This window comes from Gilliamella sp. W8145, assembly GCF_016101145.1.
Lineage (GTDB): Bacteria > Pseudomonadota > Gammaproteobacteria > Enterobacterales > Orbaceae > Gilliamella > Gilliamella apis_A.
The window spans coordinates 634,388-692,058 of the sequence record NZ_JACFRC010000001.1 but is presented as its reverse complement, the minus strand read 5'-3'; the positions used below and the strand labels follow the sequence as shown (position 1 = coordinate 692,058).

Sequence of the window (57,671 nt, the reverse complement as noted above, 5' to 3'; positions counted from 1 at the left end):
TATTGCTTCAGGCGAGTTAATCACACCATTTCCAAATATGGCTTTAACATGTAAACAGCGTTACTATGTAGTATCTGCCACTAGACACCGCAATCCAAAAGTTAAGGCTTTTGTTAGATGGTTAAAAGAAAATCTGGCTGAGCAGCCGGTTGAAAATGTTATCTAAAAATTAGTGAAAAATAAAGAGTAATTGTATATATCTATTATGAATATAGATATAATTTTTTCGTATTATCCCAATAGTTAATCACTATCTATAATGTTATCTCTAAATAATAGAATTAGTTGTTCAATTAGATTAACTTACTGATTGAAATAGGGAGTGATAATGAAAAAATATATTTACTTAATTCTGCTGTTGGGTTTGACTCTGATTGGCTGTGACAATAAATCAGAATCAGCCAAAGAAAGTCAGCAAGACAAAAAAGAGATCATTGTTGGTTTACCGCCAAGTATGCATAACATCATGATGGAGAAAATCGTTAAGCCAGCTTTAGAACAAAAGGGTTATAAAGTTAAATTGGTAAATTTCAGCTCTCTTAGAGACTCAAATACCGCTTTAGTTGAAGGAAGTATTGATCTTAATGCAGCACAGCATCAAGCTTATCTTGATGTATATAATAAAGAAACTAAAAGTGATCTTGTTTCTTTAGTCCATATTCCTTCGATTTCTGCTGCGCTATTTTCTCAACTGCATCATTCGGTTGATGAAATAGCGAATGACCAAACAATTGTCATACCTAATGATCCTTCAAATAAAGCCAGATCACTATTATTTTTGCAAAGCTTAAATTGGATTACTTTAAAACCTGAAAGCAAATCAGGGACATTAGATTTAAATGACATTGCTGACAATAGATATAATTTGAAATTTAAATCGATATTATCGGAATTAATTCCTCGAACTCTTGGTGAAGTTGATTATGCGATAATGCCTGGCGGTGTCGCATGGTTAAGTAAAGTTCCAGCTGATAATGTTTTAGTACAAGAAAAGTTAACACCTAATCTAGAATTAATGGTGGTTGTAAAAAAAGAAAATTTGAACAGTAAATGGGCTCAAGAGATAAAACAACTTTACCAATCAGATGCACTTAAAAAATTCATTAGTGAAGATCCTGATGCGAAAGGTCGTTTTATCTGGCCACAACAATAAGCAAACAATTATCTATAAACTATTCTAGTAATAAATTAGGATAGTTTATGTTGTTGTACATAACATTGCATATTTATAAATAATTAAAATAAATTTATTGTGTAGGTTGTTATAGCATCAAAGGTTTGATTTGATTTTAGTATTTCTTAATAAAGAGTTTTAGATTTTGATGATTTACTCTAAAATTCGTTGTGTTAATATTTACGCACTTCGATGTGAAAATTATATGAAAAATAGTTAAATGTGATGAAAAAAATAAAATATTCTTTTATATTAGCTTGTAGCATAACGCTTTGTAGCTGCTTTAATGGTCCAACCTCACAAGTTCGTTTAATTGATAATCCTACTGCCAATGAAATTAAGTTAGTTATTGATGGTAAAGATGTTGTCATTCCAGCTAATTCAAATATCAAGTATACTTTTGAATATGGTAAACATAATCTAGCTTATAATAATGAGTCAATTGACTTTGTTGTAAAACCTGTAAAATTCAATGGTCGAGGCTTTATTAATCCAACCCAAAGCAACTATATGTTACACACTTTTATCTATGCAACTGACAACACCAGTGATGAAACGTATGACAAATTATTTGAGAAATCACTTAATAAAGTTGATGTTATCTTAGATGGTGAGCAAGTAGAGATTGATCTTCCTGTGAAAGTGGTTAACGATTTCTTTATTGAAGATCGAGATAATAGATGGGATTACTCTATTGATGAAAATATTCCTGACGAAATTACTGAAAATCTTAATAAAAATCAATCTTATCAATCTCGTAAAATTAAAATGTATCGTGAAAGCGAATATTTGAAGTTTTTACAAGAAGATTGGTTAGAAGAGGAAGATGAGGTTAGTTTTCCTAATAAACCTAAAAAATTGTCTGAAATTAATCAGTATGTATTTCCGAAACTTGATTTGGAAAGTATTAGATGTAATGAAGGTAAAAAATATTTACAAGACACATTAGATAAGTGGCAACAACTTTTTAATTTAACAGGAAGTGATTTTGCAAGTAAGTATGAAGGATTAGGGGGATATGATGGTATGCATGCCTTACTTGATTCTAAAAAACTTTGTCCTAACGAAAAAGATCCTGAACAAACTTATTCCAAAGCCATTAGGCCGTTAAACGACGCTTTAACTAAAGGTCGTGATATATACTTTTTTGTAATCAAATAAATATGAAAATCTTTTAAAGATCAAATTATAAAAAATAAAAGGCACTAAATCTTATAATTAGGTTTAGTGCCTTTTGATTTTTCTGTTAACAACATTATTTTTTTTATGTTAAAATTTGTACTCTTATAATATAAATAAAACAAATGGATGTTATGAAAAGTTTAAAGTATTCTTTTATATTAGCTTGCAGTATAACACTTTGTAGCTGCTTTAATGGTCCAACTTCACAAGTTCGTTTAATTGATAATCCTACTGCCAATGAAATTAAGTTAGTTATTGATGGTAAAGATGTTGTCATTCCCGCTAACTCAAACATTAAGTATACTTTTGAATATGGTAAACATAATTTAGCTTATAATAATGAGTCGATTGAGTTTTTTGTAAAACCTGTAAAATTCAATGGTCGAGGCTTTATTAATCCAACCCAAAGCAATTATATGTTACACACTTTTATCTATGCAACTGACAACACCAGTGATGAAACATACGACAAATTATATGAGAAATCGCTTAATAAAGTTGAAGTGATCTTAGATGGTGAGCAAGTAGAGGTTGAGCTTCCTGTAAAAGTGGTTAATAATTTCTTTATTGAAGATCGAGATAATAGATGGGATTACTCTATTGATGAAAATATTCCCGACGAAATTACTGAAAATATTAATAAAAATCAATCTTATCAATCTCGTAAAATTAAAATGTATCGTGAAAGTGAATATTTGAAGTTTTTAAAAGAAGATGGTATAGAAGATGAAATTAGTTTTCCTAATAAACCTAAAAAATTGTCTGAAATTAATCAGTATCTATTTCCGAAACTTGATTTAGAAAGCATAACATGTGATGAAGGTAAAAAATATTTACAAGACACATTAGATAAGTGGCAACAACTTTTCACTTTAACGGGTAGTGACGTTGCAAGTAAGTATGAAGGATTTGGGGGATATGATGGTATGCATGCCTTACTTGGTTCTAAAAAACTTTGTCCTAACGAAAAAGATCCTGAACAAACTTATTCCAAAGCTATTAGGCCGTTAGACGACGCTTTAACTAAAGGACGTGATATATACTTTTTTGTAATCAAATAAATCTGAAAATATTTTAAAGATCAAATTATAAAAAATAAAAGGCACTAAATCTTATAATTAGGTTTAGTGCCTTTTAATTTTTCTATTAACAACATCATTTTTTTTATGTTAAGATTTGTACTCTTGTAATATAAACTAAATAAATGGATGTTATGAAAAGATTTAAATATTCTTTGCTTTTGGTATGTAGCCTTTCTTTGGTTGGTTGCTTTGAATCAAGCACTACAGGAAAATCTGTAAAACGTTTGATTGATAACCCAACAGACAAGGAAATAAAAGTAGCAATTGATGGTAATGAGTTAGCTATTCCCGCTAAATCAAGCGTTAAATATGAATTTGAATATGGTAAACATCAGTTGACTTATAATGGCCAATCATTAAACTTTTTAGCTAAACCTTCAACATTTAATAACACTGGATTTATCAATCCAACTCAATCCAATTATTATATGTATCGAACATATTATACGAATAGTCAAGAAAATTACGAAAGTAGAATTAAAGATCATCTTAAAACGTTCGAAGTGACTATCAATGGTGAACCTCATGAGATAGAACTTCCTATTAAAATTATTAATGATGTATTTATTGAAAGAAATGACGATAGATATGAGAATGCATGGGATTATGGCATAAATGATAAGTTACCAGATGAAATAAGAAGTAAAGGTATTACTAAAAAGGATAAATTGTTTCGTGAAGCTGATTTTATTGATTATCTAGCTGAATCTGAGGAAGATCTTAAGACAATACAATTTCCAAACCAACCAAAGAAATATGCTGATTTAACTAAATATATTGTTCCCGATATTAATTTAGATAAAATTAAATGTGATGAGGGGCGAGAATTTGTAAAACAACATTTAGCTGATTGGAATAACCTTTTCACCTTAAAAGGAGATGATTTGACTAAATTATATAATCAAATAAAATCCGATGAAACTTTCAGAACAAAACACGATATCATGAGAAGATGTGTTGGAGATATAGATCCAGAACACACATATATGTATGCTACTAGAGAAATTGAATCGGCATTAGAGGATAGTGATGAATTAAATCTTATTATTATTGAATGATTACTTAATTATTGATTGATAATATATTATATGTGGCACCTAATTGTTCAATTAGGTGCTTTTTTCTTGGTAAGTAAAAAATATTATTTAGATAAATATTTTCAGGATTGACAGCAGTTAATTAGCACAATTTGTAAATAATTTTATTGATATAACTCACATAAATTATAAAAAAACTTTTGGTTAAAGTTAAATCGATATAGTATTAATGTGATATTAATAATAGAAAGGAATATCTTATGAATAAAACTAAGTTGAAAATTGTCGCATTGATTAGTGGAATTATTCTTAGTACCTCTAGCGCTTTTGCCTCACTTGATGATGCTAAACAACTAAAAATCATTAGTTATAACGTCTATAATGGTATGAAGTTAGATGAGAGTGAAGGGAAACAGAAATATATTGATTGGGCCAAAGCACAAGATGCCGATATTATTGCTTGGCAAGAAATGAATTTTTTTACTCGTGAAAAACTTGAAAAATTTGCAGCTAGTTATGGTCATAAATATGCGGTTCTTTTAAAAGAATCACCAGAAGATGCTGCTTTTTTCCCTGTAGCTATTACTTCAAAGTATCCAATAATTAATGTTAACAAAGTCGTTGATAATTTGTGGCATGGGGCACTCTATGCAGACATTGGAAATTATCATTTTGTAATTACGCATATGAATCCATTTTGGACGGCTAAACGAATTGATGAGATTAATTTAATTATCGATTCAATCAAATATAGTCGTGATCCTAAAGGGAAATGGATAATTGCCGGAGATTTGAACTCGTTTTCACCGGCAGATAAATCTGACTATGATAAAAGTACCCTTTTAGAGGATATTAAAGAAAAGCAAAAGAAAAGGCCAATTTTAGAAAATCTGGTTGATGGTAAACTAAGTTATACTGTACAACAAAATCTTCTTGATGCTGGTTTTATTGATGCATTAAAAATTAAGCATAAAGAATTTGTCGCAACTGCACCAACTAAAGTATTTTATGATCAAGCATCAGTTCCATTACGCTATGATTATATCTATGTTTCACCACCACTTAAAAATAATGTCATTGATGTTGAAGTAATAAAAGATGATTTTACGGACAAATATTCCGATCATTATCCTGTTCAAATGATCATAAAAAATAATTAATATTAATCGAACTTATTTATATAAAATATATTGATAGATTAAACGGGCAAAAGCCCGTTTTTTTATTGTGTTTATCTATTTTAAAAGACTAGAAAAATAATCGTTACTTTTAATCCCAATAAAATTAAAAAATCATTTTCTAGCAACAAATACTGCCCGCATTGGCGCAGGATAACCTTCTACTGTTTTGGATAAATCGTTCGGATCTAAAAATTCCGCTAATGAATCTGATTCCATCCATTCTGTTTTGCGTTGTTCATCCAAACTGGTTTTGGATATATCAACCATTTTTATATCTTTAAAACCACATTTATGTAACCAATTTATCATGGTTGGTACTGATGGAATAAAATAGACATTTCGCATTTGAGCATAACGTTCACCAGGCATTAATGCTTGATGTTCGGTTCCCTCAATAACCAATGTTTCGAGTACTAATTCGCCACCATCAGCTAATTGATCTTTCAATTGATAAAGATGATCAAGCGGTGAGCGACGATGATATAATACTCCCATTGAAAAAACCGTATCAAATGCGTTTAATTTTGGTAATTCCTCAATGCCTAATGGAAGTAAGTGAGCTCGCTGATCATTGCCTAATAGTTTTCTTATTGCTTCAAATTGGCAAAGGTAAAGAGCCATTGGGTCAATACCAACAGCAAGTTTGGCTCCTGCACCAATCATACGCCATAAATGATAACCACTATTACAACCAACATCGAGAACTGTTTTACCTTCTAAATTATCGATATGATTAATCAATCTTTGCCATTTCCAATCGGAACGCCATTCAGTATCAATATCAACGCCATAAATATGAAAAGGGCCTTTACGCCATGGCATCATGGTTTTTAATAATTGTGTGATACGTTGCTGTTCGCCAGAAGATAATGGTTGCGCTGTTTTTACAGTTACACTATGTAATAGATCAACTTGAAAAGGAGTAATTGCAGGCAAGTGCTTTATACTATTTATCCATTGACTAAAACGGTTATCTAAATTTTGTTTTTGCCAATTAGACAATTGCGCTGGTAAAACTTCAAGCCAATTTTTAAGCTTATTTTTTGCGATAATTTGGTAAAAATCACCAAAATCAATCATTCTTTTTTCCTTTATAATCAAATTAAATCTAGAGGTTATTTGATAGCAATAATCGAGCCAAAATTAAAACATTGAAACCAAGTATCAACATGCTCAAACCCTGCTGTTATCAGACGTTGTTTATGGGTCGCAACGGTGTCTGTAAGCATGACATTTTCTAGCATATTACGTTTTTGGCTTATTTCCAATTCACTATAACCATTGGCTCTTTTAAAATCATGATGCATATTAAATAATAATTCATCGACAGTTACATCACTAAAACTAAACTTTTCCGATAAGACTAATATGCCATTTGGTCGCAAAGCTTGATAAATATTATTTAAAACCCGTTGTCGATTTTCGGGAGTTAAAAATTGTAAGGTAAAATTAAGAACTACCATTGATGCATTTTGCATATTTACATTACAAATATCTTCACATATAACATCGACAGGCGTATTTGATTTATAAGCATCAATATGTTTTTTGCATCGTTCTACCATAGGTAATGAGTTATCAATAGCGATAATGTGACAATTTTCGTGTTTGATATTACGGCGAATGGCGAGAGTGGCAGCGCCTAACGAGCAGCCTAAATCATAAATCATGGAGTTAGGTTGTACAAATCGGTCAGCTAGCATACCAATCATTGATATTATATTCGAATAACCGGGTACCGATCGTTGCACCATATCAGGGAAAACTTCGGCAACTTTTTCGTCAAAAGTCCAATCACCTAATTTGTCGATCGGAGTTGAAAATAGCTGGTCTTTTTTGGTATCCATAAAAGTTATTGGTACTATAGAATCTAATTCTGTTATCATACCATTTTTTGCGTCCAATTGTTCGAGTAATTATGACTTTTGTTGATTTTATAGCCATTTTTGCAACGATTATTATCACTATTTCGGTCACATTTTTATTAGGAAAACGCTGGCAGTTTTGGTTTAACCTTCAGTTAAGCGGTTATGGTCGAATTATTTATTGGCTGACTATTGGTTTGGCCGGTGGATCGTTAATTCTTGCTAGAGTATTAAATGATATTTTAACCTCGGGATTACATCTGTTTCTGCTAACGATTTCTGGTTTGATGATCTGTAGTGTTTTTATAACACTCATTTTTGAAATTGTTTATCGGTTTTGTAAAAAGCAAATTAAGCCCAATCTTTGGCATAAAATCAGTTTTATTATTGCGGTTGTGGCTTTGTTTTGTTTTGGTCATGAAATGGCGATAAATCCCAAAATAGTTGATTACCAGGTTGTAATTAATAAATCAGCCAACGTTGATCATCTAAGAATTGTGCAACTTTCTGACATTCATATTAATGAGCATACCTCTGCAAGTATGATTCAAAACATGATTGACAAGGTAAATAGCTTAAAGCCTGATTTTATCGTGATAACTGGCGATACATTAGATAAACGATTAAAACCTTTCGTCGAAAATGGATTTATTGAACAGTTCCAACAATTAAAGTCGAAATACGGCAATTATATTATTTTTGGCAATCATGAATATTTAGGTACCCATGATAATAATAATCGTGAAGAAGATATCATTAATGCATTCAAACAGGCGCATTTAAAAGTTTTAAAAGATGATATTGTTTATCTTGATGAGGTTGGCATTACGTTGATAGGACGTGATGACTTTTCATCATATAAGTACGATGTTAAGCGTGCTTCACTATCAGATTTAATCATGTTTTCTGATACTGATAGACCAATAATTTTATTAGATCACCAACCACGAGATATTAAAGATGTTGCTGAACAACAAGTAGATTTAATGTTATCTGGACATACTCATGGTGGTCAAATTTTTCCTATCAATATATTGGTGGCGATGATGTACAAAAATGCCAATGGAATTTATCACGATACTGATCATCATTTCACCAGTATAGTCAATAGCGGTTACGGATTTGGAGGCCCACCAATTCGATTAATGACTCGCTCTGAAATCGTTGTAATCGATGTATCTTTTGTCAACAAAACTACCATTCAATAGATTATCTTAAATAGGAAGCGTATTTTGAATTATCAATTTATTATTAGTAATGATGAATTATCCAATTATTGTCAAAAGATCAAGAATAGTAGTGCTATAGCATTGGATACTGAATTTGTACGAACTAGGACTTTTTATCCTCATTTAGGGCTGTTACAGGTTTTTGATGGTAAACATGCCGCCTTAATTGATCCGCTTAATATTAACGATTGGCAGGAATTCTTAGTGATTTTAACCAATCCTAAAATTGAAAAATATTTCCATTCCTGCAGCGAAGATATTGAAGTGTTTCTACATACATTTAATTGTGTTCCTTCTCCAGTAATTGATAGCCAAATTTTAGCTTCTTTTTTGGATAATCCAATTAGTAGTGGTTATGCAAGTTTAGTTAATAAATATCTTGGCGTTGAGTTAGATAAAAGCGAAACACGAACTGATTGGTTAAAACGCCCTTTGACAGAAAAACAGTGTGATTATGCTATTAATGATGTTTTATATCTGTTTCCATTAATGAATAGTTTAAAATCTCAGCTTATATCGATTGATTATTTAGCGGCTGCTTATCAAGAGTGTCAAAATGCAATTGCACGTAAATGTGAAACATTTGATCCTCAAAAGGCTTACTTAAATATTAAAAATAGCTGGCAATTGAAAGGGGATAGTTTAGGGCAATTAGCTAAACTTGCTTGCTGGCGTTATCAATTTGCCAAAACTCACGATATAGCGTTGAATTTTGTGGTACATGAAGAGATTTTATGGAAAATAGCTCGTTATCAACCAACTTCTTTAGCTGAACTGGATAAATTGGGTATGAAAGGTAAAGATATCCGTTCATATGGCCAAACAATTTTGGATATATTGCTTCAACCTATACCTATTATTCCGGCAATTCAACGTATTAATAGTTATCCAAATTATAAAAATATTGCTGATTTATTGAAACAAATTGCTGAAAAAATAGCATCACAAACAGGACTTAATAGCGAATTAATACTTTCAAGACGATTAATCAATCAGTATGTAAAATGGCAAAATGATAGGAAAGGTGAAATTCCAGAAATTCTGTCAGGATGGCGAAAACCATTATTTGAACAATATGACCTGCCTAATTGATTAAATCATAATGGAAGAATGACAAAATTTTAGTTAAATGGTGTCAAATTACATTGACACCAATCTCTATATTAAGCTAGTTCACTTAGCATCGATTCAACAATTTTTGATGATTGGGCTGCAGCAAGTTTTAAAAATGATTGAAAATCAACTGCCGATTCATCATCTCCATTATCAGAAATTGCTCTCACCACCACAAAAGGTACTTTAAATAACCAACAAACATGGCCAATAGCGGCAGCTTCCATTTCAACGGCGATTGCATCAGGAAAAGTTTGCTTGATCCGTTCTAAATTGCTTTTACCATTGATAAAGGCATCACCACTGCCAATTGAGCCATCAACAGCATTGACCCCATGTTTCTTTATACATTGTTTAGCTAATGATTGATAATTAATATCAGCAGCAAATGAAACAGGGCAACCTGACATTTGACCAGGTTTATATCCAAAGGCGGTTAAATCAACATCATGATAAAATACATCTTTTGATACAATAATATCACCGATATTCAGTTCCGTTGACAGCCCACCCGCTGAACCGGTATTAATGACTGCATCAACTTGATAATTATTTAATAATAATGTTGTTCCTGAGGCTGCAGCAACTTTACCTATGCCTGATTGTAATAATACAATTTCACAATTGGCTATTTTACCAATATGAAAATCACATCCTAAATGACGCTCTAATTGATAATCGGTAATTTTACTCTTTAGTATGGCTACTTCTTCTTCCATAGCAGCGATAATAGCAATTTTCATATGGTCCTCTTGGCTTATTAACCGTATATTTATTTTAAATGTGCTATCATAATTGCTGTAAGTTAACTTGACAATAAATGAATATAACGGAGATAAAATTTGCGTACAATTTTTATAACGGGTTGTTCTAGCGGTATTGGATTGATTTCAGCTATCGCATTGAAAAAACGAGGTTATCGTGTCATTGCATCATGTCGAAAAATAGCAGACCAACAAAAATTAATTGAGCAAGGTTTTGAAACCGTTTTGTTAGACTTAGACGATGCCAATTCAATTAATCAAGCTGCACAACAAGTATTAACCTTGTGTGAGGGTAAATTATATGCATTATTTAACAATGCTGGATTTGGCGTTTACGGCCGTTTAAACACTATTAGTCGATCACAATTAGAATCACAGTTTTCTACTAACTTTTTTGGTGTTCATCAATTGACTCAATTACTATTACCGGCAATGATTGAACAAAATGAAGGTAGAATAATTCAAACTAGCTCGATTGTTGGAATAGTCGCAACACCAGGAAGAGGCGCATATTCTGCCAGCAAATATGCTTTAGAAGCATGGTCTGATGTACTGCGTTTAGAGTTAGCTCACACCAATATTAAAGTTTGTTTAATCGAACCTGGTCCATTGAAAACCTATTTTTCAAACAATGTAAATCAGACCGAAAAAGAAAAAATAGTAAAAAATCCACCTATTGCCAAACGCTTTACGTTAGCTCCTGAAGCGATATTACCATATTTGTATCACGCATTAGAGCATAACAAACCAAAAATACGTTACAGGGTAACAAAAGTAACTAAACTGGCGACAATAGCTAAACGTTTGCTTCCAGATAGATTAATGGATAAAATTTTACAAAATAAATAAACAGTTAAACATATTTATAGGATAGATTATGTCAAATCAATTTATTTTTGATGTTAATGAACAGAATATTCAAGAAATTATCGAAAAATCAACCAGTAATCCAGTGTTATTCTATTTTTGGTCACCAAGAAGTCCTAATTATCAAGAAATGACAGATACGTTAACCAAATTAGCAACACAACATCACGGACAATTCATTCTTGCTAGCGTAAATTGTGATGAACAACAAATGTTAGCAGCTCAATTTGGGCTTAGAGCAATTCCAACCGTTTATATGTTTCAAAATGGTCAACCTGTTGATGGTTTTCAGGGGCCACAAAATGAAGAAACTATTAAAACTTTTTTAGATAAAATTTTACCCAATGAAGATGAACTGAAGCTTATTGAAGCACAACAATTATTTAATGAAGGCCAATATGCGCAAGCATTACCTTTATTAAAACAAACTTGGACTGTACTTAAAGATCATTTAGGCAAACCAAGATCAGATATTGCGTTAATGTTAGCGAAAAGCCAAATAGAACAAAAACAACTAGCTGAAGCAAAGGAGGTTTTGACAACTATTCCATTGCAAGATCAGGATACAGCATACCACGGTTTACAAGCCGAAATTGAGTTACTCGAACAAGCAGCGAATTCACCTGAATTACAGCAATTACAAGCTGAATTAGCTAAACAGCCAGATAATGTTGAGTTAATGATTCAACTTTCATCGCAATTAATGCAGGTTGGCCGGCACGAAGAAGCCTTAGAACTGTTGTTCAAACCTTTAACAAAAGATCTGAATGCTGGCGAAGGGCAGGTGAAGAAAACTTTACTAGATCTATTAGCAGCTTTAGGAACGAATAACGCACTTGCTAGTAGCTATCGCCGTAAGCTTTATACGTTATTATATTAAAATTGCTAAAACCAAAGCTTGAAGGATTTTGGACGCTTTTTTATGAGCTACTGGATATTAGGGACGAATATCACAACCTAGAAATATATGTCGCAGTAAAGTTAATGAATTCAAAAATCGCGGGAAATTGAATTCTAGATAGTTAGGTTAAGCTATATAAAATGAAGAGATTCAACAATTGAGCATTGTTGAATCTTTTTTGTTTAGTGTTCGATAACGCGAGGAAAGTTTTCAATACTGCGAAGGGTTAGAACTTCAACACCATTATCTGTAACTAAAATCGTGTGTTCATATTGGGCTGACAATCCATGATCTTTGGTTTTAACTGTCCAACCATCTTTCATGGTACGAGTACGCCAATCCCCAGTATTTACCATCGGTTCAATAGTAAAGGTCATACCTGGTTTTAAAATCACACCACCATCGTCAGCATCATAATGTAAAACTTGTGGTTCATCATGATATACTTCACCTATACCATGACCACAATATTCACGAACAGAAGAAAATCCAAATTTATCAACATATTTTTGAATTGCTTTACCGATTTCTTTTAATCTGATCCCTGGTTTAATTATTTTAATGGCTTCGTATAAACTCTCTTGTGTGACTTGACATAGTTTTTCTCCGGCAACAGTTGGTTTTCCTGCAATGTACATTTTTGATGTATCCCCATGAAAACCATCTTTAATTACCGTCACATCAATATTAAGAATATCACCATCTTTTAACTTTTTATCAAAACTTGGAATACCATGACATACTACATCGTTAATTGAAATGCAGCTGGTATGCTGAAAACCATGATAACCAATGTTGGCAGGAATAGCCTTTTGCACATTAACAATGTGTTCATAACAGATCTTATCTAGCTCACCAGTGCTAATACCTGGTTTGACATAAGGTTCAATCATTTCTAAAACTTCTGCTGCTAATTTGCCAGCGATTCGCATTTTTTCGATTTCAGCGGGGGTTTTTAACTTAATAGACATTAATGAGTTCCTATAATTTGCATGGCAATATCCTATCATATACCGCTATTTCGTCAAATCATAGCTATTGATAAATCAAGTATAACGATTAAATTTAAGATTTTTGTTAAAAAATTTTGAGGAAAGGGGTTTTTGGACATAAAAAAAGAAAACTAATACAGCTTAAAACCATTTAATTATATAATAATGCATTATAAAAAAAGGTTTTCATAAAATGCAATGTAGCTATTATCAAGAAAATAAATGTTTGTCTTGTCATAAAATAAATCAACCATATAAGTCTCAACTAAATGAAAAGCAAAACCAATTAATTGAAACTTTAGCAAAGTTTAATCCTAAAGAAGTTAAAGATCCTTCTGCTAGCCCTGAATTAGGTTTTCGTAATAAAGCTAAAATGGCGGTGCTAGGCACGGTTGAAAAACCCATATTGGGTCTTCAAAATGATAACCAAATTATTGATCTGTGTGATTGCCCGCTTTATAGCGTAAATATGCAAAGTATCCTAAAAATGGTTCGCACCTATATCCGTAAACAAGGATTGGTCCCTTATAATATTAATAAGCGGAAAGGGGAGTTAAAATTTGTCATTATTACCGAAAGTGTTATCGATGATAAAAGCCACTTTATGCTGCGATTTGTGTTGAAATCACATGTATTTGTCGAGAAAATAAGAAATAGTTTGCAAAATTTACTCGATAAGATAAATAATCTACAAGTCGTATCGATTAATATTCAACCTAACCATGCCGCTATATTAGAAGGTAATGAAGAGTTAATTTTAACAGATAATCCTTTTCTAGAATTTAGGTTGAATAGCATACCACTTTATATAAAATCAAAAAGCTTCTTTCAAACAAATAGCTATATTGCTGAAAAACTATATAAAACGGCTAGTGATTGGCTGGCGAATTTAGATGTAAACTCTATATGGGATCTCTTTTGTGGTGTAGGTGGATTTGGTTTGCATTGTGTTCGTCATGCTAATAACGATAATATTCAATTAACAGGAATTGAAATTAGTTCTGATGCTATTGAATGTGCATCAAAATCTGCTAAACAGCTAGGTTATGACAAACTTAATTTTGAATCCTTAGATGCCACTAAATATGCAACCCATCAAAAGCAGACGCCTGATTTAGTTTTACTTAATCCACCAAGACGAGGGGCAGGTAGAGTACTGGTCGAATACTTGGAAAATATACAACCCAACTATATTTTGTATTCAAGTTGTAATTTGTCATCATTAGCACAAGATCTACAATTATTGACTAATTACCAAATGACCAAAGTGCAATTATTTGATATGTTCCCTCATACATCTCATATGGAAGTGCTAGTTTTGTTAGAAAAAATCAGATAAATCATTACTAATATAGGCTAGTTTTTATAATAAATATTAATAAATCTAGCCTAACCAATTTTGTGAATTCTTTTGTTCTTACCTTTTATTTTTATCATATAAAGATTTCTTATCCTGATTCTATTCAATTTTTATAATTACAGCAATAACATTAAATGATAATCATTAACAAATGTTAATAATTATTATTAACATTGATCATGTTTATAATTTTTGCTAGATTAATGGGCCAAAAATGATAATTATCAAATATTGGGGCATTGGTTAAAGCAGTTCATTAATCTAATTTTGTGGTGAAAAATGAAAATAAATAAGATATTTCTAATGATGTTGGCGGCTTCAATACCTTTCCCTGTATTTGCTGATAATGATGATATAGAAACAATTACGGTTACGGCGAGCAGACAAAAGAAAGCTAAATTGGCTATCCCTGAAACGGTTAATGTTGTGACTAAGAAAAATATAGATGATCATCAAATGTCAACGATGGAAGATTTAGTTAGATATATGCCAGGTATATCGGTAAATCGACAAACTTCTGGTACCGATCCTTTTGGGAATCTCGGTGGAATTAGAATACGTGGCATGTCGGGTAACCGTGTTCAGTTACAAGTAGATGGCTCAAGGGTTATTGAAAGTATACAAGACGGAAACAGAAATTTTATTGATTTATCAAATATCAAAACCGTGGAAGTTATTCGTGGACCAGGATCAGTTTTATGGGGAGCCGATGCAGTTGGTGGTGTTGTGGCATTTAAAACATTAGATCCTAGTGATTTACTTAAAGGCAGATCATATGCAGTTAGAGTTAATGGTGGTTATGATAGTTTGAATAAACAAAATACTAAAACCGGTATGTTAGCTGTTGAACTAATGTCTAATTTAGAAGGTTTATTAAGTTTTAGTCGTCGAGATTATCAAGAGGCGAGATTAAGCAAAGCTAAAGCGAATGGTGGTATTTGGGGATGTCCGCGTGGAGAAGATGCCATTCGATGTAATAAATTAAACCCTTTAGATGCGAAAGCAGAAAATATGCTCACTAAACTGGTTTATCATAATGATAATCGGGAAACAAAATTAACATATGAAAATTTTCGATCTAACTCGTTTGTAAAACAGCTATATGATTACGGTTTGCAATCTAATGGATCTTTCAATGGTGATTATCGAAGAACGCAAATACAAACTCGTAAAAGGTTTGCCATCGATGATAGTTGGATGCCATCATTAGGGTTTGTGGATCAAATTAAAACCATGCTCTCTTATTCTCCTCAAGAACGTTATTTAAAATCACATCGTCAGCAAAAAGATAAAAAACAAAATCCGATTTATACCTATACAACTAATGATTATAAAGAAAAATTCTGGCAATTGGATTTACAATTGAACTCAAACTTTGACTTTTTAAACAGTAATCATGATTTAGTTTATGGTTTTCAGGGCGATATTACCCGCAGTTACTATCGTAATGCAAGTACAAAAAATGGTATAAAAAGCATTGGTGGAGGGTTTAATTTTGCTAATTCTAAAACACAAAGAGCTGATATCTATTTTCAAGATGAATTTCATTTGATTAGTGAACGATTTAAAATTAAGCCAGGTGTCCGCTATGCAACTTACAAAATCAAACCCAATCCAGATAGCCATTATGCGGTAATCAAAGGAAAAGAACCTCGTGAGGTTACATCACATCGTTTTATTCCTCAATTAGGTGCTTTGTTTAACATTAACGATCAATACTCAGTTTATGCTCGTTATGCTGAAGGTTTTAAAATGCCAACAGCTCAACAGTTATATACTTCTTTGCCATCATTTAGCATGAATCTAATCCCTAATCCTAAATTGAAGCCAGAAAAAGTAAAATCATATGAAACAGGGTTAAGAGGCGATTTTTCTAAAGGCTGGTTTAGTGTAGGCTTTTTTAAAGCTGATTATAGTGATTATATAAAGAATTTTATTCGTGTTGGACCAAAAGATTATACCTATAAAAATTTATCCAAAGTTAATCTTTGGGGTATTGAATCATCGGCTGAATGGCAATTTTATCCAAATTGGACATTAAATGCGTCGACTTCGTATCAATATGGTAAAAAACAAGAATCACCTGGACAGAAAAAATCTTATTTTAATGATGCCATGCCATTACAAGGTAATCTAGGTCTAAAATGGCATCTTCCTGATTTCAATTTTGATACTGAAGTATTAGCTACATTTTCTAAAGCGGTTTCACATGTATCCAAAGATAGCTCGTCTTCAGATGAAGTATTTAAGCCAAGTGGTTATGCCATTTATAATGCTTATTTAAATTGGCATCCAAGCAAGAATATTACTATTAGGGGTTCAGTATTAAATATCTTCGATCGTCGTTATTTTAAATGGCCTATGTTTAGTAGTTATTATAAAAATCCGCAAACTAATGTAAAAGTGACGAATCCTATCGAGTTACAAACAGCGCCAGGAAGAACATTTGCCATAAGTGCGGTTATAAATTTCTAATAATTAAGGATGATTACTACTATCAAAATTTTAATAACGATATTGATGGTAGTAAATAGAAAAAATATTTAGTTTCGAGAATATAAGTTTTGCAAACATTAAAAAATATCATATTGCTTATGAAGCTCTGTTTCAAATCCAAGCAAGGAAAGTTAGGTTTTGGTTATGCTTTTATTATTATAAGTTTAAATATTATTCTAATCAGAATCAGTCTAGAAATGATTAATTGGAATAAAAACTTTTATAACGCATTAGAAAAGTACGATATGCAAGCGGTAATAACGCAATTATTAGTTTTTATCATGTTAACTTTTTTTGGTGCAATTACCTATTTGATCATCGAGTATTTAAGAAAAACATTGGTTATAACTTGGCGTAAAGTTTTAAATGACACGATAATAAATCATTGGCTCAATCATAAAGCCTATTGGTTTATAAATAATAATCAAGCAAACATAGACAATCCAGATCAGCGTATTTCTGAAGATTGCCTTTTATTTATCGAAAGATTAACTAACGAAGGATTTTCATTTATTACACAATTTATAGGTCTTTTTTCATATTTTATGCTTTTATGGCAAATAACCGATAATTTTGTTTTAGAATTTAGCCTATTCAATATTGATATAAGCATTTCACATTATCTAATTTGGTTAGCCCCTATTTATGTCATTTTAACTTCATATGTTGCCCACAAGTTGGGAAGCCCATTAAAAAATTTACTCATTCAGCAACAACATTTAGAAGCAAATTACCGTTTTGTTTTAACTCGATTTAGAGAAGCGAAAGAATCTATTGCATTATTAGAGGGAGAACAGGTTGAACAACAACAATTTGATCAACATTTTGATAGCATTGTAAAAAATTGGTATAAACTGATTAAACGACAATTTATTTTAGGTTGTTTTACACGTCCTTACTATTTAACAGTGTTAAGTATTCCGACCTTTTTTTCTCTACCAATCTATTTAATCGGTAAAGTTAGTTTGGGATCATTGATGCAAATTAGTAAATCATTTAGTAATGTAGTGACTAATTTATCTTGGTTTATTTTCAATTATAATAAACTGGCCGAACTGATTGCCTGTAGTTATCGTTTAAGCCAATTTATTCAACAGTCTGAAAAAGTCTCTTACCAGTTTAAACAACTTAATCAAGTTGAAAATGGAGATGAATGTTTATTATTGGAAAATTTAATCATAAACAAACCTGATGGAAAGATTTTACTAAAATTACCTGATCTCCATATTAACAAAGGGGAGTCAGTTGTTTTATCTGGTGCATCGGGTATAGGTAAATCAACACTTTTTAAAATAATATCTGGTCTTTATCCATATTATGATGGAGTGGTCAAGGTTCCTAAATTTAAGAAACTTTTTTTATCACAAAATGCTTACTTTCCTATGGGAGGATTGGCTCATGCAGTAAGTTATCCAGAACCATTGTTTGAGAAGGAGCTTACTGTTATTAAACAACTACTATTAGATGTGGGTTTTTCTTCTGAAAATATTGATAAAAATTTACTTAATGATAATTTAAATACACTTTCTGGTGGCGAAAAACAACGTTTAGTTATTGCGAGAATTTTAATGCATAAACCGGATTGGATTTTTATGGATGAAACCACCAATGCTTTAGATAAAGTAGCCGAAAAGCAATTGCTAAAATTGTTACAGACTAACTTACCAACAAGTAGTTTTATTATAATTTCTCATAGTGATATATCGAACTACTTTAATAAGTGTTATCAATTAAATTTATCGTGATTTTAAAAACAGATTATTTAACAAAATATTAAAACAAATCAAGGAGTAATTATGGCTGAGTCCAAAAATGATGTTGTGCAAAAAACAATAGATGATTTACATGTAACAATGCAAACTATCATACTTTCAACAATCACCGAAACAGGAGAGGTTGATACTAGCTATTCACCTTATTTCTTTGACGGTAATGACTATTACATCTTAATTTCAGACTTAGCACCACATAGTAAAAATATCAAAGCTAATTCAAACATATCTTTTTTAATTATTGATGATGAATCTAATACTAAGAATATTTATGCTCGTAGAAGATTGTCTTTCCATGCTTCGGCAACTATTGTTGAAAGAGGATCTGAACAATTTGATTCTGTTGTCGATCTGCTAGCTAAAAAAGTGAGCAAAATGGTTTATATGTTAGCTGAAATGAATGATTTTAATTTATTTAAATTAACCCCAAAAGAGGGTAGATTAGTAGTTGGTTTTGGTAAAACCTATATTATCGATCCACAAAATAAAACGGTAATACCAGTAGATGAAGATTATGTCGCTAAGCAAAAACAACAATCTACTAATTAATATCATTATCTAAGCATTATCTATATTATTGCCATTACTTATTAACTCATTAATGGCTTTTTTCATCACTCCACTTTTTGCTTAAATGTTTTAAATAATAGTTTTTTTATTTTCGATTGAGGATTCATATTCTTAAAATAGCTTCACTCAATCAAGAAAACTGCCTATCTAAAGCAGTAAACTATGTTAAAATTGAGCCAACATAAACTGAATTTAGGATAGTTAATATTATGGTTCCTGATGTTTCGAAAGCTCTCAGTTGGTTAGAAAAACATTATACTATTTTACAAGGCATTCAGAGAGGCCTTGAACGTGAGACATTACGGATTTTACCTGATGGTTCGCTGTCAAAAATGCCGTTTCCTGAAAAAATTGGTGCTGCATTAACTCATCCATGGATCACGACTGACTTTGCAGAATCTTTATTAGAGTTTATTACTCCAGTTAATACCAATATCGATTATATGTTAACTTTTTTACGAGATTTACACCGTTATGCCAGTGTAAATATTGGTGATGAGTTAATGTGGCCACTGAGCATGCCTTGTTTTGTTGCCAAAGAAGATGACATTATCTTAGCTCAATATGGAAAATCTAATGAAGGACGTTTTAAAACGGTTTATCGTGAAGGTTTAAAAAATCGTTATGGTGCCATGATGCAAACTATTTCAGGGGTTCATTATAACTTTTCATTACCCATGGCATTTTGGCAAGCAAGAGATGGTGTTAAAAACAGTGAAGAGGGTAAGGCTGTTATTTCGGAAGGTTATTTCACTCTAATTCGCAATTACTACCGTTTTGGTTGGGTTATCCCTTATCTATTTGGTGCATCGCCATCAATGTGCTCGTCATTTATTCAAGATCCAGAAAAAGCAAAAGCTTTCATCGAACAAACTAATGGTAACTGCTATTTACCTTATGCCACATCATTACGATTGAGTGATATTGGTTATACTAATAATGCCCAGAAACAATTAGGGATCACCTTTAATCATCTAGATACTTATGTTGAAGGTTTAAAGCGGGCTACCAAGACAAAATCAGCCGATTTTGGCAAATTAGGCATTAAGGTTGATGGCCATTATCGACAATTGAATGATAATGTATTACAAATTGAGAATGAATTTTATGCACCAATTCGACCGAAACGAGTTCCAAGATCTGGGGAATCACCATCTGATGCTTTACTACGTGGTGGCATAGAATATATAGAAGTTCGAGCACTTGATGTTAATCCATTTTCACCAATTGGTATTACCGAGGAACAAATTCGATTTATCGACCTATTTTTAATTTGGTGTGCTTTAGCGCCTGCTCCTGAAATGAGTAGTGCAGAGCTAGAATGTGCAAAATTAAATTGGAATAGAGTGATTATTGAAGGCCGTAAACCAGGATTAGAAATTGGATTAGGTTGTGATAGCTATCGACAACCGTTAGCTAAAGTAGGGCATGAACTTTTCAAAGATTTACTTCGAGTCGCTGATGTACTTGATCATCAAGACGACAAACAACAATATCGAAAAGTTTGTGAACGGCTTGATCTTATGTTTGATCAACCGGAATTGACATTATCGGCGAGAACTTTAGCCGCTATTAGTGATTTGGGAACAGCCAAATTTGGTTTAGCTTTAGCTACTCAATATAAAAAACAACTTAGCTCAGAACCTTTATCGGTTCTAACTGAAGATGATTTTAATCAACAACGAATGTTATCGATTGAAAAACAACAGAAAATAGAACAAAATGACACTATGTCCTTTGATGAATATTTAAAAGAAAAAATGAACAGCTAAAATGTTTAAACATCGCGATTATACATTACGATATCAAGGAAAAAGTGATGTTGAATTAATATTACCAAACCATAAAATTATGCATAATGAACCGTTAATTGGCCAACAACCTTTTTCGGTTTTGGTTTGGAATATTTTTAAACAGAAGAGGGCGGATTGTATTAATATCCTCGAGCAATATGCTCATCAAACCAAGTTGATATTATTACAGGAAGCTCAAACCACCTCACAATTATTAAATTTTATTGCTGAAAATAATAAAATTGCTGATCATGTACCAGCCTATAGTTTAAACGATATTTATGCTGGAGTTATGACAATAACTGACACAACACCAACACAAATTTTATCCTTTAGAGAAAGAGAACCATTCATTCGCGTACCAAAATCAGCATTAATTACTCTTTATCCAATAAAAAATTCAACGCAACAACTTTTAGTTGCTAATATTCATGCTATTAATTTTAGTCTAGGGGTGAAAGTTTACCGACAACAAATCTATATGTTATTGAATTATATCGAACAACATCAGGGGCCGGTAATTTTGGCGGGGGACTTTAATGCTTGGAGTCGGCAACGATTAAGCCTACTTTATCATTTAATTCGTTCAATAAATCTTAAACCAGTTAATTTCTCTAATGATATAAGAAAAACATTTTTAGGTAGGCCACTTGATTTTGTATTTTATCGAGGATTGAAGCTTAATGCGGCTAATATAGTCAATACAGCCGCATCAGATCATAATCCATTATTTGTGAAATTTAAATTGGATTAGAATTGACCAAATTGATCGTTAAGATGTCACCTTCTTTAACACGCATATTTTTTAATTTATTCCATTGCAAAAGATCGGTGATTTTAACTCGGTAATTTTGAGCGATAGTATAAAGGTTATCACCCGCTTTAACTTGATAAGTAATCTGTTTTTTGCCACCATTCAACATTGATTTGGTATCTTTCGTATTGGTACCTGTATATTGAATAGTAGTAGATTTTATTTCAAACGGCATATTGTTATGTGGAACATCTTCTAAAAGTTCAGTCACTTGATTAACAACTAAATTTTCAGATTTTAACTTTTTAAATAATTTATCTGCATGAGAATAAGGTACCAATAGATGGAAAGGGCCATTTACTGTTTGTTGTACATAACCTGCATTGTATGTCATTAAATCGTTAAGTGATAATTCTGAATATTGCGCTATTTTAGCTAGTGATACGTTTTTAGACATATCGATTCTAACTAATGAATTTTCATAATTACAATCAGGTAATTTAATACCATATCGTTTATTATTTTTAACAATATCAATGATAGCTAATATTTTCGGCACATAATGCATTGTTTCTGCCGGTAAATCTAACGACCAATAATCAGTTGATAAACCTTTAGCTTTATTTTTATCAATAGCTCTTTGAATTCTACCTTCACCAGCATTATATGCGGCTAATGTTAACAACCAATCGCCATTAAATCGATTATTAAGGTTTTGTAACAAAGAGATTGCAGAACTTGTTGATGCAATTAGATCTCGACGGCCATCAAAACTGCTACTACGTTTTAAACCATATTCTTTAGCAGTAATAGGTACAAATTGCCATAAACCAGCAGCTTGAGCAGGAGATGTGGCTAAGGGATCGTAAGCACTTTCTATTAATGGGATTAAAGCTAGTTCGACCGGTAATTTATTTTTTCGTAACTGATTAATGATGTAATATACATAAGGCTCAGATCGTAACGCAATATTTTCAAATCCTTTTGGATTACGTAATAAACGTTCGCGTTCGGCAACAACTCGGCTATTATTTGGTACATTAACGTTAATTTGCGTTAACATATAACGCCAAGGATTTTGCGTAACTGAAGCGTAATTAACACCACCACTTTTAACGCTAGAATTAACTATTGATTTAGTATTATATTTTTTTGAGCCAGCGTTGTATCGTGAACCATGATTCTGACACCCCACTAAAAAAGCACATAACACTGTAAATATTAATAATTTTTTCATTAGATTATAAGTTAGGACATTAATTTAAGCTGATTATTATACCTAAAAAATGTCCTTTTGGCTCCTAAAAAAAGTAAACAACTCTAACTCATTGTTACAATTAAATTTATTTTGTAAGTTTTTTTCCTCACAACGTAAAAATAAGTTGATCTGTTTTTCTTTGGTTAAAATAGAAGGCAAAGTAATTTTCTTTCTGCAGGTAAAATCATAATACTCACGGATAACTTGATCCCCAGGAACCAGCATTTGAGTAAAATCTAAATTAGTTAAGGTATATTCATGTCCTGCACAAATAAGGGTATCATCAGGTAACTGCTTTAATTTATTCAGTGAACTTAGCATTTGCTTATGATCACCTTCAAAAATTCTTCCACAACCAGCGGAAAACAATGTATCTCCACAAAATAAATAAGGCTGACAATAATAAGCTAAATGTCCTAATGTATGTCCCGATACTGAAATAACCTCATATCGAAAATCAGCAATCAATAATTCATTGATGTTTTCGAGATGGTTAATCTGCAAATTAATTTCACTTGGCCCAAAAGCTTCAATATCGGGATAAGCTGCTTTTAGCTCAGTTACCCCACCAGTGTGATCGATATGGTGATGAGTGAGTAAAATTGCAAGGGGTGCTAAGTGATATTTTTTTAGATAACTTAGCACTGGAGCTGATTCACCCGGATCCATTATAACCACCTGTTTATTAGCATTTTCAAGTAACCAAATATAATTATCTTTTAGAGCAGGGATAATATGTAGCTGATACATTGTTATTATACCTTTATTTTATCGGATTAATCAGTTAATGATGCTTCAAAAATAGTATCGTGTAAGGTAGGTGATTCAGCTTGCGTTTTGGCGATAACATCACAGCGTTCGTTCTCAATATGGCCTGCATGGCCTTTTACCCAAATCCATTCGATAGTATGTAGCTTAGCTAATTCATCTAAACGTTGCCATAAATCAACGTTTTTCACTGGTTGTTTTTTAGCGGTTCTCCAGCCGTTTTTTTTCCAACCATGAATCCAATTCGAAATACCATTGCGTAAATATTGGCTGTCAGAATAAAGCTTAATTTGACAGGGTTCTTTCAGTAATGCTAACGCAACAATGGCAGCAAGTAACTCCATACGATTATTAGTGGTGTTGAAATAACCTTGAGCTAGTACTTTTTCATTTTGTTTGTATTTTAAAATCGCTGCATATCCACCAGGTCCTGGATTACCCAAACAAGATCCATCAGTGAATATTTCAATACTTTTTTGCATATGTGGCCTAATTTATAAACTTTTATCGTGATTATTTTTCGAGAAATTTTGGCTTAATATAAATATTAATAAACCATTATTAATGTTGTATCAATCATTGACTAAAACAGTGTAGGTATCAACATCAGAGCGTTTTGGTGTTAGACTATACCACTAATTTGTTAAATTCCCAATTATAGATAAAGAAGAGTATATTGTGATAACACATTCAACCCGCCAAATTGTATTAGATACAGAAACTACAGGTATGAATCAAGATGGTAATAATCATTATGAAGGTCATAAGATTATTGAGATTGGTGCAGTTGAGGTATTAAATCGACGATTAACAGGAAATCATTTCCATGTTTACATCAATCCAGAACGCTTAATTGATGAAGAAGCCTTTAAAGTTCATGGTATCAGTGATGAATTTGTTAAAGACAAACCGATTTTTAAAAATATTGCGCATGATTTTATTAAATTTATAGATGGTGCTGAATTAGTTATTCATAACGCCTCGTTTGACGTTGGCTTTATGGACTATGAGTTTCGCCTTTGTGGGTTAGACTATAAAACAGCAGATCACTGTATTGTTACCGATACATTAGCTATGGCTCGCCGTCTTTTTCCAGGTAAACGTAATAATTTGGATGCATTGTGCGAGCGTTATCAAATTGATAATTCACATCGTACCTTACATGGAGCCTTACTGGATGCTGAAATACTTGCTGAAGTTTATTTAGCAATGACCGGAGGACAAACCACTTTGGCATTTAGTTCGGACGATAATTTATCTGCATCAATGACTAATAATGCCGTGAAAAAAATTGAACGTAGTGGGATACCGCTAACAGTAATTAAAGCTAATGAAGCAGAATTAGCTGCGCATGATTCAATTTTAGAAAAAATTGATAAAAAAAGTGGTGGAGCGCTTTGGAAAGTACATTAATGATTGTTTTCTATTCAATTGAACATAATTTTTAAAATTTATATTGACGAAAATAATAATAATCTTTAATATCACGCCTACTTTAATCTTCTGCATTAAAGAGTCTAAAAAGCGGAGCGGTAGTTCAGTTGGTTAGAATACCTGCCTGTCACGCAGGGGGTCGCGGGTTCGAGCCCCGTCCGTTCCGCCAATTCTTAAAAGTTTTACTCGCTTTGAGTATAATTCAAAAAACTTATATAAAACCATCTAATCTATATAAAACTTATAATGTTTCTGAATTAATTTTAACTATATTTCAATACTATTTTTGTATCTTTTTTTGTTCCAATTTTAAATATATGAGATATCACGTCAAGAAACTAGCTTAGCCGTAATCTTTTGATTTAAATTTTCTATAGCTACTTATATCTAGTCTTTCTCTAAAGAATATGGCTAGAGCTTAATAGTTCTGTCATTTGATATTTAGTGGTAACTTTCTCTATCTATTTATGTTATCTTCAACAATTATTTACGCAAATTAAAGTTATTCGAATTGATTTAAATATGTTAAAGAAATCGCTATTTATTTTTCTAGGAGGGCTTTCCTTTGTATTAGGAACAGTAGGCATTTTTGTTCCTATTTTACCTACTGTACCTTTTTATTTGCTTACTGCATATCTATGGTTAAACAGTTCTGATCGCCTGTACAACTATTTTACCCAAACTCATTATTATCAAACCTATGTGCAGAAAATGCTTATTGAGAAAAAAGTATCAAAGACAGGATTGATAAAAATGTTAACCATGGTTTTCATCATTTTATTAATTCCATTTATTTTATTTGATTCTTTGCATGTCAGAATTATTTTAGCAATAGTCTTCTTTGCACATGTTATTTTTGGTGGGTATTATTTCCTCAAGAAGAGATAATATAGTTGTTGGTAGGAATAAAATTACAGGGTAAATAAGTTACCCTGTAACAATTACTTAGTAATATAGTGAGATAACTGATAACTATTTAAGACTTTTTTTAATCTCAATAGCTAATAATGGATTCCACATTGCACCTGTAGCACTCATCACAGCATCAGCGCCATTTTGAATAAATTGATGATAATGTTCACTATTGCTGACACCACCAACGCCAATAATGGCAAAATTTAAATCCAGTTGTTGACGATATTTTGCCAAACGACTCACCATATCAAGTCCTGCCCAACGGATTGCATCACCACATATACCACCTTCTTTACGGTTTTCACCTAGTGCCGGATGTCCACTTGCATCTACCGGTTTTGCCGAAAGGGTATTAATAGTACTTAATCCGTCAATGATTTTTCCGACACGAGTTAATAGAGATATAATGCGTTCATCATCAGGAAAATAGGCTAATTTTAATATAAGAGGGCGATCTGGTACCGCATTCTTAATTTCATTCACAATTCGTTCTACTTTATCGACATCAAAACACAGTAGTTTACTTGCTCCTTCGTTTGGACAACTCAAATTAGCTTCTAATATAGGCGCATTAGTTTCTCTCACTAATTTAGCCGCTAAAGCATAATCTTTTTCTATCTCACCATTACCTTGGGTACCTTGGAAACTACCTATCACACATTGTCCAGCGCCAGCCGCATTTACCGCATCAGCCATATCAGGTTGCCAAATATCCGGTGCAAACGATGGCACACCAAAAGAATTAGTAATGGATAAAGGTTGATCGTAGTTTCTATCAGCCAACACAGTATCTAGGTTAGGTGATAACTTGCCGTTAGGATGAACAGACAAAACATTCGGTAATGGATGACATTTGTGAAACTTGGTTCTAACCGTTTTATAAACACATAAGTCAAATCCATAAGCAAAAGCAGCTTTGATATAATTAGCATTTAGTAACGGACCTGCAGGCTGACCAAATGGAAGATTAACATCGACATTTAAAAATTTTGTTGGTTTAGTTGCGACCTGTTCAGCCTTATCTAATTCAGCAAAAAGTCCAAAAGGGCCTTGAGCATAATTATCTTCGTAACTTATGCTTGGATTATAAAAAGGGATCAAAGGTTTCATGCTATCTCCTGTCTATGGCTATTTTTGATGTGATTTTGGTTTAAAATTTGATATAAATTCGAAAAGTTAAAGTTGCAGACATAAAAAATCCTCCATAAAGGAGGATCAATATTCAAAAGAAAAAGACAATTCAATTTTATTTTTGCTATTGGTCTGTGTGTTTGAACCACAATCATAATCAAATTCTCTTTTCTAAAATTGCTAAGCATTCTAGCCGAATATAAATAAAGTTCAAGTGCTATATTGATAAAAATATATAAGTAAATGAAATGGTTACAGTGTTTTTTTTTAGACTATCAGCTTTGAAGTTGTTGTATAAGTCAACAAATACCGCAAAAAATGAACAGTCATTTTTTGAGATTTGACAATTTTTGCCATTAAATCTCTAAAAATATTTGATATTTTTCTGTCGAAAAAATGATATTTTTTGACTAATGAAACTTATGTAAGTGGAGAAGAGTAATTTGAAATGGTATTATGCTCGCCAAAATTTTAATTTGAATATTAATGATTAGGTATTAAAAATGAAAAAAGATATTTTCAAGTCAGTAACTTTACCCAATGGAGTGGCATTAAAAAATCGCATTATGATGGCGCCTATGACCACTTGTTCAGGGTTTTATGAAGGATCAGTTACCAATGATTTAATCGAATATTATCGAGCAAGAGCCGGAGAAATAGGCACAATTATTGTTGAATGTGGCTTTGTTGACAATAAAGGATTAGCCTTTCCTGGTGCAATCGGTCTAGATAGCGATGATAAAATTGAAGGTCTTGCTAAAATAGCTCAAGCTATTAAAGAAAAAGGTTCAAAAGCAGTTATTCAAGTTTATCATGGCGGTAGAATGGTTGAACCAAAACTTATTGGTGGTCAAACGCCTGTTGGTCCAAGTGCTATTGCTGCCCCAAGACCGGGAGCTGCTACACCGATAGAATTAACTGCCGATGAAGTTGATCAAATGGTTGATAAGTTTGGTCAAGCAGTGCGTCGAGCTATTCAAGCTGGTTTTGATGGCGTGGAAATTCATGGTGCTAATACTTATTTGATTCAACAATTTTATTCACCAAATTCAAATCAACGAAATGATAAATGGGGTGGCAGTCGCGATAATCGAGCTCGATTTCCACTAGCGGTTTTAGATATCACCTATAATATGGTCAAACAATATGCAAATTCAGACTTTATTGTTGGTTACCGATTCTCTCCAGAAGAAATAGAAGAGCCAGGAATTCGTTTTGATGATTCAATGTATTTACTTGAAAAGCTTGCGGAGAAAGGCTTAGATTATATTCACTTTTCAATGGGGGCTATTTTAAGACCTTCGATAGTTGATACTCAAGATCCAACACCATTAATTAATAAATATATAGCAATGCGTTCAGAAACTTTAGCTAAAATTCCTGTTGTTGGGGTGGGTAACGTTGTTAATGAAAGCGATGTTAGAGCTGCATTAGATAATGGATTTGACTTTGTTGCTGTTGGCCGAGCGTGTATTGCTTATCCAGATTGGACTGATCGCATCATGAAAGGTGAAAAATTAGAACTATTCATCAATAGTGATAAACGAGAAGAACTTAATATTCCCGAACCTTTGTGGCATTTTTCACTTGTCGAAAGTTTAATTCGTGATGTGAATTTAAATGTTAAAAAGTTTAAACCTGGTAATTATCAAGAAAAAGTTAATGATGAGTCTTATGAATTTGTGATTAATGTTGAGCTTGGTAAAGATTTTATCAAAGATATGCAATTAGTTAATGCCAATAATTTTGATAATGAGATATTAAATAATTTTTCAGAAATTAAGCATCGCATTATTGAGTCAAATAGTCCTCATGTAGATGCGATTTCTGGTGCTACATCACAAAGTGAAGCCTTCAAAAAAGCAGTTACTAAGGCGATGGCTCAATCAAACAAAGAAGCGATTATTGCTGAAGGTGGTGATCCAAATGCCAAAGCCTATGATGTTGTTGTTGTCGGTAGTGGTGGTGCCGGTCTTGCTGCAGCGATTCAAGCCCATGACCTTGGTGCTAATGTTGTTGTGATTGAAAAAATGTCAGTTATTGGCGGTAATACCAATAAAGCTTCAGCAGGTATGAATGCTGCGGAAACCAAATTCCAAAAACTTAAAGGTATTGTCGATAGTAAAGATCTGTTTTATCAAGAAACCATGATTGGTGGTAAAAACAAAAATAATCCAGAACTATTACGCTATTTTGTTGAGAATGCGCCTGATGCTATTGATTGGTTAGATAATAATGGCATTGAACTCAGCGGTATTACAACTACTGGTGGTATGAGTATTGATCGTACTCATCGTCCTGCAAGTGGTGCTGCAGTCGGCGGTTTTTTAATTAGTGGTTTAGTTAAAAATATTAACCGACGTGGCATTGAAGTAATGCTTGATTGTAATGTTACTGAAATTATTACTGAAAATCATAAAGTTGTTGGTGTTAAAGTGACTGAAGAAGATGGTTCAATACAAACCATAAAAGCTAAAGCAGTTATAATTGCTACCGGTGGTTTTAGTGCCAATCATGAAATGGTTGAAAAATATCGTCCAGATCTTAAAGGATTTGTCACCACCAATCACAAAGGAGCAACTGGCTCTGGTATTATGATTTTAGAAAAATTAGGTGCCGGAACAGTGGATATGAAAGAAATTCAAATTCATCCGACTGTTGAGCAGACGACATCTTACTTAATTTCTGAATCAATTCGTGGTGGTGGTGCGATTTTAGTATCACAAAAAGGTGAACGTTTTGTTAATGAATTAAATACACGTGATAAAGTTTCTGCCGAAATCATTAAGTTGCCTGAACATTATTCGTATATTTTATTTGATCAACAAATTCGCGATGAAAATAAATCTGTTGAGGAATATGTATCGCAAGATCTAACTGTACAAGCTGATTCAATTAATGAGTTAGCACAAAAACTGTCAATTGATGCGAATACCTTACATAAAACCATTGAACGATATAATCATTTTGTTAATAACAAACAAGATGAAGATTTTGGCCGAACTACTGGTTTACGTCATCCAATTGATAAAGCACCTTTTTATGCGATCAAAATTGCTCCAGGTATTCATCATACTATGGGTGGGGTAACGATTAATACTGAAACCCAAGTTCTTGATACCGAGAAAAATGTTATCAGTGGGGTATTTGCGGCTGGTGAAGTTGTTGGTGGTGTACATGGCGCCAATCGTATCGGTGGTAACGCCGTAGCTGATATTATCATTTTTGGTATGCAAGCAGGTAAACAAGCTACAGATTATATTCATCAATAACTGAATAGCAATTTTTGAATGCATCATTCACGCTATGAATATACTCAAGCTATGATGGGAACAACGGTATCATTAATGCTTTTTGAGCCTAATGAAACCGTTGTGCAACATGTTTTTAATACCATTAATCAGCTTGAAAATAAATTAACGGTTAATAGACCCGTATCGGAAGTTATGTCAATCAACAATGCGGCAGGAAAGCATCCGATAAGAGTTAGTCATGCCGTTTATTCGCTTATTGAGCAAGCTTGGAAAGTCAGTTTAATGCCAGATAGTTGCTTTAATGTTGCTATTGGCCCCTTAGTTAAACTTTGGAAGATTGGTTTTTCTGGACATCAGGTCCCCGATCCCGAGCAAATTGTTGAAAAAAGATCTTTGATTGATCCTAATAATATTGAATTAGATCCTAATTCTTGTTCGGTATTTTTAAAAAAAGTAGGCATGGAGATTGATTTAGGCGCAATAGCCAAAGGTTATATTGCCGATGTGATTAAACTTGTTTTGCAACAGCACCAAGTTTATCAGGCAATAATAAACTTAGGAGGTAATGTGCTAACTATAGGCGACTCACCCATTGACGCTACAGGTTATTGGCACATTGGGTTAAAAAAACCCTTTTCCTCAATCGAAAATGAGTTAGTGGGTCTTATTAAAGTAAAAAATAAATCTGTTGTTACATCAGGAATTTACGAACGTTACTTTATTGAAAATCAAAATGTTTATCATCACATTCTGGATTCTAAAACGGGTTATCCCTTAGATAATGAGTTAGAAAGTATTACCGTTATTTCGGATACATCCCTTGAAGGTGATATTTATTCAACAATCTTATATGGATTTGGTATTGAAAAGACTAAACAATTATTGAAAAATCAGCAAAATTTATCTGCTATATTTTTATTGAAGGATAAAACAATAAAGATAGTCAATCCTGATAATTTTGCTTTTGAACTGCTCAATAGAGAATATGAAGTAATCTAAATATTGCGAATAAAATAAAGATTTTACAAATTATATCATTTCATTATCAATTTGATTAAATTGATATTTAATTTAAAAGGAAATATTATGAGTACAGTAAAAAAACCGCCAGTTAAATGGCTTCCTCTTATTATTATTGCAGGGATATCGGCAATATTGTGGCTTTTTATATCTCCACCAGAAGGTATTAGTTTAGAAGGTTGGCGAACAAGTATTATATTTGTGGCAACCATCGCTTGTATCGTGGCAGAAATCATGCCTATAGGTGCAATTGGATTATTAGCTATTACGGTATTTGCTGTTCTAAGACCATCAGGAGCGACAACCGCTGCCGAATCAGTCAAAATATCATTAAGTGAATTAAACAGTAGTTTAATTTGGTTGATTGTTATTGCGTTTATGATAGCTCGAGGGTTTATTAAAACTGGTTTAAGTAAACGTATGGCTTATTTTTTAGTTAAAATTTTAGGTAAAAATACCTTAGGTTTAGCCTATGGGTTATCAGTAACGGATGTTGCATTAGCACCAGCGATTCCAAGTACTACGGCTCGAGCTGGTGGTGTAATTTATCCAATTGCTGAAGCATTAGCAATCAACTTTAATTCAAATCCTAAAGATGAATCAAGAAATCGTATTGGTACTTTTTTAATGCTAACCATAAGCCACGTTAACGACATTACTTCGGCAATGTTTTTAACAGCTTTTACTGGTAATTTATTAGCGGCAAAATTAGTGACTTCATCACTTGGTATCACTTTGGGTTGGGGACAATGGTTTATTGCGGCAATTGTTCCTTGTTTAGTGTCATTTGTTGTTATTCCTTTAGTTATTTATTTCTTAACTAATCCAGAATTGAAAAAAACACCTGAAGCACCAAAATTAGCTGCTGAAGAACTTAAGAAAATGGGTTCAATTACCTTAAAAGAAATCATTATGGGTTCTACAGTCGTTTTATTATTAGCACTTTGGATTTTTGGTAAAAATATTGGTATCGATTCAACGACAACCGCATTTATTGGTTTAACTATTCTAATTTTAACTGGTGTTTTAAGTTGGGATGATATTAAAGGTGAAAAAGCTGCTTGGGATACATTAATCTGGTTTGCGGCTTTATTAATGATGGCAGGTCAAGTCAACAAACTTGGTGTCACTAAATGGTTAGGCGATACCATTGGCTCTGCAGTGAAAGGGCATTTAGGGGATAGTAGTTGGATTTTTGTTATCATTATTTTATGCGTTGCTTATGTTTATTTACACTATTTCTTTGCCAGTGGTAATGCACATATTGCAGCTCTGTTCCCAGTGTTCTTATCCGTTGCTATTGCCTTAGGGGTACCGCAATTAATTGCTATTTTTGCTTTAGTCATTTGTACCAATTACTTTGGTTCTCTAACCCAATTTGCTAATGCTCGAAATCCATTATTATTTGCTGAAGGCTTCGTACCTGTAAAAACTTGGTGGAAAGTAGGCTTTATTTGTAGTGTAGTTAATCTAATTATTGTATTCACCATCGGTATTTTATGGTGGAAAATTATTGGATTAGGTTAAAACCTCTATAATCTACTTTTATCGACAAATAAAAACCGCCATTTTTAGGCGGTTTTTTTATTGTAATCAATTGAAAAATCTCAAAAGGTTTCAATAGATAATTTCCAATTATTAACCGCTTTCCAATATTTTTGCTCTTGTTCCAAATCTAATAGAATCAGCCTATTATTTTCAACAAACAGCTTATCTATTGCTAGTGTCACTTTGGTGAACTTTTCTTGCGACAAAGTTAACTTGAAAGCATCAAGATCTAGATCGGTACTGCGTTGATTGTTTATGAGTATTGATAATCTGAGAATTTGCAACATGGCAATAATATGTTTAAATTCAAACAAACTAAAATAAGGAAACTCTTCTATATTAATCGATTTTCGATGGTAACGAACCAATGTTGATAACAATAATTGTTGTTCTTCATTAAATCCAGGTAAATCACTATTTTTTAGAATATAACTAGAATGTTTATGGATAGAAGAAAAGTTAATTTTTAAACCTACCTCATGCAATTGCGCAGCCCAATATAAAATGGATTCAACACTTTGAGGTATGATCATGGATGATTGTGCTTTCCATTGAGAAAAAAAGTATTTTGCCGTTTTTACAATTTGTTTAGCATGGCGCTCATCAATATTATAGTGTTGCGATAGCGATTCAGCTGTTGTTTGTCTGATATCTCGATAGTTCGGCCCATCAATAAGTTCGTAAAGAACACCTTCACGTAAAGCACTCGGACTAAATTGTAATTCTTTTAAACCTAATGCATTAAAGACGCCACTGAAGATGGCTAGCCCACTTACAAAAACATTTTTTCTTTCCTCGGATAGAGATGGGAAATCAATTTCATGAAAATCATTAAATTCTAATACGTAACTGATTAAATCATCCAAACGTTTAGGGGTGATAATTCCGTCACTAACTCCAATATCGAGTAAAATTTTATAAATGCTTTTAATGGTACCGGAGGTACCGAAAGCAGCACTAATATTCTGTTTTTTTATTAAGTTAATTAAATTTTCAATTTGTTGTTCTGCAGCTAGTTTTGCTTGTTGAAATGAATGGTAATCGATTTTCTTTTGCGGAAAGAATTGTTTAGTATAAGTGACACACCCCATTGGTCTGCTAGCTACTAGTATTGGTTTTAAATCATTACCTTTACCAATAGCAATTTCAGTAGAGCCACCACCAATATCAACCACGAATTTGCTATCATTTTCATTGGTTGACTCTGCAGTCATTGTACCTAGATAAATAAGTCTAGCTTCCTCTTGACCAGAAATGATTTCAATAGGGTAAGGTAATATTTTAGCTGCTTCGTTTAAAAATTTAAGTCTATTTTTCGCAATTCGTAAAGTATAAGTAGCGACAATTCTTACATTTTCGGCTGGAAATCCATTTAATCGTTCAGCAAATAAAGCTAAACATTCAATACCGCGATTAATACTTGATTCACTTAATTCGTTATATTCATTTAACCCAGTAGCAAGATGAATATTCTTTTTATGTTTATATATGATTTGTCTAGCCCCATCGATATTGCGAGCGATGATCATATGAAAACTATTAGAGCCTAAATCGACGACAGCATATTCATTAAATTTATTCACGTTAAAATCCTTATACCGATGATTCCATGTGTTTTAAATAGTCATAAATGGCATGTTGTGCTCTTATTTTTTTCTTATTGCCTCGTTGTACATAATTATTCATATTATCTTTATCGATGATTCTTGCTTTGACATTATCATTGCATTGCAAGTTAAAGATATCATGTATAGTAGATTTTAATACTGGATCAAAAATTTTAACGCCTACTTCAATTCGATTATCTAAGTTACGAGGCATCCAGTCTGCTGATGAAATATAAGTGTCTTTTTTACCATCGTTTTCAAAAATATATACGCGAGCGTGCTCTAAATATTGATCGACAATACTCGTTACATAGATGTTTTCACTTAAATTAGGAATTTGAGGAACTAACACACAAGTCCCCCTAACAATCATTCTAATATTTACACCTGCACATGAAGCTCGATAAAGTTGGTCAATCATCTCTTTATCGGTGATCGCATTCAATTTTAAATAAATACCAGAAGGTTTTCCTGCTTTGGCATTATTAATTTCACGTTCAATAAACTCATAAAAACGTTGGCGAGTATTTTGTGGAGATACCAGTAAGTGATTAAACGAAACAGGTTTAAATGGATTTTCAATGAAATTAAATACTTTAATAACTTCATCGGTAATGGCTGGATCAGACGTTAATAGAGAAAAATCAGTATAGACTCGTGCTGTTTTTTCATTAAAGTTACCTGAGCCAATATGTGCATAGCGAACAATTCTATCTTCTTCTCGTCGATCAATTAAAAATAATTTAGCATGGATCTTGAGTTTTGGTTGTGAATAGATAACTTTAATACCACTACGAATTAATCTTTTAGCCCATTTTATATTTGCTTCTTCATCAAAGCGAGCCTGAAGTTCAACCACTACTGTAACTTTTTTACCATTATTGGCGGCATTAATGGCTGCGTGTATAAATCGTGAATCTTTCGCAACCCGATAAATATTCATGCGAATATGGGTCACAGCTGGATCGAAAGAGGCTTGACGCATGATCTCAAGTACATGACCAAATGAATAATAAGGATAGTAGAGCAATACATCTCGATCCTTAATTGTCGCAAAAGCATTCCTAAATTTTTTAAATCGATTATAAGCAAGACTAGGTAAACGTTTATTAAGTAAATTTTTAACCCCTAAATCAGGAAAATTAGCTAAATCTTTAAAATTAGGATAACGTCCGCCCGGCATTGCATCTTGTTCTGTTAATCTTAATTTATTAATCAATAATTCAAATAATGCTTTAGGCATATCTTTTTGATAGGTAAAGCGCACTGGTTGTGCGGTTAAACGTTGTTTCAAACCTTGTGACATTAATTCTAGTAAACTATCGAGTTCACTATTTAATTCATATTCAGCATCACGATTAATGTTGATTGAATAAGCATTTAATTCAACAGCATCAAAAAAGACTTTGAAAATATCGTCTAAACAGTAACGTAAAATATTATCTAAAAATATGATTGATTTGTTTTTGGTTGAGAATTCCGATGGTAATAATACAAAACGAGGAGCATTGTCGGTAGGTAGCTCCAATAAGGCATAACTAATATTGTCTTTACAAATAATTTCCACCGCCAAATAAGCATGATCATCTTTGAGAAATTGGATCAATTCGGTATGACTATCAAGAAGAATAGGGGTGATATATTGTCTTAAATTTTGTTTATAGTAATTTTTTATCCAATTTTCTTGATAACTGGTAAGTTGCCTTTCATTTATTAGAAAAATCTGGTTTCTGGCCATTTCTAATAAGAGTTCGTTATAGAGCTGATCAAATTGTAACTCAAGTTGAATAACCTTTTGGTTAACTTGTCTTAATAAATGTTTCGCATTGGAGGTAGATTGAGATTGTTCTTGCTCAATAAGAACATATTTTTTTAAGTTTGCAAATTGAACTTTATAAAATTCATCTAGATTACTGGAGTAAATACCTAAAAAACGGATTCGTTCTATAAGAGGATTACTTTCGTCAGCTGCCTCTTGTAGTACACGTTGATTAAAGGATAACCAACTGAGTTCTTTGGGTAAATATACTTTTTCTATAATCATGTCTTATTTGGTCCATTCCACAAATTGAATATCTAACAGCATAACGGAAGTTAAAAAAAAAGCTAGCATATCGCTAGCTTTTTATCATTCATTTAAACAAATTTAAAATGATTAGATGCGGTGTACCGAAGTTGTATTAGTAGTACCACTTGGAACCAATGCACCTGATACCATAACAATAGTATCGCCTTGTTTTGCGTTACAAACTTTAACCGCCATTTCTTTACCTAAACGGTAGAAATCATCAGTTGAATTAATCGCATCAATTAAAATTGGTTCAACACCTTTAGATAATGCTAATTGATTAACTGTTTTTTGACTTGAAGATAGCGCTAAAATACGAGCTGTCGGGAAGTAATGACGAAGTTCACGAGCAGATTTACCACTACGAGTAGCAACAACAATTAATGGCACATTTAAACGTTCAGCAATTTCAACTGCACCACAACATACTGCAGCAGTAATACGTAATGTTTCTTCTTTGGTTGTTAATTCAAGTTTAGCTGGAATAGTACCATCAGTACGTTTACAGATAGTAGCCATCACATTTACTGCTTCAAATGGATATTTACCTTTAGCACTTTCACCTGATAACATAACTGCGTCAGTTCCATCAATGATTGCATTAGCAACGTCACCAGCTTCAGCACGAGTAGGACGAGGGTTTTTAATCATTGAGTCTAACATTTGTGTTGCAGTAATAACTGGTTTTGACGCTTTATTACATTTTTTGATCATCATTTTTTGAGCAAAAATAACTTCTTCAACAGCGATTTCCACACCTAAGTCACCACGAGCAACCATGATACCGTCAGAAGCTTCTAAAATTTCATCAAAATTATCTAAACCTTCTTGGTTTTCAATTTTAGAAATAATTTTGATTTCTTCACCACCGTGAGCTTTAAGATGAGCACGGATATCTTCAACGTCAGAACGTTTACGAATAAAAGATGCAGCAATAAAGTCAACGCCTTGCTCACAACCAAAAATTAAATCATTTTTATCTTTTTCAGCAAGTGCCGGTAATTTAATAGAAACACCCGGTAAGTTAATACCTTTATTTTCACCTAAATCACCATTATTTAATACTTTACAAACAACTTCATTACCGTTAATTTCGACAACGTCCATAGCGATTAAACCATCATCAACTAATACACGATTGCCTGGTTTAAGATCTTGAGCAAAACCTTTATAAGTAACCGCAACACGTTCTGAATTACCAACTACGGTTTCATCGGTAGTAAAAGTGAAAGTTTGACCAGCAACAAGTGATACATCATTACCGCCTTCTAACTTAATAGTACGGATTTCTGGACCTTTAGTATCCAACATAATCGCCGCTTTTAAGCCTGTTTCTTGCATTACTTCACGTAAATTTTTGATTCGATTACCGTGTTCTTCATAATCACCATGAGAGAAGTTTAAACGCATTACATTCATGCCTGCATTTAATAATTTGGTTAACATCTCTTTTGATTCTGATTTTGGTCCTATAGTACAAACAATTTTTGTCTTTTTCATAATATTATCACTACTTGTTAAGGTTAATGTTTAAATTTCATATAAACTGGGTATATGTCTAAATGCAAAATATTCTTATTGGATTGAAAGGGATATAAGAAGGATCGAGTAACTGAAAAATAGTTACTTAATTTTATTTCAGTATCTGAAAAATTGACTATTTTCATTAAAATATAGACCCTCAAAAAACTGGCTTCATTATAGACTTAACTCTATTTTAAATAAAGTTTTTTTATCATCAAATCTGTTTTAAGTTTATACAATTAGTAAAGATAACAGATTGGATAATAACAATAGATTTTATAAAAATTTTGAGGAAAGGGGTTTTTTAGTTACATATAATCTTTTAATTGAAAGATAAGTGTGTCTTGGTTATTTTTTAGCACTAATTTAGTGTCAATTAATTGAATATTTGCCCCATCAATAATCAGTTTTTTAATCACATTATCGAGTAAATCTAATTGTTTGTTCTGACATTTAATGTTGGTCATATTGATTATCTGGCCTTTGATCATATTATTTTCAAGTTTGATTTGAGCTGAAAATTCACTACACATTTTTCCAATCATAATCATATTTTCGCCAAATTCTAAATCAGCTTTTTTGAAAACAGGCAAGCTCAAACCATTATTTTGCATCAGGACATAATGATGATGCATAAGATCCTGTTCTGTGATGCTATTAGACGAAGTGCACCCACTTAAGTTAAATATTACCGAAACTGATAATAGTAATAGTGATTTCTTCATTTAATCTCCTATAAATAAAGAATATTTGCTATAATTTACAATAATTATAATTGTAAATAATATACTCAACGCCTTATGGTATCTCAACAACAATTAAACAAATTGTCGTCAATGACTTTCTTAGATCAACTAAAAATAAGAAAGCTTATTAATAAAAAACAAAATATTGCTGAAATCGAATCAGCAATAAATTTAGCTATTGAACATTATAATATTCGATTACAATCTTTACCTAATCATATTGATTTTCCTAGTAATTTACCTGTAGTTGAAAAAAAACAGGCTATTTATGAAGCAATTAAACATCATCAAGTAGTCATCATTGCTGGCGAAACAGGCTCAGGTAAGACCACACAAATTCCCAAAATATGTCTAGAATTAGGGCTAGGTGTTAAAGGCTATATTGGTCATACTCAACCTAGAAGATTAGCCGCTCGTTCGGTAGCTAACCGTATTGCTGAAGAATTAAAGACGGAAATAGGGCAATTAGTCGGCTACAAAGTTAGATTTTCAGACCATGTAAGTGATAGTACATTGGTTAAATTGATGACTGATGGAATTTTATTAGCAGAAATTCAACAAGATAAGCTCTTACTGCAATATGATACTATCATTATTGATGAGGCCCATGAACGTAGTTTAAATATAGATTTCATTTTAGGATATTTAAAACAACTATTACCTAAGCGTCCTGATTTAAAAGTTATTATTACTTCGGCAACAATAGATGTTGAACGTTTCTCTAATCATTTCAATCATGCTCCGATAATTGAAGTATCTGGCAGAACCTATCCGGTTGAAGTTAGGTATCGGCCAGTGATTTTTAGTGAGGATTCTGAAAGTGATAAAAACAGTGATTTTCAACCGATCATTAATGCTATTGATGAGCTTTCATTGGAAAGTGCTGGTGATATACTCATTTTTCTAACGGGAGAACGTGAAATACGAGATCTTGCCGATACATTAAGAAAATTAGAATTGAAACATACTGAAATTCTACCTTTATACGCAAGACTATCGGCATCAGAACAAAATCGCATTTTCCAACCGCATAATGGACGACGGATTGTATTAGCAACTAATGTTGCTGAAACGTCGTTAACTGTTCCAGGCATTAAATATGTTATTGACCCCGGTTTAGCCAGAATTAGTCGTTATAGCTATCGTACTAAAGTACAACGATTACCAATTGAACCAATTTCTCAAGCATCGGCAAATCAAAGAAAAGGGCGTTGTGGTAGAACATCGGACGGTATTTGTATTCGGCTTTATGATGAACAAGATTTTTTATCAAGACCTGAATTTACAGAACCAGAAATATTACGAACAAATTTAGCTTCAGTTATATTACAAATGACATCATTAGGATTAGGTGATATTGCTGCTTTTCCGTTTGTGGAATCACCTGATTCTAGGTATATTCGTGATGGTATACGACTATTAGAAGAACTTGGAGCTATTTATACTAAACATCATCATTATCACTTAACTGATATAGGTCGAATTTTATCTCAGTTGCCTATAGATCCTCGATTAGCGAGAATGTTAGTTGAAGCAAGGCAATTAGGTTGTATAAAAGAAGTGATGATTATTACAGCAGCATTATCAATACAAGATCCTAGGGAACGTCCATTTGATAAACAGCAAGCTTCTGATGAAAAACATCGACGATTTGCCGATAAAGAATCAGACTTTATCTCTTTTATTAATTTATGGAATTATATTGCCAGTCAACAAGCAGAATTATCGGGTAATCAATTTAGACGCTTATGTCAAAAAGAATACCTCAATTATCTGCGTATTCGTGAATGGCAAGATGTTTATACGCAAATTAGGCAAACAGTTAAACAACTAGCATTTCCGATCAATAGCCAATTACCGGATTATCGTTCATTACACATTGCACTATTAAGTGGTTTATTATCGCATGTTGGGATGAAAGAAATCGAAAAACATGAATATATTGGTGCCCGTAATATCAAATTTGCTATTTTCCCTAATTCAGCGATTTTTAAAAATCAACCAAAATGGTGTATAGCTAGTGAATTAGTTGAAACCAGCCGATTGTGGGGCAGAACTGCAGCCAAAATTGAAGCTGAATGGATCGAACCAATAGCTAAACATTTAGTTAAATACAGTTACAGTGAACCGAGATGGTCTAAAAAACAAGGCACAACCATTGCAAACGAAAAAGTCACTTTATACGGATTACCAATTGTTGCTAGTCGTACGGTTAATTACAGTAAAATTGATCCAATATTAAGTCGCTCTTTATTTATACGCCATGCGTTAGTGGAAGGTGATTGGCAAACTAACCACAGTTTTTATAAGCAAAATCAAAAATTAATCAATGAAGTTGAAGAGCTTGAGCATAAGTCTCGACGTCAAGATATTCTAATTGATAATGATGACCTATATAATTTTTATGATGAACGAATAGATAAATCAGTGATTTCTGCAAAGCATTTTGATACATGGTGGAAAACTAAACAAAAAATTGATCCAGAATTTCTCAATGTCGAAAAAAATATGTTGATCAAAAAGTCTGCACAACCGGTAAAAGTGAATGATTATCCAGATTTTTGGTATCAAGACAACTTAAAGCTACCTTTGAGTTATCAGTTTGATCTTGGTAATGCGCGTGACGGTGTCACAATTACTATTCCACTCAACATCCTTAATCAGATAAAAAATAGTGGTTTTGATTGGCAAGTTCCTGGTTTTCGCTATGATTTAATCATTTCATTAATCAAATCATTACCTAAATCATTACGTAAAAGTTTGGTACCTGCACCAAATTATGCTGAAGCTTTTTTGAATAGAGCCAATTCAACAGCATCGCCGTTACTTGAAACGTTACAAAATGAATTTAGAAAAATGACAGGTACTAGGATTGAGCCTTCAGATTGGCAACTTGATCAAGTACCTAGTTACTTAAAGATGAATTTCAGTATTGTTGATCATAATCGTGAAATAGCTTTCGGTAAAGATTTAGTTAAGATTCAAGAACAACTTAAAACAGAAGTTCAACAAGCGTTATCATCTTTAACCCAGAAAAAATCGGTTAAAATAGAAAAGAACAACATTATTGATTGGGATTTTGGTTCTTTACCAACAATCTATGAAGAAAAACAAAACAATTACATAATTAAAGCTTATCCAGCGATTATTGATAATCAACATTCAGTTAGTATCAAACTTGTTGATTCGTTGGAAGAACAAAAGCGATTAAGTAAATTAGGTATTCGTCGATTATTAATCCTCAATATTCCATCACCAATAAAATATTTACATGAAAAACTGCCAAACAAATCTAAGTTAGGCTTATATTTTAATTCATTTGGCACAGTACTTAATCTTATTGATGATTGTATTGCTTGTGGCGTTGATCATTTAATAGAAAAAAACAACCAACTTATTGATAATCAACAACAATATCAACTACTTCTAACTTATACGAAAAGCCATATCAATGAAACTGTTGTTGATATTGCTAAACAAGTAGAATCAATATTAACGTTACACTTTAATATTAATAAAAAATTAAAAGGTCGAGTAGATCTATCCCTTGCTTTTGCTTTATCTGATATAAAACAGCAAGTCAGCGAATTAGTCTATAAAGGGTTTGTTGCACAAACCGGTTATGACAAGCTTCCTGATATTTATCGCTATTTATCTGCGATTGAAAAACGTTTAGAAAAGCTTGGTTCGAATATGGCTAAAGATAGACAAGCAATGAATATAATAGAAGAAGTTAAGAATGAATATCAAACTTGGCTAAATAGTTTGCCAGAAAATCAAAAATCATTAAGTAAAGTGACTAACATTAAATGGATGATTGAAGAACTAAGAGTTAATCTTTTTGCCCAACAATTAGGAACGCCATACCCAATTTCTGCAAAACGCATAAGACAACAAATAGAGACTGTATCGACAGAGTTATAATTTTAGAATCTATAATCTGATAAGTTATGATAATAAAAAGAAGGGCGCTTAGGCGCCCATTTTTTATTATCGATAAAGATCAATAAATACCGTAATATTTGGACCTTTAGTATCATGTGCTACACGAGCAATATGGTAATATTTTGCGCCAGCCTCAATCGCACGTTTACCTGCTTGATAAGAAATTTCTTGATCAGTGACATAATAGCCTCTAAATTTCAATGTATCAAATGCAACCATTTTAGCTGCTGTAGCATCATTAAGTTCTTGAATTTTTCTTCCATCCGGTAATGTTACAGTGTAACGAGTTACTCTTTGAGGTTCTGTAGCAACAGAAGTCGTTGTTTCAGTACTTGATGATGTTGCAACTTTAGCTACAGTAGCAGTTGTTGTAGTGGTAGCCGTTTTATCGATAACTTTATTATTAAACTTATCGGCATAATATTTTTCATTGAACGCTGAAGGAGAATAATACCCTGGTTTTTCAACCTGCATTGCAGCATCACCACCTTTAGCTAAAGCTAATTGCCCCGCTTCAGAATCATAAGGAATAGCATCTTCTGGTTGTAATTTACGTTCTGGTGCATCTTTTTTGAATATATAAGCTGCAATTTGTAAATTACTACCTATTTCTGAACGTGAATCAATATAAAATCCATAAGCCCCTTGAGCTGATGCTTCTTTAGCAATTGCTTGATTAATATCATAATCGGTTGGAAAATAACCACGAATACGGACAATATTAAATGGTTCTAAACGAATTGCTTTTGATTTTGGATACTCATAAACACCTTCAAACTTACGTAAACTTTCCGTTTTTTCAACAGCTTTAGGAGCGTCTGATTTATACAATTTAGCATAAACAATTCGTAAAGTATCATTAGAAGGACTAATATTGGTAGTAGTAATATAGAAAGAAGCCGCACCTTCATTATCAGCAGCTTTTGACATAGCCATAACGTAATCGCTATCAGTATAAAAAGCACCTCGAATAGTAATGCTTTTGTAAGATTGCATGCTATTAGCTTGTTCTTCAGTTAATTGTTGTGCAGCAAATGAAGAACAGGGAATAAGAGCAATAGTCGCAGCGATAAATGTTTTCTTTAAACTTGTCATATAAAAAACCTTACAGTAAATTTTAATTAATTTAGCACAGATAAATTTAGTTACATATTTCTATTAAAGCTTCTAACTTATTAATATATATGAATTTTCCTTTGGCTGTTAAAATATTTTGTTCTTGTAATTTTGTTAAATTTCGGCTGACTGTTTCAATCGTTAATCCTAAGTAATTGGCTATATCAGCACGACTCATTGCTAGTTTAATATTTAAAGAGGTATGTCCTCTTTGCTGATATCTAAGATAAAGAGAATAGATAAAAGTAGCAAGACGTTCTTCAGATTTTTTTTGCGAATAACATAGAATTAATTTTTGATAATTATAAATATCTGTGCTTAATAACTTAAATATCAAATCACGAACATCTTTGTTACTATCAATTAATGACATTAATTCATCATAGTAAAGTTCACAAAGCAAGGTATTACCTAATGTTTGAATATTACTATTATAGACTTTAGTCGAAATAGAGTCTAAACCAACGATATCTCCAGGTAAATAAAATCCATTAATTTGTTCAGTATTTTCTGGAGTAGTGACAAACGTCTTTAATGCGCCAGAATGAACAATATAAAACTTCTTAAATGGAGTTTTTGATTTAACAACGATTTCATCTTTTAAATATGATTTTTTCCGTTCTAAAACATCACTTAGTGAATTATTAAGTAACATTGGGATACACAATCCACCAATGCTACATAATTCACAAGGAACGGAATAACTATTGCTGCGCAATGTTTTATAAATAGTATGCATATAAACCTAAATAGAACCGTTAAAGATTTTGATTGTTAAGATTACCATATTTTATGATAAAACAAAAACTAACTATATAGTTTATATTCTATTATTCAATAAATAGAAAGGGAATAGAAAATTATTATTAAATAATTAAATTACCATTTTTTGGTAAATTATTTTGATTTTTAATTTACTAAAAATCAAAATAAGTCGAGTAGGATAGAGTGATTATAGAAGATATATTTTCATTTTATATTATTTAACATAATATACATTATTCTAACTTTAACAAACTGATTTATAATGAAATTATCTCAAAAGAAAAGGGCGGTTATATTACTCCTTTAATAACTCCCAAAATAATAATTTATTTATTATTAATAACAAAAATCATTATAGTAGCACTCAACTAATGATCTTATATTAATAATTGTTTAGAAGCTTATATTTATTAAAGCATTATAAAATAAGCAATATTTGACTTGAATCAATTCTTATTGTGATAAATATTATGGATTTTATTCAATAGTTTTATGACAAAAATTATGATATAGACCCTTTTCATTAGCTAACAGTTTATATGACTAATATCGAATTGAAAGCGCTTAGGCGTTTATTTTTTCTTGATGTTGCTGATGCCGCAACATATATCGGTAAATGCTCAAAGCGAGCATGGCAATATTGGGAAAGTGGAAGCAGAAAAATTTCAGATGATGTTATAAACATCATGAATAAACTTAAAGAAGAAAGGACTGAATTACTTTTATTATTACAGACTGATAACTTATTCAGTAATTTGGTTTATTCAAGGTTAATTGATTCAGTAAAAGCTGAGCTTTATTCTAAAGGTTTTATTGATAAAATAATCTATTAAGTTTACATCATAAATAATGTATAACACTGTTTTTCTCTTTCAATTGAAATTTGAGGCTCGTTTAAAGCATACATATTTAGAAAAACATAATATACCCAGAAATTTATTTAAATTCATTAAATATCAGAAAGATAACGAAAAAAAGGAAAAAATGTTATTAGAGAGTTATGGCTAAGTTCATTTAATGACATTTTATTAGCAATTAGAGGTGCAGAAATGAATATTTATGATGATAACAAGATTAGACGATTATTGAATGATAGCTTTTTTACAATTACAAAGACGGGAAAAATGTCTTATTCACGAGCCAATAAAATTTATCAGTTTTATCGTTCATTATTAAATGATGGTTATCAATTTGTTCGTAGTTCGATGCCTCATAATACTTTCTGGCGTTATGAGCAAAATTTATTATCTATTGGTTTAAGTAAGTTGCAATTACAAAATCTGCAACAACAGAAAAATAATGTAATTCCGATGTTTAGAGTTATTGATATTGATTTTAATAAACAACGTCCAGCGTGGTATCAAGAACCGACATCATTTTATGATAACAATGAAAACCTTTTATTATTTAAATTTGCATCATGATTTAGTACCCCTCTTATAAAACTGTATTGGTGCGCATAATGTATATTATGTTAAATATAATACATTATTACGAACTCAATTCTTCTTTTAAAAAGAACTGAGTTATTCAGTAAATTTCGATTCTTTGACTATAATTATTTATTGGTCAATAAAATCAATTCACTTCCTGGTAATGGCATTTTTAAAATATGATTTTTGATTTTACCCCAAACTTGCATTTCACAGGCTTTACAATTAAATTTCAGTATTAATTCTTCATTATTATTTTGTACTAATTTCATTGGTGTTACTTTTGTTTTCACACCATGAATACCTTTAGCTTGTTTAGGACATAAATTAAACGCAAATCTCAAACAATGTTTTGTAATCATTAATGGCGCATCATCTTTAACTTCATGTGCTTCAAAAGCACTTTCAATTAGTTTAACGCCATGCTGTGCATAAAATTCTCTAGCCTTATGATTATAAATATTTGCTAAGAAGCTTAAATGCTCTTCTGGATAAATTGGCGCAGGTTCCGTTTGTGGTTTACGTAACTTTCTTTGGTAATGAGTTAGCCGTTCCAATGTTAACTTATCAATAATATCACGTCGTAATTGATTTAATTGGCTACTTGGAATAAAAAATATCTCGGTCAAATTAACCTCTAAATTAGTAAGGTAATATATCGTTTGACCAAGTTTTGATAAGCTATCTTTTATATTTTTGAGAGCTTTAACAGATTGTTCAGCTAATTCAAACTCACCTTTTAAAGCAATTTTTACACTACAGCCCTCTTCACTCGTTGCTATCAATTGAACAACATTTGATTGATTTGTCAATTCAAATGCTACACCAATTCGACGATTACTCGATTCTTTTAATAAAACTTGTTGCCAATTATGATCTAGGTTACGGTTAATTTGATAAGGTAATTTTAAGGAATGAAATACCTTAGGTAATTCATTAGGAAACACTCTATAATGATTATTAGCAATTTTTTCAACTTTATCAGCCCTGAATCCTACGATTTCACGCTTTACCAAAACGTTTAATCCATCACCATTAGTTAAAACTTTTTCAGATTTAATATCAATTGCTTGGTTAGTAACTTTCGTCATCTCACCGATAGGTAAGCCAATAAATTTAGGTGAATCAAAAGCGCCAATATTGGATTGTCTACCCCGAACAAAATAATCAGTAGCACCTCGATGAAATGTTTTATTTGGGTCTGGAGTGAATGAGTGCTGAGTTCTACCTCTTGATGCACTTACAAAATCATCCGATTTTTCTAAAATTTCATCTAGTTTTTTACGGTAAAAAGCAGTTATATTTTTTACATAACTTAAATCTTTATAACGCCCTTCTATTTTAAATGACCTAACTCCAGCTTGTATCAATTCGATTAAGTTTTCGGATTGATTATTATCTTTCATTGATAAAAGATGTTTTTCATAAGCAACAACACGACCTTGATCATCCTTTAATGTAAATGGTAAACGGCATGCTTGCGAACAATCACCTCGATTTGCACTTCTGCCCGTTTGAGCATGAGAAATATAACATTGACCTGAAAATGCAACACATAAAGCCCCATGAATAAAAAATTCTATATTGGCATCTATTTGTTGATGAATATTCGCTATTTCAGTTAAGTTTAATTCTCGAGCTAAAACTATTTGTGAAAAACCAACATCAGAAAGAAATTTAGCTTTTTCTGGGGTTCGAATATCCATTTGCGTGCTAGCATGTAAATCTATCGGCGGAATATCCATGGCTAATATGCCCATATCTTGAACAATTAAGGCATCAACTCCCGCATCATATAATTGCCAGATCAATTGCTGAGCCATCTCAAGTTCATTATCGTGCAAAATAGTATTTAATGTGACAAAAACTTTGGCATAAAAACGATGCGCAAACTCAACTAATTCGGCTATATCACTGACTGAATTACCGGCATTATGACGGGCACCGAAATGCGGGCCTCCAATATAAACTGCATCAGCCCCATGTAAGATTGCTTGTTTGGCAATGTCTATGTTTTTCGCAGGACTAAGTAATTCAAGTTTATTATTGTTGGTTTGCAGGTACATATTAAATCTCTGGGAATATTATCGATTGATAAAATAAATGGCAAATATTATTACTATTTGCCATTAAAATTTCATTTGTTTATTAAGCCAATATTTAAAGTTTAATTAACCAATAATTGATTGGTTTTTTAAAGCTTCAATTCGTTTTTCTAAAGGTGGATGTGATAAGAATAGTTGCGAAAGTCTGGCTTTCTTCTCACCATTAATGCAAAAAGCTAAAATTGACGCTTCTTCATTTGGTTCATGGCTTACTTTTAGTTTTTCTAATGCGGCAATCATTTTTGCAGAACCTACCAATTTTGCAGAACCTGCATCGGCATGAAATTCGCGGTAACGCGAGAACCACATCGCAACCATACTAGCTAAGATTCCAAAGATAGTTTCGAATATCATTGCTATTACATAATAGGCTATATCTGCTAATGCTTCACTACGATCTTCAATCACTTTAGCAAACATTGACGCTATAATCCGTGAAATAAAGATAACAAAGGTATTTAATACACCTTGTAGTAGTGCCATGGTTACCATATCACCATTTGCTACGTGACTCATTTCATGACCAATTACCGCTTCTGCTTCATCTTGAGTCATTGCTGATAATAATCCAGCACTTACCGCAACTAAAGAACGGTTTTTGGTCGCCCCTGTTGCAAAAGCATTAATATCATCTGCTTCATAAATAGCTACCGCCGGCATCTTTAATTTAAGTTGATCTGATTGGCGACGCACTACATCAAGTAACCACTGTTCTTGATCATTACGAGGCTCTTTGATCACTTCACCACCAACAGAACGTAATGCCGTTCGTTTAGATAAAAGAAGAGAAATAAATGAACCACCAAAACCAAAAATAGCGGCAAAAATAAGTAATCCTAAGGTACTATGGGCGTTAACCCCTAAAATACTCAGAATTATACCAAATACAAACATAACCGCTAAGTTAGTTAGAAGAAATAATCCAACTCGCATCATATACAAATTCCTTATTACTATACTTAATATAAATAATTTTATTTAAAAAACTAAATAAAATTTGATATATGATCGCAAATAAGCTGTTTTCCTACAACTTATTTACGTTCAAAATTAGAAAAAGAAAATTCAATTGATTAATAAATCAACAGAAATAGACTTAATGAGTTTATATATTGAAGGAAAATATTTTGGAGGAGACCCTATCAGCCACATCCCACACCCATATTTTTTACTTTGGCTGCTTCCTTCCGGACCTGACCTGATAAGCAAAAAAATGTTGCAAGAGGACCCATAGAGCCTCCATTGAGGAGGTGTATTATGCTTGATTCAGCAATTAATTACAATAATTTTTTACAAAAAAGTAAACAACCTTTTTGCGTTGTAATAACAACAAAAAGGCTATTACTTACAAAAGCAAATTCAAAAAATTTAATTATAAAGTTAAATTTTTCTCAATTCGTTCTCTAAATTTAATACCTGGTCTAAATGTGACAACTCGTCGAGCTGAGATATCAACACTCTCACCTGTTTTAGGATTACGACCTGGACGTGAATTTTTATCACGAACAGCAAAATTGCCAAATCCAGAAAGTTTAACTGGTTCACCTTTTTCTAAAGCAACGCGAATCTCTTCAAAAAAGAGTTCAACAAGGACTTTAGCTTCTTGACGATCAATATCAAATTTATCGGCAAGACGATCTGCAATATCAGCTTTAGTTAATGTCATAATTATCATTCTCTTAATAAGGCATTGAAACGATTCTGTAAAGCAATAACACAATTGCTTACAATGTTTGTTATATCTTCTTCTTCCAGTGTACGTGATTTGTCTTGTAAAATCAAACTGATAGCAAGGCTTTTTTGATTTTTGTCAATTTTATCACCTTGATAAACATCAAACAAGTTAACTTTTACTAGTTGCTCACCACCAGCACGCTTACACTCAGAGATAATATCCGCTGCTGGAATTGTATTTGATACGACGACAGCTATATCACGTTTATTTGATGGATATTTAGATAGCTCTTGAGCAACAGGCACTTTTTTATCATTAATTTTAGCTAAATTTATTTCAAAAACAAGCGTTTTACTGTTTAAAGATAATTTTTTTTCAATTTCAGGGTGTAAAACACCAAAATTGCCGATAACTTCGCCATTAAAAAGAATTGCTGCACTTTGTCCTGGATGTAATGCATCAAGTTCCGAACGTTGATATTCAATATCATCAGAACAACCTAAAAGAATAAATAACTGCTCTAAATCACCTTTTACATCATAAAAATCGACATTTTGTTTAGGTAATGTCCAATGCTCTTCATATAAATTTCCTGTAATAACGCCGGATAACATTAATTCTTGGCGAACACCAAATTCACAGCTTTCATCAGGTATAAATCGTAATCCAGTTTCGAATAATCGCATACGAGATTGTTGGCGATTTTGGTTATATAAAACTGCTTCTAATAAACCAGACCATAATGACAAACGCATAACCGACATTTCACTCGAAATGGGGTTAGGTAATGTAATCTGTGGTTGTTGTGAATGTAATGTTTGCTGAATTTTAGGATCAACAAAACTATAAGTAACGGCCTCTTGATAACCTTTGTCCACTAGTAGATTTTTTATTCTAGATAAAGAAATTTTATTTTCAGGTTTTGGCTTCATCACAGATTCAATTTTCATATTCACATTAGGAATATTGTTATAACCATAAATCCGTGCAACCTCTTCAACTAGATCTTCTTCGAGTTGTAAATCAAATCGCCAGCTAGGTGATTTAACCTTCCAACTATCATCATTATAAATAACTTCACAACCTAATTTTACAAGAATATCGGTAATCTTTTGAGTTTCAATATGATAACCAATAATGCGATCAATTCTGTTTCGACGTAATTCAATTGTTGCTTGAACTGGAAGCTCATTCTCATTCACAACTTCAGTAATAGGTCCTACTTCACCGCCACAGATTTCAACAATCAATTGAGTTGCTCTTTCGATTGCAGCTGATTGTAAATAAGGATCAACACCTCTTTCATAACGATGAGAAGCTTCAGTATGTAAACCATATTCACGTGCTTTACCCGTTATCACTAATGGAGAAAAGAACGCTGATTCAAGGAAAATATCTTTCGTTGATGCAGTTACACCTGATTTTTCACCGCCCATAATACCTGCGATTGCTAATGCTTTTTGCTGATCAGCTATGACTAATGTTTTTTCATCAAGCTTAACCTCATTACCATTAAGTAAGACAAGCTTTTCATCTTTATTGGCATAACGCACAACAATGCCCTTGTCAATCTCAGCTAAGTCAAAAGCGTGCATTGGATGACCGAGTTCTAATAAAACGTAGTTAGTAACATCAACAATGGCATCAACAGAACGAATACCACCTCTACGTAACTTTTCTTTCATCCATAGCGGAGTTAAAGCATCAACTTTAACATTTTTGATAATGCGACCTAAATAACGAGGGGCTGCTTTAGCTGCATCAACCTGAATAGGTAAAGTATCATTAATTGTATGAGTGATATTTTCAACTTTTAGTTCTTTCATTAGGATATTGTTTACAGCAGAAATATCTCTCGCGACACCAATGATACCAAAACAATCGGCACGATTTGGTGTAACGCTAATATCAATCATTACATCATCTAAATTTAAATATTGTCTTATATCTTGTCCTAAAGGGGCATCCTCTGGTAATTCAATAATTCCATTATGATCGTCAGAAATGCCTAACTCAGAATAAGAACACAACATCCCTTCCGATGGTTCACCACGAAGTTTTGCTGCTTTGATTTTAAAATCACCAGGTAATACAGCACCAATTGTGGCACAAGCTACAGTTAAACCTTGACGGCAATTAGGTGCACCACAAACAATATCCAATAATTCAGGTTTACCAATATCTACTTTCGTCACTCGTAATTTGTCAGCATTTGGATGTTGTTTACATTCTACAACTTTACCCACCACTACACCGGTAAAATCACCAGCAACTTTTTCAATATCATCTACTTCTAAACCAGCCATAGTTAACTGATCTGATAATTTATCGCTACTTATTTCTGGATTGATCCATTCACGTAGCCAACTTTCACTAAATTTCATGTTTTGATCTCCAGAACTAATTAAATTGCTTTAAAAAACGTAAATCATTTTCAAAGAAAGAACGTAAATCTGTGACACCGTAACGCAACATGGTTAATCTTTCGATTCCCATTCCAAATGCAAAACCACAATACTCTTCAGGATCAATACCTACGTTACGTAATACATTAGGATGAACCATGCCACAGCCTAACACTTCTAACCATTTACCATTTTTAGCTTTAATATCAACTTCTGCTGAAGGTTCAGTAAATGGAAAATATGCAGGTCTAAATCTTATTTCCATATTATCTTCAAAGAAACAGTGAAGAAAATCATGTAATAAACCTTTTAAATGCGTAAAACTAATATCTTTATCGACCAACAACCCTTCCATTTGATGGAACATCGGAGTATGGGTTTGATCATAATCGTTTCGGTAGGTTCTGCCTGGAGCAATAATTCGAATTGGTGGTTTTTGATTTTCCATAGTTCGAATTTGAACTGTTGAAGTTTGGGTACGTAATAACCGTTTTGCATCAAACCAGAATGTATCATGATCAGCACGAGCAGGATGATGTGCAGGAATATTTAAAGCATCGAAGTTATGATAATCATCTTCTATTTCGGGTCCTGTTTCAACAGCAAAACCTAATTGCCCAAAAAACTCAACCAAACGGTTAATAGTTTTAGTAACTGGATGCAATCCACCTAATTCAAGTGATTTACCAGGAAGAGTAATATCAATGGTTTCATTGGCTAATTTTGCATTAAGAGTCTGACGCTCTAAAAAGTTACGTTTTTGGTTTAATAACTCAACAACTTCTTGCTTTGCATCATTAATTTTCTGACCTACGGCTGGCCGTTGATCAGCTGGAACATCACGTAAAGACGCCATTTGCATGGTAAAATAGCCCTTTTTACCAAAATACTCCACTCGAATCTGTTCGATAGTATTAATATCATTAGCACTTTCAATAGCGGATTTGGCATTGCTTACCAGTTCAACTAATTGAGACATACAGTTCTCCTGCTTATTGTTTATTACATAAAAAAAGCCTCTCCTGAGGCTTTTATAATTATTTTTCGTTTCTCATTTGCCTCACAAACGAATAAGCTTACCGAAGCTAAAAAAGAAACGAAAAACAACTAAATTCATAATCGATCAACTCTTAAATATTGTTAAAACAATAAAAGCCGAGATAACTCGGCTCTTATAAAGCTATTAAAGTGCAGCTTTTGCTTTTTCAACTAATGCAGCGAATGCATTTTTATCGAATACTGCGATATCTGCAAGGATCTTACGATCGATTTCAATTGAAGCTTTCTTTAAACCATTGATAAAACGGCTATAAGATAAACCACATTGACGAGCAGCAGCATTGATACGAACAATCCATAATTGACGGAATTGACGTTTACGTTGACGACGGTCACGATACGCATATTGTCCAGCTTTAATTACTGCTTGGAAAGCAACACGATATACGCGTGAACGAGCACCATAATACCCTTTTGCTTGTTTTAAAATTTTCTTGTGACGTGCACGAGCAATAACACCACGTTTAACACGAGCCATAAACTATATCCTCTAAATAATTAATCAATAAATTAAGCGTATGGAACACACGCCACTACTAAACCTAAATCGCCTTTTGACACAGTTGTCAAACCACGTAAATGACGTTTACGTTTAGTTGATTTTTTAGTTAGGATATGGCTCTTGTTAGCTTGCTTATGCTTAAAGCCACCAGATGCTGTTTTTTTAAAGCGCTTTGCTGCGCCTTTTACAGTTTTAATTTTAGGCATTTTATAAATTTCCACTTCGCATTGTTAATAAAAATAAAATAATGGTGTAATTTTTAGTAAACTAAAAATTAGCTTGTTGAACCACTATTTCTTCTTCGGCGCTAACACCATAATCATTTGACGACCTTCAATCTTAGTTGGATAAGATTCAATGATAGCCAAATCAGCTAAGTCTTCTTTAATGCGATCAAGCATTTCAGTACCTAACTGTTGGTGAGCCATTTCACGTCCACGAAAACGCAACGTAACTTTAGCTTTATCGCCATCTTCAAGAAAGCGTATCAGGCTGCGGAGTTTTACCTGATAGTCGCCTTCGTCTGTACCAGGTCGGAATTTAATTTCCTTAACCTGAACAACCTTTTGCTTCTTCTTCTGTTCTTTTGTTGCTTTACTCTTTTCATAGAGGAACTTGCCATAATCCATAATTCGACAAACAGGTGGCTCTGCATTAGGACTTATTTCAACTAAATCTAATGTTGCTTCCTCAGCTTGTTTTAAAGCTTCGTCTAAGCTAACAATGCCGAGCTGTTCACCATCGACGCCGGTTAACCTCACCTCGCGAGCAGTAATTTCATCATTGATTTTGTGCGCGCGTGTTGACTGAATTCGTTTACTGACTTTAATATCTCATTCCTCCAAATTAATTTATCATTAATTCATTTGTTCTAATGAACGACTATGAATTTCATTAAGCAATAATTCTATAACATGTTTCACTTCAAAGCTACCAAGATCTTTACCTTGGCGAGTTCTAACTGAAATTGTTCCTGATTCCATCTCTTTGTCTCCACAAACAAACATATAAGGAACGCGTTTTAGAGTATGCTCACGAATTTTAAACCCTATTTTCTCATTTCTCAAGTCCGCTTTTGCTCTAATGCCAACTTTTTGTAGTTGCTCGGTTAATTGTTTGGCATAATCGGCTTGATTATCAGTAATATTAATAACCGCTACTTGTAATGGTGCTAACCAAGTTGGGAAGAATCCAGCACAATCTTCGGTCAATATGCCCATGAAGCGTTCCATTGAACCAAGTATAGCTCGGTGAATCATAACAGGAACATGGCGTTCATTATCTTCACCAACATAAGTTGCATCTAACCGTTCTGGTAACATAAAGTCAAGTTGAACTGTACCGCATTGCCATGCTCGACCTAAGCAATCATGTAAAGTAAATTCAATTTTTGGACCATAGAATGCCCCTTCACCAGGTAAATATTCAAATTCAATGCCATTTTCTTGCAAACATTCAGCTAAATCTTTTTCTGCTAAATCCCAAGTTTCATCTTTACCAATACGTTTTTCTGGACGAGTCGATAATTTAACCGTGATATCTTTAAAGCCAAACGTACTATAAGTATCATAGACCATTTTGATACAGCTATTTACTTCACTTCGAATTTGCCCTTCGGTACAAAAGATATGCGCATCATCTTGAGTAAAACCACGCACACGCATTAATCCGTGCAAAGAACCTGAAGGTTCATTTCGATGACAACTACCAAATTCCGCCATACGTAATGGAAGATCACGATAAGATTTAAGACCTTGATTAAAAATTTGCACATGGCCAGGACAGTTCATTGGCTTAATACAATATTCTCGGTTTTCTGATGAAGTAACAAACATTAATTCTTTATAGTTACCCCAATGCCCTGTTTTCTCCCAAAGTACACGATCCATCATAAATGGACCTTTCACTTCTTGATAATCATATTCTTTCAGTTTGGTACGAACAAAAACTTCCAATTCACGGAAAATAATCCAACCATCATTATGCCAAAATACCATACCTGGTGCTTCTTCTTGCATATGATAAAGATCAAGTTGTTTACCAATTTTACGATGATCGCGTTTTGCCGCTTCTTCTAGAAATTGTAAATAACTGTCGAGTTGTTTTTTATCTGCCCATGCAGTTCCATAGATGCGTTGTAACATTTTGTTATCACTATTACCACGCCAATAAGCGCCAGCAACTTTTTGTAATTTAAAATGGTGACAAAAACGCATATTAGGAACATGAGGCCCACGACACATATCAATATATTCTTCATGATGATAAAGTGCTGGTGTAGAATCTTTAGGAATGTTTTCATCTAAAATAGCAATTTTATAAGGTTCGTGACGTTCCCAAAACACTTCTCTTGCACGTTCCCAACTCACTACTTCTTTTTTAACTTCATAATCTTTTTTAGCCAATTCATGCATTCGTTTTTCTAAAGCATCAAGATCTTCCTGAGTTAAAGAGTGATCTAAATCGACATCATAATAAAAGCCATTATCAATAGTAGGCCCGATAGCCATCTGAGTATTAGGCCATAATTGTTTGATGGCATGTCCTAATAAATGAGCACAAGAATGACGGATAATTTCAAGTCCATCTTCATCTTTGGCGGTAATAATAGATAACGTTGCATCATGCTCGATAACATCACACGCATCTTTACGTTCACCATTAACACGGCCTGCGATACAGGCTTTAGCAAGTCCTGCACCAATACTTTGTGCAACTTCTAATACAGTAACAGGTTTATCAAATTGACGTTGACTTCCATCAGGAAGAGTAATAATTGGCATAATAAATCCTTATAACAGTGGTGCGCCACACGAAAGCGCACATGCGTACATAAATAAATAGACGGAGTATACTATCACTTATCATAAGGATTTTAAATAGGCTTGAACTTGATTTAAAAATAGATTTATCTCTAGCGATTAAACTCATCCTGTTTTAGTAACCACTAAAAACAAACAGTACCCTATTTTTAATTATTAATAGCTTTTTTAGTGGTTATTTTTGATTAGGAATTAATAAAACAATGGTGTAATCAAATATGACAAGAATAGTTATGACCTAGCTATTATTCATTAATTAAAAAGCTAGGCCTGAAAAGAGATTATAATTCGGCTATATATGCTTGCGATAAAATAGGCATAGGTCCGCTTTGAGTACAAACATATGCTGCAATATGATTTGCTTTACTATTAATTTCCTGTAATTGTTTACCTTTTAAATATAACACGCTACTTATTGCCATAAATGAATCACCAGCAC

At 32.6% G+C, this 57,671-nt stretch carries 48 protein-coding genes, 1 tRNA gene and 1 other RNA gene (2 of these 50 running past the window's edge); 25 read left to right on the top strand and 25 right to left on the bottom strand.

Annotated features, from left to right (window positions below):
* The 6 genes from dsdC to H3T80_RS03100 form a co-directional block, all read left to right on the top strand.
* Window positions 1-166: the final stretch of a DNA-binding transcriptional regulator DsdC gene (dsdC, locus tag H3T80_RS03125; protein ID WP_198199938.1), read on the top strand. Its footprint begins 797 nt before the window's first position; 166 of the gene's 963 nt are visible here — the last part of the coding sequence; the start codon falls outside the window, past its left edge; the stop codon is at window positions 164-166.
* A gap of 162 nt (window positions 167-328) precedes the next feature.
* On the top strand, window positions 329-1,153 hold the full coding sequence (locus H3T80_RS03120; RefSeq protein ID WP_198199936.1) for a MetQ/NlpA family ABC transporter substrate-binding protein: 825 nt from the start codon (window positions 329-331) through the stop codon (window positions 1,151-1,153).
* A gap of 246 nt (window positions 1,154-1,399) precedes the next feature.
* Window positions 1,400-2,335, top strand: coding sequence for a hypothetical protein (locus H3T80_RS03115; RefSeq protein WP_198199935.1), 936 nt, complete (start codon window positions 1,400-1,402; stop codon window positions 2,333-2,335).
* Between the two features lie 152 nt (window positions 2,336-2,487).
* Window positions 2,488-3,417, top strand: a complete 930-nt coding sequence (locus H3T80_RS03110) for a hypothetical protein (protein WP_110447826.1) — start codon at window positions 2,488-2,490, stop codon at window positions 3,415-3,417.
* Between the two features lie 152 nt (window positions 3,418-3,569).
* Entirely contained in the window at window positions 3,570-4,496 is a 927-nt protein-coding gene (locus H3T80_RS03105; protein WP_198199933.1) for a hypothetical protein, read from the top strand.
* A gap of 239 nt (window positions 4,497-4,735) precedes the next feature.
* On the top strand, window positions 4,736-5,635 hold the full coding sequence (locus H3T80_RS03100) for an endonuclease/exonuclease/phosphatase family protein (RefSeq protein WP_198199931.1): 900 nt from the start codon (window positions 4,736-4,738) through the stop codon (window positions 5,633-5,635).
* 132 nt (window positions 5,636-5,767) lie between these two features.
* Here the strand turns inward: H3T80_RS03100 and cmoB are convergent, their stop codons facing one another.
* Both cmoB and cmoA read right to left on the bottom strand, forming a co-directional pair.
* The gene (cmoB, locus tag H3T80_RS03095) at window positions 5,768-6,736 is read right to left on the bottom strand and encodes a tRNA 5-methoxyuridine(34)/uridine 5-oxyacetic acid(34) synthase CmoB (RefSeq protein WP_198199930.1); all 969 of its coding nucleotides are present in this window, start codon (window positions 6,734-6,736) and stop codon (window positions 5,768-5,770) included.
* A 35-nt stretch (window positions 6,737-6,771) separates the two neighbouring features.
* Entirely contained in the window at window positions 6,772-7,542 is a 771-nt protein-coding gene (gene cmoA / locus H3T80_RS03090) for a carboxy-S-adenosyl-L-methionine synthase CmoA (RefSeq protein ID WP_232350082.1), read from the bottom strand.
* Window positions 7,543-7,574: 32 nt separating this feature from the next.
* Here cmoA and H3T80_RS03085 point away from each other — a divergent pair, with 32 nt between their 5' ends.
* Complete coding sequence (locus tag H3T80_RS03085; protein ID WP_198199929.1) at window positions 7,575-8,729, top strand: metallophosphoesterase; 1,155 nt, start codon at window positions 7,575-7,577, stop codon at window positions 8,727-8,729.
* A 24-nt stretch (window positions 8,730-8,753) separates the two neighbouring features.
* Window positions 8,754-9,842 (top strand): ribonuclease D, encoded by a 1,089-nt coding sequence (rnd, locus tag H3T80_RS03080; RefSeq protein ID WP_198199928.1) that lies wholly within the window; start codon window positions 8,754-8,756, stop codon window positions 9,840-9,842.
* Window positions 9,843-9,913: 71 nt separating this feature from the next.
* Here the strand turns inward: rnd and H3T80_RS03075 are convergent, their stop codons facing one another.
* The gene (locus tag H3T80_RS03075; RefSeq protein WP_198199927.1) at window positions 9,914-10,606 is read right to left on the bottom strand and encodes a 5'-methylthioadenosine/adenosylhomocysteine nucleosidase; all 693 of its coding nucleotides are present in this window, start codon (window positions 10,604-10,606) and stop codon (window positions 9,914-9,916) included.
* 99 nt (window positions 10,607-10,705) lie between these two features.
* Here H3T80_RS03075 and H3T80_RS03070 point away from each other — a divergent pair, with 99 nt between their 5' ends.
* Both H3T80_RS03070 and H3T80_RS03065 read left to right on the top strand, forming a co-directional pair.
* Window positions 10,706-11,476, top strand: a complete 771-nt coding sequence (locus H3T80_RS03070) for an SDR family oxidoreductase (RefSeq protein WP_198199926.1) — start codon at window positions 10,706-10,708, stop codon at window positions 11,474-11,476.
* A 28-nt stretch (window positions 11,477-11,504) separates the two neighbouring features.
* Complete coding sequence (locus H3T80_RS03065) at window positions 11,505-12,374, top strand: co-chaperone YbbN (protein WP_198199924.1); 870 nt, start codon at window positions 11,505-11,507, stop codon at window positions 12,372-12,374.
* Window positions 12,375-12,577: 203 nt separating this feature from the next.
* Here H3T80_RS03065 and map read toward each other — a convergent pair whose 3' ends face one another.
* The gene (map, locus tag H3T80_RS03060; RefSeq protein WP_198199921.1) at window positions 12,578-13,366 is read right to left on the bottom strand and encodes a type I methionyl aminopeptidase; all 789 of its coding nucleotides are present in this window, start codon (window positions 13,364-13,366) and stop codon (window positions 12,578-12,580) included.
* Window positions 13,367-13,580: 214 nt separating this feature from the next.
* Between map and rlmC the strand changes: the two genes are divergently transcribed.
* The 6 genes from rlmC (at window position 13,581) to H3T80_RS03030 (ending at window position 22,132) form a co-directional block, all read left to right on the top strand.
* The gene (rlmC, locus tag H3T80_RS03055; protein ID WP_198199919.1) at window positions 13,581-14,726 is read left to right on the top strand and encodes a 23S rRNA (uracil(747)-C(5))-methyltransferase RlmC; all 1,146 of its coding nucleotides are present in this window, start codon (window positions 13,581-13,583) and stop codon (window positions 14,724-14,726) included.
* A gap of 300 nt (window positions 14,727-15,026) precedes the next feature.
* Window positions 15,027-17,222 carry a TonB-dependent hemoglobin/transferrin/lactoferrin family receptor gene (locus tag H3T80_RS03050; protein WP_198199918.1) on the top strand — a complete coding sequence of 732 codons (2,196 nt, stop codon included), beginning with the start codon at window positions 15,027-15,029 and terminating at the stop codon, window positions 17,220-17,222.
* A gap of 119 nt (window positions 17,223-17,341) precedes the next feature.
* Window positions 17,342-18,988, top strand: coding sequence for an ABC transporter ATP-binding protein/permease (locus H3T80_RS03045; RefSeq protein WP_232350133.1), 1,647 nt, complete (start codon window positions 17,342-17,344; stop codon window positions 18,986-18,988).
* A 51-nt stretch (window positions 18,989-19,039) separates the two neighbouring features.
* Entirely contained in the window at window positions 19,040-19,564 is a 525-nt protein-coding gene (locus H3T80_RS03040; RefSeq protein ID WP_110447840.1) for a HugZ family protein, read from the top strand.
* Window positions 19,565-19,794: 230 nt separating this feature from the next.
* Window positions 19,795-21,357 carry a glutamate--cysteine ligase gene (gene gshA, locus H3T80_RS03035; RefSeq protein WP_198199914.1) on the top strand — a complete coding sequence of 521 codons (1,563 nt, stop codon included), beginning with the start codon at window positions 19,795-19,797 and terminating at the stop codon, window positions 21,355-21,357.
* 1 nt (window position 21,358) lies between these two features.
* Window positions 21,359-22,132 (top strand): endonuclease/exonuclease/phosphatase family protein, encoded by a 774-nt coding sequence (locus tag H3T80_RS03030; protein ID WP_198199912.1) that lies wholly within the window; start codon window positions 21,359-21,361, stop codon window positions 22,130-22,132.
* Here H3T80_RS03030 and H3T80_RS03025 read toward each other — a convergent pair.
* The 3 genes from H3T80_RS03025 to rnhA form a co-directional block, all read right to left on the bottom strand.
* Complete coding sequence (locus H3T80_RS03025; protein WP_198199910.1) at window positions 22,119-23,327, bottom strand: transglycosylase SLT domain-containing protein; 1,209 nt, start codon at window positions 23,325-23,327, stop codon at window positions 22,119-22,121. The two genes, H3T80_RS03030 and H3T80_RS03025, sit on opposite strands and share 14 nt — an antisense overlap.
* Window positions 23,328-23,411: 84 nt before the next feature.
* Entirely contained in the window at window positions 23,412-24,140 is a 729-nt protein-coding gene (gloB, locus tag H3T80_RS03020) for a hydroxyacylglutathione hydrolase (RefSeq protein ID WP_198199904.1), read from the bottom strand.
* 26 nt (window positions 24,141-24,166) lie between these two features.
* Window positions 24,167-24,640, bottom strand: coding sequence for a ribonuclease HI (gene rnhA / locus H3T80_RS03015; RefSeq protein ID WP_110447845.1), 474 nt, complete (start codon window positions 24,638-24,640; stop codon window positions 24,167-24,169).
* 196 nt (window positions 24,641-24,836) lie between these two features.
* Here rnhA and dnaQ point away from each other — a divergent pair, with 196 nt between their 5' ends.
* The 3 genes from dnaQ to H3T80_RS03000 all read left to right on the top strand — a co-directional run bounded on the left by dnaQ (window position 24,837) and on the right by H3T80_RS03000 (window position 26,480).
* Window positions 24,837-25,571, top strand: coding sequence for a DNA polymerase III subunit epsilon (gene dnaQ, locus H3T80_RS03010; protein ID WP_198199903.1), 735 nt, complete (start codon window positions 24,837-24,839; stop codon window positions 25,569-25,571).
* Between the two features lie 113 nt (window positions 25,572-25,684).
* A tRNA-Asp gene (locus H3T80_RS03005) sits at window positions 25,685-25,761 on the top strand.
* Between the two features lie 275 nt (window positions 25,762-26,036).
* Window positions 26,037-26,480 (top strand): YbaN family protein, encoded by a 444-nt coding sequence (locus H3T80_RS03000; RefSeq protein ID WP_198199902.1) that lies wholly within the window; start codon window positions 26,037-26,039, stop codon window positions 26,478-26,480.
* A gap of 84 nt (window positions 26,481-26,564) precedes the next feature.
* Here the strand turns inward: H3T80_RS03000 and H3T80_RS02995 are convergent, their stop codons facing one another.
* Complete coding sequence (locus H3T80_RS02995) at window positions 26,565-27,617, bottom strand: hypothetical protein (protein WP_198199901.1); 1,053 nt, start codon at window positions 27,615-27,617, stop codon at window positions 26,565-26,567.
* Window positions 27,618-28,141: 524 nt separating this feature from the next.
* Between H3T80_RS02995 and H3T80_RS02990 the strand changes: the two genes are divergently transcribed.
* The 3 genes from H3T80_RS02990 (at window position 28,142) to H3T80_RS02980 (ending at window position 33,439) form a co-directional block, all read left to right on the top strand.
* Entirely contained in the window at window positions 28,142-30,910 is a 2,769-nt protein-coding gene (locus H3T80_RS02990) for a flavocytochrome c (RefSeq protein WP_198199900.1), read from the top strand.
* 18 nt (window positions 30,911-30,928) lie between these two features.
* Window positions 30,929-31,891 (top strand): FAD:protein FMN transferase, encoded by a 963-nt coding sequence (locus H3T80_RS02985; protein WP_198199898.1) that lies wholly within the window; start codon window positions 30,929-30,931, stop codon window positions 31,889-31,891.
* 87 nt (window positions 31,892-31,978) lie between these two features.
* Entirely contained in the window at window positions 31,979-33,439 is a 1,461-nt protein-coding gene (locus tag H3T80_RS02980) for a DASS family sodium-coupled anion symporter (RefSeq protein WP_198199896.1), read from the top strand.
* 80 nt (window positions 33,440-33,519) lie between these two features.
* Here the strand turns inward: H3T80_RS02980 and H3T80_RS02975 are convergent, their stop codons facing one another.
* From H3T80_RS02975 to H3T80_RS02960, 4 genes are all read right to left on the bottom strand, one after another.
* A complete protein-coding gene (locus H3T80_RS02975) occupies window positions 33,520-35,043 on the bottom strand; it encodes an exopolyphosphatase (protein WP_294912508.1) in 1,524 nt (507 codons plus the stop codon).
* Window positions 35,044-35,053: 10 nt separating this feature from the next.
* Entirely contained in the window at window positions 35,054-37,111 is a 2,058-nt protein-coding gene (gene ppk1, locus H3T80_RS02970) for a polyphosphate kinase 1 (protein WP_110447852.1), read from the bottom strand.
* 111 nt (window positions 37,112-37,222) lie between these two features.
* A complete protein-coding gene (pykF, locus tag H3T80_RS02965; RefSeq protein ID WP_086358947.1) occupies window positions 37,223-38,635 on the bottom strand; it encodes a pyruvate kinase PykF in 1,413 nt (470 codons plus the stop codon).
* Between the two features lie 332 nt (window positions 38,636-38,967).
* The gene (locus tag H3T80_RS02960) at window positions 38,968-39,384 is read right to left on the bottom strand and encodes an META domain-containing protein (protein WP_198199889.1); all 417 of its coding nucleotides are present in this window, start codon (window positions 39,382-39,384) and stop codon (window positions 38,968-38,970) included.
* Window positions 39,385-39,459: 75 nt separating this feature from the next.
* Here H3T80_RS02960 and hrpA point away from each other — a divergent pair, with 75 nt between their 5' ends.
* Window positions 39,460-43,329, top strand: coding sequence for an ATP-dependent RNA helicase HrpA (hrpA, locus tag H3T80_RS02955; RefSeq protein ID WP_198199888.1), 3,870 nt, complete (start codon window positions 39,460-39,462; stop codon window positions 43,327-43,329).
* Between the two features lie 66 nt (window positions 43,330-43,395).
* Here hrpA and H3T80_RS02950 read toward each other — a convergent pair whose 3' ends face one another.
* Both H3T80_RS02950 and H3T80_RS02945 read right to left on the bottom strand, forming a co-directional pair.
* Window positions 43,396-44,445 carry a YdgH/BhsA/McbA-like domain containing protein gene (locus H3T80_RS02950; RefSeq protein ID WP_198199887.1) on the bottom strand — a complete coding sequence of 350 codons (1,050 nt, stop codon included), beginning with the start codon at window positions 44,443-44,445 and terminating at the stop codon, window positions 43,396-43,398.
* Between the two features lie 46 nt (window positions 44,446-44,491).
* Window positions 44,492-45,205 (bottom strand): helix-turn-helix domain-containing protein, encoded by a 714-nt coding sequence (locus H3T80_RS02945; protein WP_110447856.1) that lies wholly within the window; start codon window positions 45,203-45,205, stop codon window positions 44,492-44,494.
* A 565-nt stretch (window positions 45,206-45,770) separates the two neighbouring features.
* Here H3T80_RS02945 and H3T80_RS02940 point away from each other — a divergent pair.
* The gene (locus H3T80_RS02940) at window positions 45,771-46,064 is read left to right on the top strand and encodes a DUF1870 family protein (protein ID WP_110447859.1); all 294 of its coding nucleotides are present in this window, start codon (window positions 45,771-45,773) and stop codon (window positions 46,062-46,064) included.
* Between the two features lie 156 nt (window positions 46,065-46,220).
* Window positions 46,221-46,655: a phage/plasmid replication protein, II/X family gene (locus H3T80_RS02930; protein ID WP_198201113.1), complete on the top strand. Its 435-nt coding sequence runs from the start codon at window positions 46,221-46,223 to the stop codon at window positions 46,653-46,655.
* A gap of 134 nt (window positions 46,656-46,789) precedes the next feature.
* Here H3T80_RS02930 and H3T80_RS02925 read toward each other — a convergent pair whose 3' ends face one another.
* From H3T80_RS02925 to H3T80_RS02875, 11 genes are all read right to left on the bottom strand, one after another.
* Window positions 46,790-48,724: a U32 family peptidase gene (locus H3T80_RS02925; RefSeq protein ID WP_198201112.1), complete on the bottom strand. Its 1,935-nt coding sequence runs from the start codon at window positions 48,722-48,724 to the stop codon at window positions 46,790-46,792.
* A gap of 111 nt (window positions 48,725-48,835) precedes the next feature.
* Complete coding sequence (gene htpX / locus H3T80_RS02920) at window positions 48,836-49,705, bottom strand: protease HtpX (protein ID WP_198199886.1); 870 nt, start codon at window positions 49,703-49,705, stop codon at window positions 48,836-48,838.
* 201 nt (window positions 49,706-49,906) lie between these two features.
* An RNA gene (gene ffs, locus H3T80_RS02915) (signal recognition particle sRNA small type) lies at window positions 49,907-50,002 on the bottom strand.
* A gap of 139 nt (window positions 50,003-50,141) precedes the next feature.
* Complete coding sequence (locus H3T80_RS02910; protein WP_034882129.1) at window positions 50,142-50,435, bottom strand: integration host factor subunit alpha; 294 nt, start codon at window positions 50,433-50,435, stop codon at window positions 50,142-50,144.
* 5 nt (window positions 50,436-50,440) lie between these two features.
* Entirely contained in the window at window positions 50,441-52,828 is a 2,388-nt protein-coding gene (gene pheT, locus H3T80_RS02905; protein ID WP_198199885.1) for a phenylalanine--tRNA ligase subunit beta, read from the bottom strand.
* A 16-nt stretch (window positions 52,829-52,844) separates the two neighbouring features.
* Window positions 52,845-53,828, bottom strand: a complete 984-nt coding sequence (gene pheS / locus H3T80_RS02900) for a phenylalanine--tRNA ligase subunit alpha (RefSeq protein WP_110447862.1) — start codon at window positions 53,826-53,828, stop codon at window positions 52,845-52,847.
* 204 nt (window positions 53,829-54,032) lie between these two features.
* On the bottom strand, window positions 54,033-54,386 hold the full coding sequence (gene rplT, locus H3T80_RS02895) for a 50S ribosomal protein L20 (RefSeq protein ID WP_024496189.1): 354 nt from the start codon (window positions 54,384-54,386) through the stop codon (window positions 54,033-54,035).
* Window positions 54,387-54,418: 32 nt separating this feature from the next.
* Window positions 54,419-54,616, bottom strand: coding sequence for a 50S ribosomal protein L35 (rpmI, locus tag H3T80_RS02890; RefSeq protein ID WP_065557738.1), 198 nt, complete (start codon window positions 54,614-54,616; stop codon window positions 54,419-54,421).
* A gap of 84 nt (window positions 54,617-54,700) precedes the next feature.
* The gene (gene infC / locus H3T80_RS02885) at window positions 54,701-55,240 is read right to left on the bottom strand and encodes a translation initiation factor IF-3 (protein ID WP_065612958.1); all 540 of its coding nucleotides are present in this window, start codon (window positions 55,238-55,240) and stop codon (window positions 54,701-54,703) included.
* A 27-nt stretch (window positions 55,241-55,267) separates the two neighbouring features.
* Complete coding sequence (thrS, locus tag H3T80_RS02880; RefSeq protein WP_198199884.1) at window positions 55,268-57,193, bottom strand: threonine--tRNA ligase; 1,926 nt, start codon at window positions 57,191-57,193, stop codon at window positions 55,268-55,270.
* A gap of 320 nt (window positions 57,194-57,513) precedes the next feature.
* Window positions 57,514-57,671, bottom strand: partial view of a carbohydrate kinase gene (locus tag H3T80_RS02875; protein ID WP_198199881.1) — the final stretch only. 730 nt of this gene lie beyond the right edge of the window; the window shows 158 of its 888 coding nt (coding positions 731-888); its start codon lies off the right edge, out of view; the stop codon is at window positions 57,514-57,516.

Coding starts and splice junctions, on each gene's coding strand:
- H3T80_RS02950 (WP_198199887.1), bottom strand. CDS start 44,445: ATGACAAGTTTAAAGAAAACATTTATCGCTGCGACTATTGCTCTTATT.
- map (WP_198199921.1), bottom strand. CDS start 13,366: ATGTCTATTAAGTTAAAAACCCCCGCTGAAATCGAAAAAATGCGAATC.
- H3T80_RS03065 (WP_198199924.1), top strand. CDS start 11,505: ATGTCAAATCAATTTATTTTTGATGTTAATGAACAGAATATTCAAGAA.
- H3T80_RS02985 (WP_198199898.1), top strand. CDS start 30,929: ATGCATCATTCACGCTATGAATATACTCAAGCTATGATGGGAACAACG.
- H3T80_RS02990 (WP_198199900.1), top strand. CDS start 28,142: ATGAAAAAAGATATTTTCAAGTCAGTAACTTTACCCAATGGAGTGGCA.
- H3T80_RS03085 (WP_198199929.1), top strand. CDS start 7,575: ATGACTTTTGTTGATTTTATAGCCATTTTTGCAACGATTATTATCACT.
- H3T80_RS03100 (WP_198199931.1), top strand. CDS start 4,736: ATGAATAAAACTAAGTTGAAAATTGTCGCATTGATTAGTGGAATTATT.
- pheS (WP_110447862.1), bottom strand. CDS start 53,828: ATGTCTCAATTAGTTGAACTGGTAAGCAATGCCAAATCCGCTATTGAA.
- pykF (WP_086358947.1), bottom strand. CDS start 38,635: ATGAAAAAGACAAAAATTGTTTGTACTATAGGACCAAAATCAGAATCA.
- H3T80_RS03115 (WP_198199935.1), top strand. CDS start 1,400: ATGAAAAAAATAAAATATTCTTTTATATTAGCTTGTAGCATAACGCTT.
- H3T80_RS03050 (WP_198199918.1), top strand. CDS start 15,027: ATGAAAATAAATAAGATATTTCTAATGATGTTGGCGGCTTCAATACCT.
- hrpA (WP_198199888.1), top strand. CDS start 39,460: ATGGTATCTCAACAACAATTAAACAAATTGTCGTCAATGACTTTCTTA.
- cmoA (WP_232350082.1), bottom strand. CDS start 7,542: ATGATAACAGAATTAGATTCTATAGTACCAATAACTTTTATGGATACC.
- ppk1 (WP_110447852.1), bottom strand. CDS start 37,111: ATGATTATAGAAAAAGTATATTTACCCAAAGAACTCAGTTGGTTATCC.
- rpmI (WP_065557738.1), bottom strand. CDS start 54,616: ATGCCTAAAATTAAAACTGTAAAAGGCGCAGCAAAGCGCTTTAAAAAA.
- htpX (WP_198199886.1), bottom strand. CDS start 49,705: ATGATGCGAGTTGGATTATTTCTTCTAACTAACTTAGCGGTTATGTTT.
- H3T80_RS03110 (WP_110447826.1), top strand. CDS start 2,488: ATGAAAAGTTTAAAGTATTCTTTTATATTAGCTTGCAGTATAACACTT.
- H3T80_RS02910 (WP_034882129.1), bottom strand. CDS start 50,435: ATGACATTAACTAAAGCTGATATTGCAGATCGTCTTGCCGATAAATTT.
- rplT (WP_024496189.1), bottom strand. CDS start 54,386: ATGGCTCGTGTTAAACGTGGTGTTATTGCTCGTGCACGTCACAAGAAA.
- H3T80_RS02940 (WP_110447859.1), top strand. CDS start 45,771: ATGACTAATATCGAATTGAAAGCGCTTAGGCGTTTATTTTTTCTTGAT.
- rlmC (WP_198199919.1), top strand. CDS start 13,581: ATGCAATGTAGCTATTATCAAGAAAATAAATGTTTGTCTTGTCATAAA.
- H3T80_RS02945 (WP_110447856.1), bottom strand. CDS start 45,205: ATGCATACTATTTATAAAACATTGCGCAGCAATAGTTATTCCGTTCCT.
- H3T80_RS03045 (WP_232350133.1), top strand. CDS start 17,342: ATGAAGCTCTGTTTCAAATCCAAGCAAGGAAAGTTAGGTTTTGGTTAT.
- H3T80_RS03030 (WP_198199912.1), top strand. CDS start 21,359: ATGTTTAAACATCGCGATTATACATTACGATATCAAGGAAAAAGTGAT.
- H3T80_RS03105 (WP_198199933.1), top strand. CDS start 3,570: ATGAAAAGATTTAAATATTCTTTGCTTTTGGTATGTAGCCTTTCTTTG.
- H3T80_RS02960 (WP_198199889.1), bottom strand. CDS start 39,384: ATGAAGAAATCACTATTACTATTATCAGTTTCGGTAATATTTAACTTA.
- gloB (WP_198199904.1), bottom strand. CDS start 24,140: ATGTATCAGCTACATATTATCCCTGCTCTAAAAGATAATTATATTTGG.
- H3T80_RS03075 (WP_198199927.1), bottom strand. CDS start 10,606: ATGAAAATTGCTATTATCGCTGCTATGGAAGAAGAAGTAGCCATACTA.
- H3T80_RS03120 (WP_198199936.1), top strand. CDS start 329: ATGAAAAAATATATTTACTTAATTCTGCTGTTGGGTTTGACTCTGATT.
- thrS (WP_198199884.1), bottom strand. CDS start 57,193: ATGCCAATTATTACTCTTCCTGATGGAAGTCAACGTCAATTTGATAAA.
- gshA (WP_198199914.1), top strand. CDS start 19,795: ATGGTTCCTGATGTTTCGAAAGCTCTCAGTTGGTTAGAAAAACATTAT.
- H3T80_RS02980 (WP_198199896.1), top strand. CDS start 31,979: ATGAGTACAGTAAAAAAACCGCCAGTTAAATGGCTTCCTCTTATTATT.
- rnhA (WP_110447845.1), bottom strand. CDS start 24,640: ATGCAAAAAAGTATTGAAATATTCACTGATGGATCTTGTTTGGGTAAT.
- H3T80_RS03040 (WP_110447840.1), top strand. CDS start 19,040: ATGGCTGAGTCCAAAAATGATGTTGTGCAAAAAACAATAGATGATTTA.
- cmoB (WP_198199930.1), bottom strand. CDS start 6,736: ATGATTGATTTTGGTGATTTTTACCAAATTATCGCAAAAAATAAGCTT.
- pheT (WP_198199885.1), bottom strand. CDS start 52,828: ATGAAATTTAGTGAAAGTTGGCTACGTGAATGGATCAATCCAGAAATA.
- H3T80_RS02995 (WP_198199901.1), bottom strand. CDS start 27,617: ATGAAACCTTTGATCCCTTTTTATAATCCAAGCATAAGTTACGAAGAT.